Genomic DNA, 57,671 nt, shown 5'->3' with positions numbered 1-57,671 from the left:
CTGCGCGGCGACAATTCCCGCGGCGAGTTCTACTCGATCGCGGTGTCGAACGGCATGCAGCAGGTCGATTCCGGCACCAAGATGATCCATCTCGGCAAGAACACGACGAGCCGGATCATCTCGAAGGGCATCTCGGCCGGCCGGTCGCAGAACACCTATCGGGGCCTCGTCTCGGCGCACAAGAAGGCGAAGGGCGCGCGCAACTTCACCAATTGCGACTCGCTGCTGATCGGCGACCAGTGCGGCGCGCACACCGTGCCGTACATCGAGTCGAAGAACGCCTCGGCGGTGTTCGAGCACGAGGCCACCACCTCGAAGATCTCCGAGGACCAGAAGTTCTACTGCCTGCAGCGCGGCCTCTCCGAGGAGGAGGCGACCGCGCTGATCGTCAACGGCTTCGTCCGCGACGTGCTGCAGCAGCTGCCGATGGAGTTCGCCGTCGAGGCCCAGAAGCTGATCTCGATCAGCCTGGAAGGCTCGGTGGGCTGATTCCTCCTCTCGCTCCCGGCGGAGTGCCGGGAGCAACCGATCTCGATATCATTTGCAACGGATGCGGCGCCGCACGGTCGGGCCGCGCTCCCGTCAGGACTACCTTACCATGCTGGAAATCAAGAACCTGGTCGTCAACATCGAGGACAAGCGCATCCTCAACGGCCTCAGCCTGACCGTCAACGACGGCGAGGTCGCCGCCATCATGGGCCCGAACGGCTCCGGCAAGTCGACCCTGTCCTACGTCATCGCCGGCAAGGAGGACTACGAGGTCCTCGACGGCGAGATCCTGCTCGACGGCGAGAACGTCCTGGAGATGGAGGCGGATGCCCGCGCCGCCGCCGGCATCTTCCTGGCCTTCCAGTACCCGCTGGAGATCCCGGGCGTCGGCACGATGACCTTCCTCAAGGCGGCGATGAACGCCCAGCGCAAGACCCGCGGCGAGGACGAGCTGACCACGCCCGACTTCATGCGCCAGGTCTATGCCGCGGCCGACAAGCTCGAGATCAACAAGGACATGCTCAAGCGCGCCCTCAACGTCGGGTTCTCCGGCGGCGAGAAGAAGCGCATGGAGATCCTGCAGATGGCGCTGCTCTCGCCGCGCTTCTGCGTCCTCGACGAAACCGATTCGGGCCTCGACATCGATGCTCTGCGCATCGTCTCGGAGGGCGTGAATGCGCTCCGCGCCCAGAACCGCAGCTTCCTGGTCATCACCCACTACCAGCGCCTGCTCAACCACATCGTGCCCGACACCGTGCACGTGATGGCGCAGGGCCGGGTGGTGAAGTCCGGCGGCAAGGAACTCGCCCTCGAGCTCGAGGCGTCGGGCTACGCCGAGTACCGGTCGAACGAGGCGGCGTGACCATGGCCGACGTCACGACTCTTCGCACCGCCGCCGAGACCGGGCTGTCGAAGCTGTTCGAGGTCCAGCGGCTCAAGCTCCCGGGGGCGGCCATCGCCCGCGAGGAGGCCTTCCGCTACTTCGAGGCGGCGGGCCTGCCGCATCGCCGCGTCGAGGCGTTCAAGTACACCGACCTGCGCGCCGCCGTGCGCGAGGCCGCCCCGCCGGCCGAGGCGCCCGACGCCGAGACCGCCCGCAACGCCGTCAAGGCGGCTCGGGGCTTCGCCGGGATCGAGGCCGCGCGCCTGACCTTCGTCAACGGCCACCTGGTCGCGGCGTTGTCCGACCTCGCCGGCCTGCCCGAGGGCCTCGAGGTGGTGCCGTTCGCGCAGGCGATGAGCGAGGGCCACCCGCTCCTCGACCACCTCGCCCCCGTCGAGCAGACCCGCGAGAACCCGATCTACCAGCTCAACGCCGCCTTCATGGCGGACGGGGTGGTGATCCAAGTCGCCCCCGGCGCCAAGGTCGAGCGGGCCCTGCACCTGCGCTTCGTCGGCACCGGGAACGCCCCGTTCTCGACCGCGACCCGCGTCCTGGTCGTGGCCGGCGATGAGGCCGAGGTGACGATCCTCGAGAGCCATGAGGGCCCGGACGGGATCGCCTACCAGCCCAACGACGTCCTCGACGTCGTGATCGGCGACCGCGCCCGCGTGCTGCACAGCCGGCTCAACATCGAGGGCGACGCGGCCATCGCGCTGTCGACCATCTCGGCCCGCCTCGGCGCCGGCTCGCACATCGAGACCGTCAACGTGGTGACCGGGGCGGTGCTGTCGCGCCACCAGCTCTACCTGCATTTCGCAGGGGACGACGCGACCGCCACCGTCAACGGCGCCGCGATGATCCGCGACGGCCAGCTCGCCGACTCGACCCTGCTCGCCGACCATGCCGCCGTCGGCGGGATCAGCCGCGAGCAGTTCAAGACGGTGATCGACGGCGACGCCACCGGCGTGTTCCAGGGCAAGATCATCGTCCGGCAGATCGCCCAGAAGACCGACGGCAAGATGAAGTCGGACTGCCTCCTCCTCACCGACGAGGGGCAGATGATGAACAAGCCGGAGCTGGAGATCTTCGCCGACGACGTGGCCTGCGGCCACGGCGCCACCTGCGGTGCGCTCGACGAGGACCTGCTGTTCTACCTGATGGCGCGCGGCCTGCCGCGTGCCCAGGCGGAGAGCCTGCTGGTCCAGGCGTTCCTCGGCGAGGCGATCGAGGCGGTCTCCCACGAGGACGCCCGCGAGGCGATGATCGCCGAGATCGAGGCCTGGCTCGCCCGCCGCGGTTAAGACTTGATCGGGCCGGCCCACGGGCCGGCCCCTCTCACGCCCTGCACGAGAGCCCGACATGAACGCACCCGTCCTCCAGACCCCCTACGACGTCGAGGCGATCCGGGCGCAATTCCCGATCCTGTCGCAGCAGGTCTACGGCAAGCCGCTGGTCTACCTCGACAATGCCGCCTCGTCGCAGAAACCGCGGGCGGTGATCGACGCGATGTCGGGGGCGATGGAGACGGCCTATGCCAACGTGCATCGCGGCCTGCACTTCATGGCGAATGCGGCGACGGACGGCTTCGAGGGCGCCCGCGAGACGACGCGCCAGTTCCTCAACGCCCGCTCGACCGACGAGATCATCTTCACCCGCAATGCCACCGAGGCCTACAATCTCGTGGCGACCTGCATGGGCTGGGCCGGGCTGATCGGCGAGGGTGACGAGATCATCCTGTCGATCATGGAGCACCATTCCAACATCGTGCCCTGGCACTTCCTGCGCGAGCGCCGCGGCGCCGTGCTGAAATTCGCTCCCGTCGACGACGAGGGCAACTTCCTGGTCGAGGAGTTCGAGAAGCTTTTCACCCCCAAGACCAAGATGGTGGCGATCAGCCACATGTCGAACGTGCTCGGCACGGTGACGCCGGCGGCCGAGATCGTCCGCATCGCCCATGCCCACGGCGTGCCGGTGCTGCTCGACGGGGCGCAGAGCGCGGTGCACCAGGCGATCGACGTCCAGGCTCTCGATTGCGATTTCTTCGTCTTCACCGGCCACAAGGTCTACGGGCCGACCGGCATCGGCGTGCTCTACGGCAAGAAGGAGTGGCTGGAGCGCCTGCCCCCCTATCAGGGCGGCGGCGAGATGATCGAGATCGTCGAGGAGGAGCGCATCACCTACAACGCGCCCCCGCACCGCTTCGAGGCCGGCACCCCGGCGATCATCGAGGCGATCGGGCTCGGCGCCGCGCTCGAATTCATGATGAGCCTCGGCCGCGAGCGCATCGCCGCCCACGAGGCGCACCTGCTCGCCTACGCGCAGGAGCGGCTGCGGGGGATGAACAGCCTGCGGATCATCGGCACCGCCAAGACCAAGGGCGCTGTGATCTCGTTCGAGATGAAGGGCGCCCATGCCCACGACGTCGCGACGGTGATCGACCGCCAGGGCGTCGCGGTGAGGGCCGGCACCCATTGCGCCATGCCGCTCCTGAAGCGCTTCGGCACCACTTCCACCTGTCGCGCCTCGTTCGGCCTGTATAATACGACGGCGGAGATTGATGCCCTCGTCTCGGCCCTGACCCGGGCCGAACGGATGTTCGCGTGAGGACCCATGACCGATACCCCCGCCACGAGCGGCGCGCATTCCCCGCCGATGAACGCCGAGGTGAATGCCTCGACGATCCCGCCGGAGGAGATGGACCAGCTGACCGACGGCATCGTCGCGGCGCTCAAGTCCGTCTACGATCCGGAGATCCCGGCCGACATCTACGAGCTCGGCCTGATCTACCGGGTCGACATCGCCGACGACCGCAGCGTCGCCATCGACATGACCCTGACGGCGCCGGGCTGTCCGGTCGCGGGCGAGATGCCGGGCTGGGTCGAGAATGCCGTCTCGGCGGTGCCGGGCGTCACCGGCTGCAGCGTCACGATGGTGTTCGACCCGCCATGGGACCAGAGCCGGATGTCGGACGAGGCCCGCATCGCGCTGGACATGTGGTGAGGCGGGTCAGCGCATCGCGTCGGTGATGCGGGGCGGAAACGTCAGGTCATAGTAGACGTCGGCGAGCATCAGTCGCGCGCCGATGTCAGGCAACTCGATCACCGCATCCAAACCTTCGAACAGCTCCGCTTGCCAGCCTTCCACCTCCCGGCGGTAAAGCAGGGCGACCGGGGCCACGGTTTCGAGGAGCAGAATGTATCGTAGGCTTGGGTGCCGCTTGTACTCCTCCAGCTTCACGGTCCGGTCGACGGTGGTCGTGGAGGGGGAGGCGACTTCGACGACAAGGCGTGGTTCACGGGACTCGTGAGTGTCGTGGACGAGTTCGCCGCACTCGATCGTGACGTCGGGCCGCCGGATCGTGTTGATACGGGTCCGAAGCGAAACATCGTCCGTGGTCGGCCGGCACCGTGAGCCGCGAAGCTGGTTGCCCAACGTGATGATGACGTTCACCGTCACCCGGTCGTGCTGAACGCTGGCCCCGGTCATCATCCGGTGCTTCGGCACCGGAGCGCCGTCGACGAGCTCGAACGGCTCGTCCTGGCCCTCCTGCCAGCGAAAGAACTCCTCCGGCGTCATCCGCTGCCGCGCCGCATCCGCCATCGCCGCCTCCGTCGCATTGCATCCTACCACGTCCCGCGGTGGACCGCGGGCACCGGGATGCTTATCTTCGGATCGTAACGTCACGCCTCAACCGCCCGGGCCTTGAACCCGGCCGTCGGAGAGAGTTTTCACAATGGCACCGAGCTTCAAGGTGATGTCGCTGACCGAGGCCGCCGCTGCGCGGATCAAGGGCATCATGGCCGACGCCGAGCGCCCGATCGCGGGCTTGCGCGTCGGGGTCAGGAACGGCGGCTGCGCCGGCATGAGCTACACGATGGAATATGCCGAGGACCGCAAGCCCGGCGAGGACATGATCGAGGACAAGGGCGTCCGCGTGTTCATCGATCCGAAGGCGGTGCTGTTCCTGCTCGGCACCGAGATGGATTTTCAGACCACGAAGCTGTCGTCGCAGTTCGTGTTCAACAATCCCAACCAGACCTCGGCCTGCGGCTGCGGCGAATCGGTCGCGATCACCCCCGCCGACCCGAACGCTCTCGCCTCGGCTCACGCCTGACGCGCGAAGCCCGGCGGCCGACAGCCGCGCCGCCCGGCTTCGTTCACGCGACGTCGTTCATGGTGTCCACCGCGACCGCGTCGTCGACGACCCGGTTGCGGCCCGAGCGCTTGGCCGTGAACATGCAATGATCGGCGCGCTCGAGCAGTGACACTGCCGTGTCGCCGCGCCGGTAGACCGCCAGCCCGACCGAGATGGTGATCCGGCCCAGGCTTTCGCCGGTGGAGCGCTTGACCAGCTCGCGTCCCATCACGCTGGTGCGGACCTTCTCGGCCACCTCCCGGGCGTCGAACCGGTCGCAATCCGGCAGGATGATCCCGAATTCCTCTCCGCCGAACCGCGCGATGGTGGTCCGCGCCTCGACGCATTCGCGCATTGTCAGCGCGACGAGCCGGAGCACCTGATCGCCGGTGAGGTGGCCGTAAAGGTCGTTGAAGCGCTTGAAGTGATCGATGTCGAGCACGACGAGGCAGAGCGGCTGACCCTGCACCGCGGCGTGGTCCACGGCCTTGTGCAGCATCTCCTCGAAATGCTTGCGGTTACCGATGCCGGTGAGGGGATCGGTGAGGGACTCGACGCGGACCGCTTCGAGGGTTTCGCGCAGGGTCTCGATCTCGGTGCGGCTCTCGCGCATCCGCGCCTCGAGGGTGCGGTTGTTGGCGGCCACGTCCCGGGTGGTGACGACGAGGGACGAGACGATCTCCCGCACCCGGGCCCGGTTCACCGCCGGGGCGGCAAGATCCTGGCTGAACGCCTGGAGCGAGGCGCCGTAGCGCGCCGTGGAGCCGAGGGCGGCGTCCAGCATCTCCATGATCTGCTCGATCTCGGTGAGCACGCCGGCGCTCGCCCGCTCGGTCTCGCAGGCGAGCCGCTTCCCGTCGAGATAGGTCTCGAACAGCAGGTCGATCGTGCTCTCGCTGAGGACCCCGTGCTCGGTGGTGAGGCGCTTGATCGCCTCGTTGAGCGGCGGATTCAGGCCGGCGACGTAGGTGTACCACACGGCGTAGCTGCGCGGCGTCGCCGGCGAGCGGTACGCCTTCATCAGTTCCATCGCACGCTGGCCGAACAGGAAGCTCCGATCAAGCTCGGCGCTGCTCATGTCGGCCATCGAACGTCTCCGCGCTGGACGCCGTCTTCATGTCGGCGCCATGCTCCGACCAATAGCGTGGGTCGGTGGAGAAGCAGTTAAAGCGCCGCCGCGCTAGGCGCTCACAGGAGCGAAATCGCCGGTCTATTCGCCGTCGTTGCGCTTCTTCAGAACAACCGGCCGAAGCAGGAAGGCAGGGACGTGAGCGCCCATGCCGATCTCGGCCTCCGGCATCGCGTCGTCGTCGCGGAAGCGCCCGCGGTCGTTCCGTCGCCCGGCGGAGCGGTCATCCGGAAGACGCCGTTCCTCCTGCGGCCGCCGTGCCGCCTGGGGACGACGCTCGTCCGGCTTGCGGCGCTCCTCGGGCTGGCGGGATGCCTCGGGCTGGCGCGATGCCTCGCCGTCGGCACGGGCCGGAGCCGCCTCCTCGTCCGGGCGCGGGCCGCGGGCACGCCGGCGGCGCGTCTCGTCCCGCCGTCCCTCGTCCCGGCCTCTCTCCTCACGGCGCCCGTCGTCGCGGGAGCCCTCGGCCCGACGCCCGCGTTCGCTCCGGCCGCGCCGCTCGCTTGGCTCGCTCGCCTCGTCCTCCGGCAGGCTGGCGAGGTCGCCCTCGGCCCAGGGAATCGGCTGCCCGATCAGCGTCTCGATCGCCGCGAGCGACTTCTCGTCGCCGCGGCCGATCAGGGTGAGGGCGGTGCCGGTGCGGCCGGCCCGGCCGGTGCGGCCGATCCGGTGAACGTAATCCTCGGCGTGGTGCGGCACGTCGAAGTTGAAGACGTGGCTCACCGCCGGGATGTCGAGGCCTCGGGCGGCCACGTCGCTCGCGACGAGCAGCGGCACCTCGCCGGAGCGGAACGCGTCGAGCGCCGCCATGCGGGCGCGCTGGTCCATGTCGCCGTGCAGGGCCGCGACGTTGAAGCCGTGGTTCGACAGCGACTTCTGCAGCTGCGCGACGTCGCGCTTGCGGTTGCAGAAGATGATGCCGTTGTTCAGCTCCTCCGCGCCGCGGATCAGCTTGCGCAGGGTCTTGCGCTTCTGGTGCCCCTCGGCGCCGGTCGCGACCAGCCGCTGGGTGATCGTGGTGGCGGTGGAGGCGGGGCGCGCCACCTCGATGCGGACCGGATTGTGCAGGAAGTCGTCGGCGAGGCGCTGGATCTCCGGCGGCATCGTCGCCGAGAAGAACAGCGTCTGGCGCGTGAACGGCACCATCTTCACGATCCGCTCGATATCGGGGATGAACCCCATGTCGAGCATCCGGTCGGCCTCGTCGATGACGAGCAGCTCGACGCCGGTGAGCAGCAGCTTGCCGCGCTCGAAATGATCGAGCAGCCGGCCGGGCGTCGCGATCAGCACGTCGACGCCGCGGGTGATCTTCAGGTCCTGGTCGGCGAAGGAGACGCCGCCGATCAGGAGCGCGACGTTGAGCTTGTGGTTCGAGCCGTAGCGCTCGAAATTCTCCACGACCTGCGCGGCGAGTTCGCGCGTCGGCTCGAGGATCAGCGTGCGCGGCATCCGCGCCCGCGCCCGGCCCTGCTCGAGCAGGGTGAGCATCGGCAGCGTGAACGCCGCCGTCTTGCCGGTGCCGGTCTGCGCGACGCCGAGGACGTCACGCCGCGCGAGCACGTGCGGAATGGCTTGAGCTTGGATCGGGGTCGGCGTGGTGTAGCCTGCCGCCTCGACGGCCTGCTGAACCTTCTCGCTTAAACCCAGTTCGGCGAATGACATCCTGAAGAGAACCGTTGCGCGCGGGCGGATCGGGCCGGCGCGGAGAAACCGTCGCGGCAACGGCCGGGAGGCAAAGTCGTTTCGCAGCCTGTCCCGCGCCGGATGCGCCGAGGAGGGACGTTCACGCCATTGCTCCGTCGCGTCGGGCACGCGACCGCCCGGAGGACACGCCCGATGCGAGCCCTTTTGTCAAGTGCTGACCGTGATTTGTGCGCCGGCCCGGCCCTCCGGGCGGTGGACCGTTCCCGGTATCGGTACCTCGCGCCGGTCCCCGGCGCCGACGGTCGGCCTCAGGGCCGCAGCGTGACGGCGCAGGGATCGAGGCGGATGCGGGCCGCACCTCCGGCGATCGATCCCGTGGTCTCCGGCTCGGCGGCGCCGCTCAACGAGGCGACCGCTCCACGCTCGGCGGGCTTGTTGCGCGAGGCGAGGTAGTGAGTCGCGGACAGCGACGCCGCGATGGCGATCAGGGCGATCCTCCAGGTGTGTCGGAGGAGGGAAGGCGGCGCGGTTTCGCGCCCGTCGGGGGACATGTCGATTCCTCAGCGGAAGAGCCGGGGGACAGGCTGTCGCATCGTGGTTAATCGCAAGTGATCGCAGACACTCGATTTTTTGGGTCGGCGGTCGGTCGCAATTCACGTTTCGTTGACGGGTGGGGGGGTAAAACTCAGCCTCGTTGCAGGAATGCGACAGACCGGGTGACCGACCGGGGATAGAAGCGCGCCGGCTCTCGCCAATCAGGACCAGTCAGAGAATGAAGAAGATCCTCCTCGCCTCCGTGGCCCTCGTCGGCCTGTCCGCGGCTGCCTCTGCGGCCGACCTGCCGCGCCGCGTGGCGCCCCCGCCGGTGTTCACGCCGGTGCCGGTCTTCACCTGGACGGGCTTCTACGCCGGTTTCAATGCCGGCTACGGCTTCGGCACCAATGACCGCGCCGGCCCGACCGTGCTCGGCGTCGGCCCGGCCACCGGCCTCGTCGCCACCCCCACCGTGATCGCCTTCCCGGGCCAGCGCTCGGCCGACGGCTTCGTCGGCGGCGGCCAGGTCGGCTACAACTATCAGTTCACCCCGGGCTCGGGCGTGGTAGTGGGCATCGAGGCCGACGCGCAGTACGTCGATTTCGGCCGTGACCGCAACCGCTTCGCTGCCACCGGCCCGATCGCCGCGCAGCAGGTGTTCAACCCGAACGGCATCTCGGGCCTCGACTACTTCGGCACCGTCCGTGGTCGCCTCGGCTACGCCTTCGACCGCACCCTCGTGTACGCCACCGGCGGCTTCGCCTACGGCTCGGGCGGCGGTCGCGACTTCGGCCTGCCGAACCGCTCGCGTGACGAGTTCCAGACCGGCTACGTCGTCGGCGGCGGCGTCGAGTACGCTCTCCCCACCGACTCGTTCCTGAACTTCTTCCGTTCGTCGGCCGTGACCCTCAAGGTCGAAGGCCTGTACGTGAACCTGGATCAGGGCAACCGCAACAACGGCGCCTTCGCGATCAACAACGCCGGCACCGTGATCACGACCGCGTCCCCGGGCGTGGTCGTGGTCAACGCTGGCCAGACCCGCCGCGACACCGAGTTCGCGGTGGTCCGCGCCGGCCTGAACTACAAGTTCAACGGCTTCTAGTCGTCGATTTCCGTCCCTGGACGGAGCGGAGCCCGGCCTCACGGCCGGGCTTTTCGCGTTGCGGAGGACGGCTCCGGCAGCCACCTGACGCCCCCAACGAACAAGGCCCGGCCGCGAGAGCGACCGGGCCTTGTTCGCGTCGGGCTTTTGGTCCAGGGACGGCGGGGGCCGTCTCCGGTACCGGTTCAGATATCGAGCTCGATCTCGTCGGCGAAGACCGCACGCTCGGAGATGAAGGCGAAGCGCGCCTCGGGCTTGTTGCCCATCAGACGCTCCACCGTGTCGCCGGTGGCGTCCTTCGCCTCCTCCACCACCTCGACCCGCAGCAGCGTGCGCTTCTTCGGGTCCATCGTGGTTTCCTTGAGCTGGCCCGGCATCATCTCGCCGAGGCCCTTGAAGCGCCCGATCTCGACCTTGCCCGACTTGAAGGTGGTCTTCAGCAGCTGCTCCTTGTGCCTGTCGTCGCGGGCATAGGCACTTTTGGCGCCCTGCGTCAGCCGGTACAGGGGAGGGACCGCCAGGTAGAGATGGCCCTGCTCGATCAGCTCCGGCATCTGCCGATAGAAGAAGGTGATCAGCAGCGAGGCGATGTGCGCGCCGTCGACGTCGGCATCGGTCATGATGATGACCTTCTCGTAGCGCAGGTCGTCGTGCCGGTACTGCTTGCCGATGCCGCAGCCGAGCGCCAGGATCAGGTCCGACAGGAGCTGGTTCGCCCCGAGCTTGTCCCGGCTGGCCGAGGCGACGTTGAGGATCTTGCCGCGCAACGGCAGGATCGCCTGGGTCGCCCGGTCGCGGGCCTGCTTGGCCGAGCCGCCGGCCGAATCGCCCTCGACGATGAAGATCTCGGAGCCGGCGGCCCCCGCCTTCGAGCAATCCGCGAGCTTGCCCGGGAGGCGCAGCTTGCGGGTCGCGGTCTTGCGGGCGACCTCCTTCTCCTGGCGCCGGCGCAGGCGCTCCTCGGCCCGGTCGATCACCCAGTCGAGGAGCTTGTTGGCCTGGGCCGGGGAGGCGGCGAGCCAGTGGTCGAAGGCGTCGCGGATCGCCGCCTCGACGATGCGGGAGGCCTCGAGCGTCGCGAGCTTGTCCTTGGTCTGGCCCTGGAACTCGGGCTCGCGGATGAAGACCGACAGCATCGCCGCGCAGGTCGCCATCACGTCGTCGGCCGTGACCGACTGCACGCGCTTGACCTGGCCGACGCGCTCGGCGTGGTCGCGCAAGCCCCGCAGCAGCGCCACCCGCATCCCGCTCTCGTGGGTGCCGCCCTCCGGCGTCGGGATGGTGTTGCAGTAGGATGAGGAGAAGCCGTCGTCGTTGGCGAGCCAGGCCACCGCCCATTCGAGCGAGCCGTGGCTGCCGGGCTTCGTCACCTTGCCGGCGAAGACGTTGTCGGCGACCAGCTCCTTGCCGTCAATCTCGCGGGCGAGGTAATCCTTGAGGCCGGCCGGGAAGCGATGGACGGCCTCGGCCGGCACGGTCTCGACGCCCTCCAGCAGGGCAGGGGCGCAGCGCCACCGGATCTCGACGCCGCCGAACAGGTATGCCTTCGAGCGCGCCATCTTGAACAGGCGGCGCGGGTCGAAGCGGTGCTCGCCGAAGATCTCAGCGTCGGGGTGGAAGCGTACCCGGGTGCCGCGCCGGTTCTGCACCCGCCCGACCGTCTCGATCGGTCCTTGCGCGTGGCCGCGCGAGAAGGTTTGGCGGTACAGGGTCTGGTTGCGGGCGACCTCGACCTCGAGCAGGTCCGAGAGCGCGTTCACCACCGAGATGCCGACGCCGTGCAGGCCGCCGGAGGTCTCGTAGACCTTCGAGTCGAACTTTCCGCCGGCATGCAGCGTGGTCATGATGACCTCGAGCGCCGACTTGCCCGGAAACTTCGGGTGCGGGTCGACCGGGATGCCGCGGCCGTTATCGGTCACGACGAGGCAGCCGCTCTCCTCCAGTTCGACCTCGATGAAGCTGGCATGGCCCGCCACCGCCTCGTCCATCGAGTTGTCGATCACCTCGGCGAAGAGGTGGTGCAGCGCCTTCTCGTCGGTGCCGCCGATATACATGCCGGGCCGGCGCCGCACCGGCTCCAGCCCCTCCAGCACCTCGATCGCGGAGGCGTCGTAGCCGGCTTCCGCGGCCTCCGCGGGCGGGGGCACGGCGACCGGCTTCGGGCGCTTCGAGGCTTCCGTCTTGAGCGGGTCCACCGGCTTGGCTCCCGGTCCGAACAGGTCTCGTGCGGCCTCGCTCACGCGACGGCCTCGCGATGGGGGAAGGGCTCTGGCAGCATTCGAGGTCATCCTCTCCCTATACCGGAACAAACGCGGAACAAAAAGGGGTTTCCGGCGGCGTCGGGGTGTGGCGAACGGGCGTGGTCGATCGGGCTCGGGCGACGGCACGGATCCGCGCCCAGCAGAACCCGTACCAGAGTCACCGAGACGTAAACAAATTCCCTTAAAGGGCGGTGACGCGCGAGCGTCCCTCGGAACCTCGGCAGTGACCGTCCGTTGTCGGAGCGGTCGATCCTCCGCCGACGGGAGGCCCGCGCCGCAGGAGCGTCCCGACGATGAGAGCCGTCAACCGCCACGCCCGCCACCTCTCTCTCGCCCGCGCCGAGCAGGCCGCCGGACAGGCCTTCGGTTATGCCGAGGATGGTGTCGCCGCCGTGGCGACGGGGATCGGCCGGGTGACGATGACGGCGACCGGCGCCGCCGTCGTGGCGGCCATGGCAGCGACCCTCGCTTGGGCACTGTGAGGCTGGGCGGTCTGAGGACGGGGTCTCCGAGACCGGTCGCTTCCGGCCCCTGCCGGTACGGCGCGGGCTCGACCGTCCACAGGGCCCGTCCGGACGGTCATTGTCGGGGACGTGCGGCGCCTTAGCTCCCGCGGTGCCGCTGTCGTTGCTGCGATGCGGAACCCGGCGAAAGCCGCCGAATTCACAAGAGCGGCCCCCCACGCCGCTCGCTCAACCACGTTTTGAAGGATGGTGGCCCGATGCGGCGCGCCCACAGCATGCCATTCGGTGCGGAGATCGGACCGGAGGGGGTGCGCTTCGCCCTCTGGGCGCCGACCGCGACGAGCGTTGCCCTCGTGCTCGACGGGCAGGAGCATCCGCTGGACGATCAGGGCGAGGGCTGGCGCCGCGTGACCGTGCCGGGGGTCGGCGCCGGGGCCCGCTACGGTTTCAGGATCGACGGCGACCTCGTGGTGCCCGATCCCGCGTCGCGCTTCCAGCCGGAGGACGTCTCGGGGCTGTCCGAGGTGATCGATTCCTCAGCCTTCGCGTGGACCGACCAGGCTTGGGCCGGGCGTCCGTTCGAGGAGACAGTGATCTACGAGTGCCACGTCGGCACCGCGACGCCGGAGGGCACCTACGCGGCGCTCACGGAGCGACTGGAAGCCCTGCGCGACCTCGGCGTCACGGCACTCGAGCTGCTGCCGCTCGCCGACTTCAAGGGCAGCCGCAACTGGGGCTATGACGGCGTGCTGCCTTACGCGCCGGATTCCGCCTACGGCACCCCCGACGACCTGCGCCGCCTGGTCGACCGCGCGCATTCCCTCGGCCTGATGGTGTTCCTCGACGTCGTCTACAACCATTTCGGCCCGGCCGGGAACTACCTTCACGCCTACGCGAAGACCTTCTTCACCGAGCGCCACCAGACGCCGTGGGGAGCGGGCATCAATTTCGACGGTAAGACCAGCGGCCAGGTGGTCCGGGACTACTTCGTCCACAATTCGCTGTACTGGCTGGAGGAGTTTCACATCGACGGGCTGCGGTTCGACGCGGTCCACGCCATCCTGGACGATTCGGAGACGCATTTCCTCGGCGAGCTGGCCGAGCGGATCCGTGCCGCGCATCCGGAGCGGCCGATCCACCTGATGCTGGAGAACGAGGCCAATCAGGCGTCGTGGCTGGAGCGGGACGCAGCCGGTCAGCCGGTGTTCCATAGCGCGCAATGGGCCGACGACACCCATCACGGCTGGCACATCCTGCTGACGGGCGAGGATTCCGGCTATTACGAGAGCTTCGCCGACAAGCCGGCGGCGCATCTCGCCCGCAGTCTGGCGGAGGGCTTCGCCTACCAGGGCGAGCCGTTCAAGACCCTCGACAACCATCCCCGCGGCGAGCCGTCCGGCCATCTGCCGCCATCCGCCTTCGTCACCTTCCTGCAGAACCACGATCAGGTCGGCAACCGGGCGCTCGGCGAGCGGCTGAGCCACCTCGCCGACCCGTCGAGGCTGGCGCTGGCCCGGGCCGGCCTGCTGCTCAGCCCGCAGATCCCGATGCTGTGGATGGGCGAGGAATGGTCGGCCTCGACGCCGTTCCTGTTCTTCGTCGACTTCGCCCCCGACGAGGAGCTGAACAAGGCGGTGCGCGACGGCCGCCGCCGCGAGTTCAAGAGTTTCGCCGCCTTCGCCGACGAGGAGAAGGCGAAGACGATTCCCGATCCGACCGCGGAGGCGACGTTCCGGAACTCGACGCTGGACTGGGCCGAGATGGAGCGTTCCGGCCATCGCGAGGTTCTGGCCGACACGACGGCGCTCCTGCACCTGCGGCAGCGCGAGGTGGTGCCGCTGACGAAGACCGCATGGAAGGGCGGGGCTTACGCCCTGCCTCGGCCCGACGTGGTCGACGTGACGTGGTCGTACGCCGGCGGCTCGCTCCGTTTCGTCGGGGTGTTCGGCGGTGAGCCCTTCGATCTCGCGAAGGCGTCCGGTCGCGTCATCTGGCGCTCGCCCGCGGTGTCGGAGGGCGAGAACGGGTCCCTGGTCCTGCCCGCCTGGTCGGGCGTGTTCGTGAAAGAGGTGATGTGAGATGGCCGTGACCGAGGATGTCGTCGCGCGGCTCGCCGATGAGGCGGGGATCGCCGCGGACTACACCGACGCCTTCGGCCAGCGCGTCGAGACCCCGCTCGACGTGCGCCGGGGCCTGCTCGCCGCCCTCGGGCTGCCGGCCGGCACCGAGGAGGAGGCGCGGGCGAGCCTGAGCCGCATCCACGCGCTGCGCCACGGGCTGGTGCCGCCGCTGGTCCCGGTCGAGGCGCGTCGCGCCGCCCGGGTGCCGGTGCGGCCGGGCCAAAGTTCTGGCCAAGGGTCTGGTCAAGGGGCTGGTCAAGCCGCCGGCACGGTGAGCTGGCGGGTCGTCGACGAACGCGGCACGGCCCGCGACGGGCGCGTGGCCTTGTCGTCCGAGACGCCCACGATCGAGCTGCCGCCGCTCACGCCCGGTTACCACCGCCTCACGGTGACGCTCGGCGACCGGCGCGCCGAGGCCACGGTGATCGCGGCCCCTCAGCGTTGCTGGCGCCCGCGGGCGCTCGGCGACGAGGGCGCGCGCGACTGGGGCCTCGCTGCCCAGCTCTACGGCCTGCGCTCCGAGACCAATCTCGGCATCGGCACCTACGCCGATGCCGGCAAGGCCGCCGCCGATGCCGGCGCGAGGGGCGCGGCGTTCCTCGGCTTGAGCCCGGTCCACGCCTTGTTCCCGACCGACCGGCAGAAGGTCTCACCCTATTCGCCGTCCTCGCGCCTGTTCCTCGAGACGCTGTTCATCGATCCGGCCACCTTGCCGGAACTCGCCGGCAGCCGGGCCGAGCGTCTGCTGAAGGACGCCGCCCCGGAGATCGCGCGGCTGCGCGACGCGTCCCTGGTGGATCACGCGGGCGTCTGGCACGTGCTCAGCCCGGTGCTCGAGGCCCTGTGGCAGGATTCGCCGGCCCGGGCCGGGCGGGACACCGAGTTCCTGGCGTTCCGCGCCACGGGTGGCGAGAACCTGGAGGCCCACGCGACTTTCGAGGCCCTGTCCGAGCATTTCGTCGGGCAAGGCGCCCATTGGCTCGGCGACTGGCCGGAGGCCTACCGACGCAACGGCACGCCGGAGGTGTCCGCCTTCGCCGAGGAGCATCAGGAGCGCGTCTCCTACCACGCCTGGCTGCAATTCCTCGCCGACCGCCAGCTCGCCCGGGCTGCCGCGCAGGGTCTCGCCTCGGGCATGCGCCTCGGGCTCTACCGCGACCTCGCGGTCGGCGCCGATCGCGGCGGCTCGGAGATCTGGTCGCATCCCGAGCGCTTCGCCGCCGGACTGTCGATCGGTGCGCCGCCGGACATCCTGGCGCCGAACGGCCAGGATTGGGGCCTGCCGCCCTTCGATCCGCTGGAATTGGAGCGCGACGGCCTCGCCGCCTTCCGGGCGCTGGTCCAGGCCAACATGCGGCACGCCGGCGCGATCCGCATCGACCACGCCTTCCAGCTCGCCCGGCTGTTCCTGATCCCGGTCGGCGGCGGCGCGAAGGGCGGCGCCTACGTGGCGATGCCGTTCGAGGCGATGCTGGCGGTCCTGCGCCTGGAGAGCCACCGGGCGAAGTGCCTCGTCATCGCCGAGGATCTCGGCACGGCGCCGGCCGGCTTCTCCGACGCGCTGATGCAGGCCGGCATCCTGAGCTACCGCATCCTCTCGTTCGAGCGGGGGGAGGGCGGCACCTTCAAGCGTCCGGCCGAGTATCCGCGCGACGCGCTCTGCGCCATCACCACCCACGACCTGCCGACCTTCGTCGGCTGGTGGCGCGGGGTCGATACCGAGCTGCGCCAGTCCCTCGGCCTCTACGATGCCGACCGGGCGGGAGCCGAGCGCGGGGAGCGGGTCAACGAGCGCCGGCGCCTGGCGGAGGCCCTGAACCAGGAGGGGCTCGTCCCGACGGCCGAGGTGCCGGACGAGCCGCCCTTCGAGGCCGCGGTGCGCTTCCTCGCCCGCGCCCCGTCGGTCCTGACCGCGGTGCAGTACGAGGACATCCTCGGCGAGGTCAGCCAGGCCAACATGCCGGGCGTCACCGAGGGCTACCCGAACTGGCGCCGCAAGCTCGACCGCGACCTCGATGCGATCGCGGCCCCGGGCGGGCCGCTCGCGAAGCTCGCCGCCTCGCTCTCTTCCGAGGAGCGCGGGCCGCGCTCGGGCGCCGCGCGCCTCGCCTCGCCGCCGCCGCGGGCGACCTACCGGCTGCAGTTCCACAAGGACTTCACCTTCGACCACGCGGCGAAGATCATCCCCTACCTGGCGAAGCTCGGCATCAGCCACGTCTATGCCTCGCCGATCCACAAGGCGCGGCCGGGCTCGATGCACGGCTACGACATCGTCGATCACCGCGAGATCAATCCGGAACTCGGCGGCGAGGAGGCGTTCATCCGCTTCAGCGACACGCTGAAAAGCCACGGCCTCAAGTTCCTGCTCGACATCGTGCCCAACCACATGGGCGTCGGCGGCGCCGACAACCCGTGGTGGCTCTCCGTGCTCGAATGGGGCGCCCTGTCGCCGGCCGCCGACGCCTTCGACATCGATTGGGGCCGGTTGGGCGCCCGCAACAAGCTCGTCGTGCCGTTCCTCGGCGACCGTTACGGCGAGGCCCTGGAGAAGGGCGACCTGAAGCTCGCCTTCGACGCGGAGGAGGGCGGCTTCAGCGTCTGGCACTTCGAGCACCGCTTCCCGGTCAACCCGCTGAGCTACCCGATCATCCTCGACCGGGCGCTCGCCGCCCTGCCGGAGGTCGGCGACGAAGGGTCGGCGGAGGTCCTGTCGATCTCCGAGCGCCTGCGCCGGATGGGCGACGAGACCAACCACGACCGTCTCGCCGCCTTCCCGGAGGAAGCGGAGGGGCTGAAGCGACGCCTCGCCCACGCGGTCGCGGTCTCGCCCAACCTCAAGACGGCGTTCGACCGGGCGGTGACGCTCGTCAACGGCTTCAAGGGCCATCCCGACAGCTTCGGGGCGCTTCACCGCATCCTCGAGGCCCAGGCCTACCGCCTCGCCCATTGGCGGGTCGCGGCGAGCGACATCAACTACCGCCGCTTCTTCGACGTGAACTCGCTCGCCGGGCTCAAGGTCGAGGACAGACGGGTGTTCGAGGGCGCGCACGAGATGCTGTTCCGCCAGATCCGCGAGGGGCGGATCGATGGGTTGCGCATCGACCACATCGACGGGCTCGCCGATCCGGCGGGCTATGCCCGCGCCCTCCAGGCGGCCCTCGGGCCGGGCTTCTACATCGTGGTCGAGAAGATCCTGGAGCCGGGCGAGAAGCTCCGGCCGTGGCCGATCGCCGGCACCACCGGCTACGACGTGCTCAACCAGATCGACGGGTTGTTCGTCGACCAGGACAAGCGCGACGCCGTCGCCGCGCTCTATGCCGGGGCGACCGGCATGGACGAGCCCTATGGCTGGCTGCTGCGCAACGTGAAGGGCGAGATCCTGGAGACCAGCTTCGCCAGCGAGCTGGAAGTCCTGACCTCGGACCTGAAGCAGGTGGCGGATGCCGACCGGCGTACCCGCGACTTCTCGGTCAACGCCCTGCGTCAGGCCCTGTCCGAGATCATCGCCCGCTTCCCGGTCTATCGCAGCTACCTGCCGCAGGAACTCGACGAGAACGAGATCGAGGCCGAGGACCTGAAGCTGATCGGCGACACGGTGCGCAAGGCCAAGCGCCGCTCCAGCCTGCCGGACCGCTCGGTGCACGACTTCGCGCAAGCGGTGCTCCTCGGTCGGCTCGACACGGACGGGCCCGGCCGGCCCGATCCGGAGGTGGTGCGCCGCTTCCGCCGCCGCTTCCAGCAGCTCACCGGCCCGGTGATGGCCAAGAGCCTGGAGGACACCCTGTTCTACCGCTTCGTCGAGCTGCTCGGGCTCAACGAGGTCGGCGGGGATCCGGGCGAGTACGGGCTGTCGGCGGAGCATTTCCATGCGCTCCAGGCCGCCCGTGCCCGCGACTGGCCGAACGCGATGATCACCACGGCCACCCACGACACCAAGCGTGGCGAGGATGCCCGCACGCGGCTCCTCGCCCTGTCGGAGGTGCCGGAGGAATGGGCCGAGGCCTGGGCCCTGTGGGGCCGGCTGGTCAAGCCGCACCTCTCCGAGGTCGAGGGCGAGGCGGCGCCGGATGCCAACGACCAGTGGATGTTCCTGCAGGCCATCCTCGGCGCCTGGCCGCTGGAGCTGCTGACCGACTCGCCCGACCCGAAGGATGTCGAGGACTTCCGCAAGCGGCTCGGCGCCTATGCCGAGAAGGCGATGCGCGAGGGCAAGCGCCGGTCGAGCTGGGTCAATGTCGACGAGGCCTATGAGGGCGCGGTCGCCAGGCTGTTCGACGCCCTGGTGGCGCCGGGCTCGGATTTCCTGCGCGAGTTCAAGCCCTTCGCCGAGCGGCTGGCGCGGGTCGGCATGGTGACGGGCCTCGCCCGCTCGGCGCTCAAATGCACCCTGCCGGGCCTGCCCGACATCTACCAGGGCACGGAGTTCTGGGACTTCTCCTTCGTCGATCCCGACAACCGCCGCCCGGTCGACTACGCCGAGCGCGAGGCGGCCCTCGGGCAGGACGTTCCGCTGGCAGACCTGCTGGCGTCGTGGCCGGACGGGCGGATCAAGCAGGCGGTGCTGGCCCGCCTGCTCGCCGACCGGGCGGAGCATCCGGGCTTCTACGCCGAAGCCGACTACGCCCCGGTCGCGGCCGAGGGGCGGGGGGCGGAGCGCCTCGTCGCGTTCCTGCGCCAGGACGCCACTGCGGGTTCGGAGGCCGGCGACCTGCTGGTCGCGGTGCCGCGCCGCGTCGCCGCCGAGGACGGCCCGCGCATGGCGGGCTCCTTCGCCGGCACGAGCCTGCCGGTGCCGGAGGGCAGCGTCTGGCGCGATCTGGTGACGGGCGACGAGGTGAGGTCCGAAGGCGGTCTGCTCCCGGTCGAGCGACTCTTCGCACGTCTCCCCCTGGCGGTTCTGCGCCACTCCGCCAGTTGAGACCCCGGCGCGGGGCATTCCGGCCCCGCGCCCGTTGGACGAGAGAGAGCAGGCAGGACCGGGCTGATGAACGTACCCCGCACCAGCACCAAGCCGGCGAAGCGCACCCGCGAGGTGACGCCGCTGCCGGCCACCCTGGCGCCGCTGGCGGCCGGACCGCGGATCTACAACCTGTTTCCCCTCCTGGTCGGCCGGGTCTCGGCCTGGACCGCCGAGCTGCCCCGCATCGCGGAGCTGGGCTTCGACTGGGTCTACCTCAACCCCTTCCACCAGGCCGGCGGCTCGCGCTCGCTCTACGCGGTCGCCGATGCCGACCGCCTCGACGAGCGCCTGCGCGACCTCGACGGCACGCCCGACGATGAGCAGATCCGCCGGTTCTGCGAGGCGGCGGCCGGGCACGGCCTGAAGATCATGACCGATCTGGTGGTGAACCACGCCGCCAATGACGGGAAGCTGGCGCATGAGCGCCCGGACCTGTTCGTGCGCGATGCATCCGGCGCGCCGGTGAGCCCGCACGCGGTCGATCCCGACGATCCGTCGAAGATCACCGTCTGGGGCGACCTCGCCGAGTTCGACTATGTCGGCTCCCAGTCCCGCACGGCGCTGACCGCGCTGTGGAACGGCTACATCGCCAAGCTCCAGGGGCTCGGTGTCGCCGGCTTCCGCTGCGATGCCGCCTACAAGGTGCCCCCGGACGTGTGGCGCAGCCTGATCGGCGCCGCCAAGGACCGCGACCACGCCGCGCTCTTTGCCGCCGAGACCCTGGGGTGCACCTTCGAGGAAGCGCGGGCGACGGCCGAGGCCGGGTTCGACTACCTGTTCAATTCCTTCGCCTGGTGGGACCTGAAGGCGCCGTGGGCGCTGGAGCAGTACGAGCGCCTGCGCATCCTGGCGCCGTCGATCGCCTTCCCGGAGAACCACGACATGCAGCGCCTCGCGGCGTCGCTGGAGGGCGGGCCGGACGCGGTGGCGGCGGAGCTGAAGAGCCGCTACGCGCTGGCCGCCTTCTTCTCGGCCGGCGTGCTGATGCCGATCGGCTACGAGTGGGGCTACGCCAAGCCGCTCCACGTGGTGGAGACCACCCCGGAGAGCCGCGAGCATCACACCGGCATCGACCTTTCGGGCTTCATCGCGGCGATCAACCGCCTGCGGGCCGACCTGCCGGCGGCCAATGTCGAGGGTGCGCAGTGGCGCCTGTCGGCGCCGGACGCTCCTTACGTGGCGCTGATCCGGATCGATACCGGCCATCCCGGTTCGGCCGAGAACGCCGTGATCGTGCTGCACAACCCGACCGACCGGCCGGTCGCGGTCGATCCGGCACCGCTGATCGCCGGCACCGGCGGCGAGTTCGGGCCGTTCCAGGACCTGACGCCCGAGGTTGCGCCCCTGGTCTTCCGGGCCGACCAGTCGATCGGCCTGGAGCCCCGCGCGGTCCGCATCCTCGCCGCAAGGCGCATCGCGGCCGTGCGCCGGCCGCGCCGCTCGACGCCGAGCGGCGAGGGGCGGGTGGTGATCGAGGCGGTGAGCCCGGAGATCGACGGCGGCCGGTCGGCGATCAAGCGGGTCGTCGGCGACCAAGTCCATGTCGACGCCGACATCTTCACCGACGGGCACGACGTCATCAACGCCGCGGTCCTGTCGCGCCTCGCCGGCGAGACCGAGTGGCGCCGCGACCCGATGCTGTTCGTCGACAACGACCGCTGGCACGGCCATTTCCCGCTCACCCGCAACGCCCGCTACGAGTACACGGTCGAGGCGTGGCGCGACGACTTCTCGTCCTGGCTGCGGGGGCTGGAGAAGAAGCGCAAGGCCGGCATCGACGTGCGGCTGGAGACGCAGGAGGGCGTCGGACTCGTCAAGCGCGCCGCGGCGCTTGCCGAGGGCAGCGACGCCGCTGCTCTGACCGCTCTCGTATCGGCGCTGGAGGCCGACGAGCCCGGTTCGGCCGTCCAGCTTCAGCGCCTGCTGGAGCAGACGGCGCTGATCCACCGCAACTCGGAGCGGGCGAACCTCTCGCGCTATCCCGTCGTGCTGGAGGTCTTCGCCGACCGGCTCGCCGCCCGGTTCTCGGCCTGGTACGAGATCTTCCCGCGCTCGCAATCCGGCGACCCGAGCCGTCACGGCACCTTCGACGACGTCATCGCCCGCCTGCCCGAGATCCGCGAGCTCGGCTTCGACGTGCTCTACTTCACCCCGATCCACCCGATCGGCCGCACCAACCGCAAGGGCAAGAACAATTCGCTGAAGGCGCAGGAGGGCGATGTCGGCTCGGTCTATGCCGTCGGCGCCGAGGAGGGCGGCCACGAGGCGGTGCATCCCGACCTCGGCACGATCGACGATTTCCGCCGCCTCGTCGCGGCGAGCCACGCCCACGGCATGGAAGTGGCGCTCGACTTCGCCATCCAATGCTCGCCGGACCATCCGTGGATCAAGCAGCATCCGGAATGGTTCGACTGGCGGCCCGACGGCACGATCAAGTTCGCCGAGAATCCGCCGAAGAAGTACGAGGACATCGTCAACGTCGACTTCTACCGCGAGGGCGCCGTCCCGTCGCTGTGGATCGAGCTGCGCGACATCATCGTCGGCTGGGTCGAGCTAGGGGCGAAGATCTTCCGGGTCGACAACCCGCACACCAAGCCGATCCCGTTCTGGGAATGGATGATCCGCGACGTCAACGACCGCTACCCGGACGTGCTGTTCCTCGCCGAGGCCTTCACCCGGCCTAAGATGATGAAGAAGCTCGCCAAGGCCGGCTTCCAGCAGAGCTACACCTACTTCACCTGGCGCAACACCAAGGACGAGCTGGCGGCCTACTCGACGGAGCTGGCCGGCGAGATGGGCGAGTATTACCGCCCGAACTTCTTCGCCAACACGCCGGACATCAACCCGGTCTTCCTCCAGACCAGCGGCCGTCCGGGCTTCATCATCCGGGGCACGCTTGCCGCGACGCTCTCGAGCGTCTACGGCATCTATAACGGCTTCGAATTGTGCGACGCCGCGCCGGTGCCCGGCAAGGAGGAGTACCTCGATTCCGAGAAGTACGAGCTGAAGGCCTGGGACTATTACCGGCCCGGCAACATCCGCGACCACATCATCGCGCTGAACCGCATCCGGCGTGAGAACCCGGCCCTGTGGGACTTCCGCAACGTGGTCTTCACCCCGGCCTGGAACGACCAGATCCTGGCCTATCTGCGGATGACGCCGTCCGGTGACAACGCGGTGTTCTGCATGGTCAACCTCGACCCGAGGAGCCGGCAGGAATGCACCTACGAGGTGCCGCTCTGGCAGCTCGGCCTGCCCGATGACGGCGCGGTCGAGGTTGAGGACCTCCTCCAGGGCTACAAGTTCGAGCTGCGCGGCAAGACCCACCGCATCGCCCTCGACCCGGCCGAGCGCTCAGTGGTGATCTGGCGCTTGCGCCGCCCGGACCGCCTTGCGGCCACCGGCGGCACGTGGCAGCACGGACCTGCCTGACCGGGCTCGTCCGGCGCGGGCGGCATCCCCGCCCGCGCCGACGTTCCAGGCCCCCCGAACTCTTCCCCGGCGCCCCGCGTTGAGCGTGAAGCCAACCGCCCGGCGCCACGACCCGATCGAATGAGGCTCTGACGCGATGATCGATCGCACCGATCCGCAATGGTACCGTGACGCCATCATCTACCAGGTGCACGTCAAGTCCTTCTTCGACGCGAACAACGACGGCATCGGCGACTTCGACGGCCTGACCGCGAAGCTCGACTACATCCGAGACCTCGGCGTGACGGCGATCTGGGTGATGCCGTTCTATCCCTCGCCCCTGCGCGACGACGGCTACGACATCGCGGATTATCGCGACATCAACCAGTCCTACGGCACGATGGACCAGTTCCGCACCTTCGTGGACGAGGCCCATGCCCGCGGCCTGCGGGTCATCACCGAACTCGTCATCAACCACACCTCGGACCAGCATCCCTGGTTCCAGCAGGCCCGCAACGCCCCGAAGGATTCGGAGTGGCGCGACTTCTACGTCTGGTCGGACACCGACGAGAAGTACACCGATACCCGCATCATCTTCCTCGACACCGAGGCCTCGAACTGGACCTGGGACCCGGTCGCCAAGGCGTATTACTGGCACCGCTTCTACTCGCACCAGCCTGACCTGAACTTCGACAACCCGAAGGTTCTGGACGCGGTGATCGAGGTGATGCGCTACTGGCTCGACATGGGGGTGGACGGGTTGCGCCTCGACGCGATCCCCTACCTGATCGAGCGCGACGGGACCAATTGCGAGAACCTGCCCGAGACCCACACGGTCATCAAGAAGATCCGCGCCGCCCTCGACGAGAGCTACCCCGACCGGATGCTGCTGGCCGAGGCCAACCAGTGGCCGGAGGAGACCGCGCAGTATTTCGGCGACGGCGACGAATGCCACATGGCGTTCCACTTCCCGCTGATGCCGCGGATGTACATGGCGATCGCGCAGGAGGACCGGCACCCGATCACCGACATCATGCGGCAGACGCCGGAGATCCCGGATGGCTGCCAATGGGCGATCTTCCTGCGCAACCATGACGAGCTGACGCTCGAGATGGTGACCGACAAGGAGCGCGACTACCTCTGGACCTTCTACGCCGCCGACCGGCGCGCCCGCATCAATCTCGGCATCCGCCGCCGCCTCGCGCCCCTGCTCGAGAACGACCGGCGCAAGATCGAGCTGATGAAATTCCTGGTCCTCTCGATGCCCGGCACCCCGGTGCTGTATTACGGCGACGAGATCGGCATGGGCGACAACATCTATCTCGGCGACCGCGACGGCGTGCGCACGCCGATGCAGTGGTCGCCGGACCGCAACGGCGGCTTCTCGCGCTCCGACCCGGCCCGGTTGTTCCTGCCGACGATCCAGGACCCGATCTACGGCTTCGACGCGGTCAACGTCGAGGCGCAGGCCCGCGCCCAGACCAGCCTGCTCAACTGGACAAGGCGGATGATCGCGATCCGCAACAACCACGTCTCGCTCGGACGCGGCGCCCTGCGATTCCTGTATCCGGACAACCGCAAGGTGCTGGCCTGGATTCGCGAGCACGACAACGAGCGCGTGCTCTGCGTCGCCAACCTGTCGCGGGCGCCGCAGGCGGTGCAGCTCGATCTCTCCGACCTGCGCACCGCGGTGCCGGTGGAGCTGACCGGCGGCACCTCGTTCCCGCCGATCGGCGACCTGCCGTACCTGCTGACCATGCCGGCCTACGGTTTCTACTGGTTCTCGCTCTCGACCGCGAATGCCGGCACGATGGGGCCGAGCCCCGAGGCGCCGGAGTTGTTCACCCTGGTGCTGACCGGCGGCGTCGAGACCCTGATGAAGGGCCGCGAGCGCCAGGCCTTCGAGCGCACCGTGGCGCCCCGCTTCATCGGCTCCCGGCGGTGGTTCGGCGCCAAGGGCACCCGCATCCGCGGGGTCGAGGTGGTGGACAGCGCGATCCTGCCGTCGACGACCGGGACCGGCGGGTTCCTGCTGCCGCGCATCGCCGTGTCGCTCGCCAATGGCGAGACGCAGGACTACTTCGTCCCGCTCGCCGTCGATGAGGGCCGCGAGGACGAGTCGCTGATGGACCACGCGGTCGCGCGGGTGCGCCGCGGTCCGCGGATGGGTCTCCTCTACGGGGCCGCCTCCTCGCCCGACTTCGCCCTCGCGATGGTCGAGGCGATCCGCAACGGCCGCGAGATCGCCTCCGAGAAGGGCCGCATCCGCTTCACGGCGACCTCGGCCTTCGACCCCGCGCTGGAGCTCGATCCGGCCGACATCCGCCGGCTCTCGGCGGAGCAGAGCAACACCTCGATCGCCTTCGGCTCGCGGGCGATGCTGAAGCTCCTGCGCCGGCTCCAGCCCGGCAGCCACCCGGAGGTCGAGGTCGGCCGCTTCCTCACCGAGGAGGCGGGGTTCAAGAACACCCCGGCGCTGCTCGGCGTGATCGAGCATGTCGGGGCCGACGGCACCGCCACGGCGCTCGGCCTTCTCCAGGCCTTCGTGCGCAACCAGGGCGATGCGTGGACCCTGATGCTCGAATACCTGCGCCGCGACCTCGACACGATCGTGCTGGTGCCCGAGAGCGAGGCGCATTCGCCGGAGGAGACCTTCGCCACGCATCTGCGCTGGGCCGGGCTGCTCGGCCAGCGCACCGCCGAGATGCACCGGGCGCTCGCTACCGAGACCGACGACCAGGCCTTCGCCGCCGAGCCGTTCACCGCGGACGACCTCGCGGCCCTCGCCGACGATACGAGGCGCCAGGCCGAGAAGGCCCTGCGGGCCTGCGGGTCGCTCGGCTTCACGGCGCCCGAGAGCGCACAGGAGGCCGCCGCCGCGATCGTCGCCGCCAAGACCGAGATCGAGGCGCTGATCGCGTCCTTGAGCCGGGAGGCACCGCAGGGTGCGCACCGCACCCGGATCCACGGCGATTACCATCTCGGCCAGGTGCTGGCCTCGCAGGACGATCTCATCATCGTCGACTTCGAGGGCGAGCCGTCGCGGCCGGTGGACGAGCGCCGGGCGAAGTCGACGCCGTTGCGCGACGTCGCCGGGATCCTGCGCTCGTTCGCCTATGGCGGCGAGACCGTGACCCGCGAGGTCTCGTCGCGCTTCGCGGAGGCGAGCGAGCGGGCGAGGACTGCCGTCGCCGCCTGGCGGGCGATGGTGAGCGGGGCCTTCCTCGAGGCCTACGCCGCCACCGTGCAGGGCAGCCGCGCCGCCGTCACCGACGACGCCACGCAGGAGCGGCTGCTGCGCCTCTGCCTGCTGCAGAAGGCGCTCTACGAGATCGATTACGAGGCCAACAACCGTCCGGACTGGATCGAGATCCCGGCCCGCGGCGTGCTGGCCATCCTGGCCGACCAGAAAGGTGCGTGACCCATGGACGACGAGACCAGCGCCCGGAAGCCGGCCGCTCGCCGGCGCCCCACCGACCGCAGCCTCGAGACGGGCATGACCGACGACGTGACAACGAAGGCCGTGAAGGCCGCCCTGGTGACGCCGGTGACCGCGAAGGCGAAGGCTGGCAAGCCCGCGGGCAAGGGCGCGGACGGCATCACGCCGAAGAAGGCTGCCGCGAAGACGGTGTCCTTGCGCGTCGCCGCCATGCAGGCGGCGGCCTCGCCCCGGGTCTCGGGGCCGGCCCCGACCCGGCCGGCGCGGCCGCCGGTGCCGGGCCGCGCCTACGCGGTCCATCCCGACGCCGTCGAGGCGATCATGCGGGCGGAGCACGGCGATCCCTTCGGGGTGCTCGGTCCGCACGAGACGGGGGAGGGCCAGTGGGAGGTCCGCGCGGTGCTGCCGGAAGCCCGCGCGGCGACGGTCGTCATCGGCGAGACCCGCGTGCCGATGGAGCGGCGCCATCCTGCCGGCTTCTTCGTCGCGAGCTTTGCGCATCCGCAGCGGCCCGATTACCGCATCGCGGTCGAGGGCTGGGACAACACCGAGCGCCTGCGGCGCGACCCCTACGAGTACGGCGCCACCCTCGATCAGCAGGAGATCGCCCTGCTGCGCGACGTCGGCAACGACGCCGTGCACCGGGTGCTCGGCGCCCACGCGGTCGAGATCGGCGGTACGCCGGGCTTCCGCTTCGCGGTCTGGGCGCCCAATGCCCGACGGGTCTCGGTGGTCGGCGACTTCAACGACTGGGATGGCCGGCGCCACCCGATGCGGCTGTGGCAGGATGGCGGCGTCTGGGAGCTGTTCATCCCCGAGCTGAAGAAGGGCGGCCACTACAAGTTCGAGATCAGCGGCCCCGACGGCGCGGTGCTGCCGCTCAAGGCCGACCCGGTCGCCTTCGCGGCGCAGCAGCCGCCCGAGACCGCGTCCCGCCTCGAAGGCCTGCCGTCACCGGTCTGGCGCGACCAGGCCTGGATGCAGAGCCGCAACGCCCTCGACCATCGCCACGGTCCGATCTCGATCTACGAGGTCCATCTCGGTTCGTGGGCGCGGGTGCCGGAGGAGGGCAACCGCTACCTCACCTATCGCGAGCTCGCCGAGCGGCTGATCCCCTACGCCAAGGAGATGGGCTTCACCCATATCGAACTGTTGCCGATCACCGAGCATCCGTTCGACGGGTCCTGGGGCTACCAGCCGGTCTCGCTCTACGCGCCGACCAGCCGCTTCGGCTCGCCGGAGGACTTCTCGGAGTTCGTCAACGCGGCGCACGAGGCCGGCATCGGCATCCTGCTCGACTGGGTGCCGGGCCATTTCCCGCTCGATGCCCACGGTCTCGGCCAGTTCGACGGCACCCACCTTTACGAGCATGCCGATCCGCGGCAGGGCTTCCACCAGGATTGGGGCACCTACATCTACAATTTCGGGCGCACCGAGGTCTCGGCCTTCCTGGCCTCGAACGCCCGGTTCTGGCTCGAGCACTACCACCTCGACGGCTTGCGGGTCGATGCGGTCGCGTCGATGCTGTACCTCGACTACTCGCGCCGGGCGGGCGAGTGGATCCCGAACCAGTACGGCGGCAACGAGAACCTCGAAGCCATCGATTTCCTGCGCAAGACCAACGAGGCGACCTACGCGCACGCCCCCGGCACGATGACGGTGGCGGAGGAATCGACCTCCTGGCCCGGCGTCTCGCACCCGACCTATACCGGGGGCCTGGGCTTCGGCTTCAAGTGGAACATGGGGTGGATGCACGACACCCTGCGGTTCATCTCGAAGGAGACGGTGCATCGCCGCTACCACCACCACGACCTGACCTTCGGCCTGCTCTACGCCTTCTCCGAGAACTTCATCCTGCCGCTGTCCCATGACGAGGTGGTGCACGGGAAAGGCTCGCTGCTCGGCAAGATGCCGGGCGACCGATGGCAGAAATTCGCGAATCTTCGCGCCTATTTCGGCTTCATGTGGGGCCATCCGGGCAAGAAGCTCCTGTTCATGGGCGGCGAGTTCGGCCAGGAGAAGGAGTGGAACCACAACCAGAGCCTCGACTGGCACCTGCTGGACGATCCGTTCCATGCCGGCCTGAAGGCTTTGGTGCGCGACCTCAACCATCTCTACGCCGCGACCCCGGCGCTCCACGCCCGCGACACCGAGGCCGCCGGCTTCCAGTGGCTGGTGTCGGACGACGCAGAGAACAACGTCATCGCCTGGGCCCGCAAGGGCCGCGAGCCGGGCGAGATCGCGGTCGTGGTGTCGAACTTCACCCCCGTGGCGCGGCACGGCTACCGCATCGGCGTGCCGATGGCCGGCCATTACCGCGAGGCGTTCAACTCGGATGCCGAGGGGTATGGCGGCAGCAATGTCGGCAATTACGGCGGGGTCGATGCGGTGGCGGAGGCCTCGCACGGCCAGGACCACTCGCTGACCCTGTCGCTGCCGCCGCTGGCGACCCTGATCCTGGTGCGGCAGGGGTGACGCGGTAGAGCGGGGGACAAGCCCGGCGCAGGATCCGCTCTCCCGTGGGGGAAGGGGGATCCTGCGCTTGATGAAGACTCGATGGCCCTGTCGTGTAAGTCGAACGATCCGTCACCTGAACATTGATGGTGAACACCCGTACTCCGTATCTGCGGCATAGATCCGCTTAACCGAGAAACCCGAAGCCGCTTCGGCCCGCCACCCCCGATCTGCTATGAAGTGCCGGCGATCGAGACGAGGGGCGTTCACTCCATGTTGACGGCGTTGTCCAAGCAGTTGATGCCGCCATGGATGCAGTCCATGGCGCGGCGAGCCAAGTTGGAGCGCTCGCTCAAGACCTTCGAGCGGCGCGTGGCGACCCACCGCTTCGGCGGGGTCGAACTCAAGGTCAGCCTCTGCGATCCGGTCGGCGAGGAATGGTACGACCATGATTCCGGCAATCTCGCCGAGATCACCTTCTTCAAGGAGAGCGGTGCGCTGAAGGACGGCGCGGTGGTGTTCGACCTCGGCGCGCATCAGGCGGTCGTGGCCCTGCAGCTCGCCACCCATGTCGGACCTCAGGGGCGGGTCGTGGCCCTGGAGGCCAACCCGCACAATGCCCGGGTCGCCAACGAGAACGTCGCCCTCAACGGCGCCCGCAACCTGACGGTCCTGCATGCCGCCGCGGCGAGCCAGGACGGCACCCTCGAATTCAACGAGAGCCTGAACGGCCAGGTCGATGGCGGCGCCGGCACCCACGGCAAGGTCAAGGTGGCCTGCCGCTCGATCGACAGCCTCGTGCGGGAATTCGGCACGCCCGACATCGTCTATGTCGATGTCGAGGGTTTCGAATGTGCGGTGCTGGATGGGGCCGCCGCGTCGCGCGACCGGATCCCGAACTGGTTCGTCGAGGTCCATGGCGGCGCCGGCCTGGAGAAGTTCGGCGGCTCGGTCGACCGGCTGCTCGGCTACTTCCCCGCCGACCGGTTCAAGCGCCATTTCTGCCGCTCGGACGAAGGGCCGTTCATCCCCCTGAGCGAGACCGGCTCGCTGGAAGGCACGCGCTGGTTCTTCATCGCGACGCGGATCTGACATCCGACCGCTCCGGCTTTGTGCCGGAGCGTACCGCCTGCCCCAGCTCCGGCTTTATGCCGGAGCGTTCCGCTTGCCTCAGCCCCGGCTTGCGTCGGAGCGTTCCGCTTGCGATGCCTTGGGTCTCCCCGTCACGATGGTTGAGACTCGCATGTCCGTCACGCCTCTGCCCGACACGATGCCGCCGGTGAGCCGCGAGGCGGCCGGGGTGCTGCCGAGCGGCATCGGCGAACTGGTGGCCTACGGCGTCGAGCGGCCCGGCCTGATCCCGCTCTGGGTCGGGGAGGGCGACCGGCCGACGCCCGCCTTCATCGCCGAGGCGGCGCACCGTGCGCTCCGCGACGGGGCCACGTTCTACACGCGGATGCTCGGCATTCCGCCCTTGCGCGAGGCCCTGGCCGAGTACGTCTCGCGGCTCTACGGTGATGCGGTCGGCCCCGAGCGGTTCTTCGTGACCGTCGGCGGCATGCACGCCTTCCACACCGCGATCCGAATCGCCGCCGAGCCCGGCGACGAGGTGGTGCTACCGACGCCGACCTGGTCGAATTTCTTCGGCGCCGTCGCCATGCAGGGCGCGCGGCCCGTCCCGGTCCCGATGCAGTTCGACGCGTCGGCCGGCTGGAGCCTCGACATCGCCCGGATCGCCGCGGCGATCACCCCCCGCACCCGGGCGATCGTCCTCAACACCCCGGCGAACCCGACCGGCTGGGTCGCGACCAGGGGAGACCTCGCGGCGGTCCTGGAGGTCGCCCGCCGCCACGACCTGTGGATCGTCGCCGACGAGATCTACGGCCGGTTCTCCTTCGACGCTTCTCACGAGGCGGCGGGCCGCGCGCCGTCGATCCGCGACGTCTGGCAGCCCGAGGACCGCGGCCGCGTGCTGTTCGTCCAGACCTTCTCGAAGAACTGGGCGATGACCGGCTGGCGGGTCGGCTGGCTCGAGGGACCGGCCTCGATCGGGCGCATCGTCGACGGGCTGATCCTCTATGGCACGTCGGGCGTCGCGACCTTCCTGCAGCACGCCGCGATCACGGCGATCCGGGACGGGGAGTCGCTCGTCGCCGAGCAGATCGCGCAGGCGAGGGCCGGCCGCGCCATCGTGTGCGATGCGCTCTCCGCCCTGCCGGGCATCGAGCTGCCCGCGCCACCCGGCGCGTTCTATGCCTTCCCGCGGGTGCCGTCCGAGCCGGACGATGTGCGCCTCGCCAAGCGCATCGTCGACGAGGCGAATGTCGGCCTGGCTCCTGGTTCGGCCTTCGGGGCCGGCGGCGAGGGCTTCCTGCGGCTCTGCTTCGCCCGCTCGGCGGCGGATCTGACCGAGGCGATGCGCCGGATGGTGCCGGTGTTGCGGGAGCGATAGCCACGTCCCGCGCCTCTCGCCACCGCTCGACGTCATCCCGCGATCCGGTTCGCGACGCCGGGATGACGGCGAGACCGGCCAAGGCCTCAGCGCTTGCGCACGAATTCCGTGCGCAGCACCAGTCCCTTGATGGTGTCGTGGCGGCAATCGATCTCGTCGTCGCTGCTCGTCAGCCGGATCGAGCGGATCACCGTGCCCTGCTTGAGGGTCTGGTTGGCGCCCTTGACCTTCAGGTCCTTGATCAGGGTCACGGAGTCGCCGTCGCTCAGGAGGTTGCCGGATGCGTCGCGCACCTCGCGGGTTGCGGCGGCCGTCATCTCGCTGGCCGGGCGCCACTCGCCCGTCGCCTCGTCGTACACGTAGTCGTCGTTTGCACCCGTCACGCCCGTCCGTCCTCCGTTGCGCCGGCGTTGTCGCCGACCGGGGCGGTCCGCCGCAAGGGACCTTGGGTCAGATCACCGGCAGACCGCGCTGCTTGGCCTCCTCGGCGGGCTCGACGTGGATCGTCACCACGGCGCCGGCCACCGCGCCCTCGATCGCCGCCTCGAGCCTGTCGCAGATCGCGTGCGATGCGGCCACGGTCATCTCGCCGGGCACCACGAGGTGGAAGTCGATGAAGGTGACCTGTCCGGCATGGCGGGTGCGCACGTCGTGGGCCTCCAGCGCGCCCTCGCCGTGCTCGGAGATCAGCCGGCGGATTTGCCCCACCATCTCGGCCGGGGCCGCCTGGTCCATCAGGCCGTTGACCGAATCGCGCACCATCGTGCCGCCCGACCACAGGATGTTGACCGCCACCAAGGCGGCGATGATCGGGTCGAGGATCAGCCAGCCGGTGGAGGTGGCCAGCCCCAGGCCGATCAGCACGCCGCCGGAGGTGAACACGTCGGCGAGCACGTGCTTCCCGTCCGCCATCAGGGCCGGCGAGCGCCAGTCGCGGCCGCGGCGGACCAGCACCACGCCCCAGACCAGGTTGATCACCGTGGCGAGGCCGTTCACCGCGACGCCGACCAGCGGCGCGTCCAGGGCTTTCGGCGCCAGGACGGCGTCGTAGGCGTCGCGCAGGATCACCACCGCTGCCACGATGATGAGCGCGCCCTCGATCACCGCCGAGAAATACTCGGCCTTGTGATGGCCGTAAGGGTGATTCTGGTCGGCCGGCTGGGCGGCAACGCGCAGGGCCACGAAGGCCGTCATCGCCGCCACCACGTTGATGATGCTCTCGAGCGCATCCGAGTACAGCGCGAGGCTTCCGGTGATCCACCACGCCCCGAACTTGAGGGCGAGCACCAGGAGACCGACCCCGGCGCTGGCGAGGGCGGCGGCTTGCGCGCGTTCCATGACGATGATCCGGTTGGGTCGGTGCCGCGGCGCGTCGGACGCCGCCGCGGCGCGGCGCCGCTCCCATAAGGCGGCCCATCCCGGAAGGCCACGGCACAGGTCATAGCCCGGGCTAAGACCTGGAAGCGCGGCTATTCCTCTCGGTCACCCGACGGCCGGGCGGGCCGGGGCACGGGCCTGCTCGCGCAGGCGGCTCACCTGCGCCCGCGCCCGGGCCACGGCGGCCTTGCGGGCGTAATGCTGGCGCATGAAGCCGAAGCGGGCGGACGCCGCGAGGCTCTCCAGCCGCTCCGCCTCGCAGTCCCACCAGACGACGAGTTCGGCATCGAGGGTCGGATGGCTCGGCATGTCGGGAACTCCTCGAACGACGCCGTTCCAGATGGGGCGTCGCGGGCCGCCGCGCCACCGCTGTCCAGGTGCAAGGCACCGCGAAGAGCCGCGGATGGTGCGGGAAGCGCCCCATCGTCGGCCCGACGAAGGCCCGGACGGCGAGGCGACGCGGCGTGGGCCCTCGGCTGGGGCGCATGCCCCATTGATCCGGCGGCGGAATCCTGGCTGAAGGGCCGCATGCGCGTGGACCTGTTCGATTTCGACCTGCCGGAGGAAAGCATCGCCCTTCGGCCCGCGGTGCCGCGGGACGGCGCTCGCCTGATGCTGCTGCACCCGGGCAGCCCCCCGGAGGATCGGGTGGTGCGCGACCTGCCCGGCCTGTTGCGGCCCGGCGACGTGCTGGTCTTCAACGATACGAGGGTGATCCCGGCCCGGCTGCACGGCCTGCGCCACCGGCCGGAGGGCACCAGGGTGCGGGTCGAGGCGATGCTGCACCTGCGGGAGGGCCCGGATCGCTGGCGCGCCTTCGCGCGCCCGGCCAAGCGCCTGCGGGTCGGCGACCGGGTCAGCTTCGGGGGAGCCGGGGAGGGCGAGACCTGCGCGCTCACCCGCCTCGACGCCACGATCGTCGAACGCGGGGAGGGGGGCGAGACGACCTTCGCGTTCGATCTCTCGGGGCTGGCCCTCGACGAGGCGGTGGCCGCTCTGGGCGAGCTGCCGCTGCCCCCCTACATCGCCGCCAAGCGCCCGACCGACGCGCAGGATGCCGCCGATTACCAGACCGTCTACGCCCGGCAGCCCGGCGCCGTGGCGGCTCCGACTGCCGGCCTGCACTTCACGCCCGGATTGCTGGCGTCGTGCGCCGCCGCCGGCCTGGCGCAGGTCCGGGTGACGCTGCATGTCGGCGCCGGCACCTTCCTGCCGGTCAAGGCCGACGACACCGACGAACACCGGATGCACGCCGAGGTCGGCGAGATCACCCCCGAGGCCGCCGAGGCGCTCAACCGGGCCCGCGCGGCGGGCGGGCGCATCGTCGCGGTCGGGACCACGGCGCTTCGGCTCCTCGAGAGCGCCGCCGCGCCGGACGGGACGATCCGGCCCTGGACCGGCGCCACCGACATCTTCATCACCCCGGGCTACCGCTTCCGCGCGGTCGACGCGCTGATGACGAACTTCCACCTGCCGCGCTCGACCCTGTTCATGCTCGTCTCGGCCTTTGCCGGGCTCGACGCGATGGGGGCGGCCTACGCGGCCGCGATACAGCGCGGCTACCGCTTCTATTCCTACGGCGATACCAGCCTGCTTTTCCGGGCGGAGACGCAATGACCGACCAGTTCAGCTTCACCGTGGCGGCGACCGACGGCTCGGCCCGCACCGGCGAGATCCGGATGCCGCGGGGCGTCATCCGCACCCCGGCCTTCATGCCGGTCGGCACCGCCGGTACCGTCAAGGCGATGTATCCCGAGCAGGTGAAGGCCCTCGGCGCCGACGTGGTGCTCGGCAACACCTACCACCTGATGCTGCGCCCCGGCGCCGAGCGGGTCGCTCGCCTCGGCGGCCTGCACGCCATGATGCAGTGGCCCTACCCGATTCTGACCGATTCCGGCGGCTTCCAGGTCATGTCGCTGGCGGGCTTGCGCAAGCTCGACGAGACCGGGGTGCGGTTCCAGTCGCATCTCGACGGCTCGACGCATCTGCTCAGCCCCGAGCGCTCGATCGAGATCCAGGGCCTGCTCGGCTCCGACATCCAGATGCAGCTCGACGAATGCGTGCGCCTGCCGGCGCCCGAATCGGCGATCGAGAGCGCCATGCGCCTCTCCCTGCGCTGGGCGGAACGCTGCCGCATCGCCTTCGGCGACCAGCCCGGCAAGGCGATGTTCGGCATCGTGCAGGGCGGCGACATCCCGGCGCTCCGCGTCGAGAGCGCGAAGGCGCTGGTCGATCTCGACCTCAAGGGCTACGCCGTCGGCGGTCTCGCGGTCGGCGAGCCGCAGGCGACGATGCTGGCGATGATCGAGACCGTCGAGCCGCACCTGCCGACCCACAAGCCGCGCTACCTGATGGGCGTCGGCACGCCGGACGACATCGTCCAGGCGGTGAGCCGCGGCATCGACATGTTCGACTGCGTGATGCCGACCCGGGCCGGCCGCCACGGCATGGTCTATACCCGCCACGGCCGCCTCAACCTGCGCAACGCGCGCTTTGCCGAGGACAACACCCCCCTCGACCCGGAATCGACCTGCCCGGCGGCCAACCTCTACAGCAAGGCCTACCTGCATCACCTCGTCCGCGCCGGCGAGATCTTGGGGATGATGCTGCTGACCTGGAACAACCTGTCCTATTACCAGGACCTGATGGCGGGCCTGCGCGCGGCCATCGCCGCCGGACGGCTCCAGGACTTCATCGGCGAGACCCGGGAGGGGTGGCAGAAGGCCGAGCGCGACCGGGCGGCGTGAGCCGTCAATGCTCCGGTGCGCGCGGCGCCGCGAGCACCCGGTAGAACCCCTCCGGGTCGTCGCGGCGCTCGTCCACCGCCCGGCGCAGGGCCTCGACGATGCGCGTGGCGATCGGCAGGCGGTAGTGGAGGGCGTCCCAGTAATTGGTGTCGTCCCGCGTCACGGTGGACGGGATGCGGAAATCGACCAGCGTGGCGCCGCGCCGCCGGGCGATTTCGGCCACCCGCGCCTTGCAGGCGGCCTCTCGCGCCGCCCCGGCGCTGCCGAGCCGGGGTTGCGCCGCCACGTTGACCGGCATGAAGGCGACGAGCTTGAGCCCGCCGGCCGGTACGAGGCCGAGAAGCTCGTCGAGCCAGGCCAGCGCCGGCGTCGCGGGATCGGCCTCGGGCGCGCCCTCCGAGGGGGGGGCGTCGCCATGGATGTGGGAAGCGGCCCGCGCCGCGTCGTAGAGCGATTCCGGCGGGGTGAAGACCTCGTAGCCGTCGCCGCGGATCCGCGCCTTCATCCGCCCGAGACGATGGAACAGAGCCCGTCCGGCGATCTCCGCGCTCTGCTGGTTCCACTGGTGGAACACGGCGCTCCAGGCCAGCGGCTCTCGGTACAGCCAGGGCGGGAAGGCCCGGAAGGTCAGGCGCTTGCGGTCGGCATCGGCCTCGCACCAGGGTGCGTCGAGGCCGAACAGAACCGCCGTCGCGGGAGCCCGGGCGAGGAACAGCCGGGCGAGCTGCGTCTGCTCCCAGGGTGTCGCCGCGTTCATGGCGAGATTGGCGAAATGCCCGCCGAAGGCCCGGTCGAGGGCGTGCGGGTCGAGAAGGCGGGCGGTCGAGGTGCCGAAGACCGCCGCGTCGAACGCCCCGCCGCGCACCACCTGCGGGTACATGAAGCGCTGGTTGAGATCCATGATCGGTCCCGGCGCCCGGCCCGGAGCGGCCCGCAGGCCGTAGGGATCGAGGAGGGCGACGAAGGCGAGCACGGCGAGACCCAGCAGCCCGGCGACGCCGACGAGGAGGCCGGCAAAGAGCGTCCACGGCGCGGCGGGATCGGGAGGCGGTGCGGAATCTGCGGGCATCGGGGCACGGCGTCTGTGGGCGGCGGTGGTCTCCCGGTTGACCCGGCCGCGTCAACCCCCTATGTCCGCGACTGCTCCGAACAGGACCAGGGCCGGCCCCACCAGCGCCGCGCCGTCATCCCCGGGAGCGGGCGCGTAGCTCAGCTGGTAGAGCAACGGACTTTTAATCTGTAGGTCCTGGGTTCGAGTCCCAGCGCGCTCACCACGTCTTCCAGTTCGACGAAATTCCTCGATCGAGGCCGACGCTCCATCCTCCGGAATCCCGTCGTGTCGCCGATGCGGATGCTCCGCTGGCGTCCCGGACCAATGACAATGGGGCGTTGGACACCGACATGTCTCTCACGAGACGCATCTTCGTTGACGCTGCACCTCAGCCATGCAAGGAGCCATCGCCCAGTTTCTCTGGAGGGGCAATGTCGGGGAATGATGCGCTCATGAAAGCCTTGGCTGATGTGAGCGAGCGGAGAGCCGCGCTCGAGGTCGAGTACGAGCGCATCGGTGCCGAGCTCGCCAAGCTCCGGCTCGCTGAAAACGCGCTCCGGGCGATCGTTGAGGATACGCCGATCGAGGATCTCGGCCTGTCGCTGCCATCCGCCGGGCCAGCCTCCGCCCCTGACCGGGGCGAGCCCCGGGCGGGCGGGCGGCGTGGTCCGCGCGGTCCGCGCGCCAACTCGACCAAGGGCCGCCTCAAGGCGCTGATCGATGGCGCGGGGCCGCAGGGCCTGTCGCAGCCGCAGATCCTGCGTGCCCTGCCCGACGCGGCACCGGCCACGATCAATGCCTATCTCAGCGCCATGGTCACCGCCGGCGAGGCATTGCAGGTCGGCAACTTCTACACCAAGACCCGGACCCGGGACGACGCGGCCGATGACCAGGACGAGGCCGACGTTCAGGACGAGGCCGAGGACGAGGACGCCTTCGAGGGCGACGGCGACGGCCGGGACGACGAGACCGGTCCGTCCGACAAGGCGTGAGCGCGTCCGCCGCGTGCGCCCGCGCACCGGCCGGCAAGGGAGAAGCGCCCATATCCGGGCCACACCCGGCGGATTTCTCGCCGCGTCCCGCGCGGGCGCGACGACTTGCCGGCCGTGGATGGTGGCGGACGGGGCCCGATCGGCCTAGGTGATCCGCCACCCCGTGAGCGCTTCTCACGCGACCCTCGCCCATGACCGCCGTCGCGGCGGGTGCGATCGTCGCCCGGGCGGTGCTCAAGCCAGGACGCCCGGGACCGGATGACACCCATCATCGCGATCGACACCCTGTCGAAGACTTACGCCTCGGGTCACGCCGCGCTCAAGCGCGTCGACCTGACGGTCCGCCAGGGCGAGATCTTCGCCCTGCTCGGACCGAACGGCGCCGGCAAGACCACCCTCATCAGCATCATCTGCGGTATCGTCACGCCGAGCACCGGCACGGTGACGGTCGGCGGGCACGACATCCTGACGGCACCCCGGGCCGCGCGGCGGCTGATCGGCCTGGTGCCCCAGGAGCTCACCGCCGACGCCTTCGAGACCGTGTGGGCGACCGTGAGCTTCAGCCGCGGGCTGTTCGGCCTGAAGCCGGATCCGGGCCATATCGAGCGGGTGCTGCGCGACCTCTCGTTGTGGGAGAAGCGCGACGCCAAGATCATGACCCTGTCGGGGGGCATGAAGCGCCGGGTGCTCATCGCCAAGGCGCTGGCGCACGAGCCGCGCATCCTCTTCCTCGACGAGCCGACCGCGGGCGTCGACGTAGCGCTCCGCCAGGACATGTGGCGCCTGGTGCGCCGCCTGCGCGACCAGGGGGTCACGGTGATCCTCACCACCCACTACATCGAGGAGGCCGAGGAGATGGCCGACCGGGTGGGGGTGATCGCCAAGGGCGAGATCGTGCTGGTCGAGGACAAGGCCGAGCTGATGCGCAAGCTCGGCCGCAAGGAGCTGACACTGCAGCTCCACGACCTACTCTCCACCCTGCCGCCGAGCCTCGCCGGGCACGCCCTCGCCCTGTCGGAGGACGGGACGACCCTGACCTACACCTACGACGCCAAGGCAGAGCGCACCGGCATCACCGGGCTGCTGACCGACCTCGCCGCCGCCGGCATCCGCTTCCGCGATCTCCAGACCCGGCAAAGCTCGCTCGAGGACATCTTCGTCGATCTCGTGAGGGACCGCGCATGAACTGGCCCGCCATCCGCGCCATCTACGGCTTCGAGATGCACCGCGCCTTCCGCACGCTGCTTCAGAGCATCGTCGCTCCGGTGATCTCGACCTCGCTCTACTTCGTGGTGTTCGGCGCCGCGATCGGTGGGCGGATCACCTCGGTCGACGGCGTGCCCTACGGCGCCTTCATCGTGCCAGGGCTGATCATGCTCACGCTGCTCACGCAGAGCATCGCCAACGCCTCCTTCGGCATCTACTTCCCGCGCTTCTCCGGCACCATCTACGAGATCCTGTCGGCGCCGATCTCGGCGGTGGAGATCGTCGCCGGCTATGTCGGGGCGGCGGCGACCAAGTCGATCATGCTCGGGCTCATCATCCTGGCGACCTCGTCGCTGTTCGTGCCGCTGCGGATCGAGCACCCCTTCGTGATGGTGCTGTTCCTGGTCCTCACCGCCGTCACCTTCAGCCTGTTCGGCTTCGTGATCGGCCTGTGGGCGGACGGGTTCGAGAAGCTGCAACTGGTGCCGCTCCTCATCGTCACGCCGCTGACCTTCCTGGGGGGCAGCTTCTACTCGATCGACATGCTGCCCCCGGTGTGGCGGAATGTCAGCCTGCTCAATCCCGTCGTCTACCTGATCAGCGGCTTCCGCTGGAGCTTCTACGGCCATTCCGACGTCAATCCGGCGGTGAGCCTCGGCATGGCTTTGGTGTTCCTGGTCGCCTGCCTCGCGGCAGTGGCCTGGATCTTCCGCACCGGATACCGGCTCAAGAGCTAACCAGCCGCGGCAAGCGGAGCCGGACTGGCCCGGCTCTTGCGGAGGTGAGCAGGCCCCCACGGAGCCTGCCGCCATGCCCCGCCCCTTCGGTCTCCCGGTCGCCCTCGCCGCACTCCTCGTCGCGGCTCCGTCAGCCCGGGCCGAGTCGGTCCTGCGCATCGGCATGACCGCCGCCGACGTGCCGACCACCACCGGCATGCCGAATAACGGCTTCGAGGGGATGCGCTTCCTCGGCTATCCGGTCTTCGAGGGGCTGGTCTTGTGGGACCTCTCGCGCATCGACCGGCCGGCGGGGTTGCGGCCGGGCCTGGCGGAACGCTGGGAGCAGGCGCCCGACGACCCCAAGACCTGGATCTTCCACCTGCGCCCGGGCGTGCGCTTCCACGACGGCACGCCCTTCGATGCCGATGCGGTGGTCTGGAACCTCGACCGCTACTTCAAGGCCGACAGCCCGCAATACGAGCCGCCGGCGGCCGGCATCACCCGGGCGCGGGCGCCGCTTCTGGCAGGCTACCGCAAGATCGACGACCGCACGGTGGCGATCACCGGGTCGGCGCCGGCCTCGTACTTTCCCTACATGGTGGTCTACCTGCTCTTCACCTCGCCGGCCTCGTTCGAGCGGGCGGGGCGGGACTGGGCCAAGGTCGGGATGCTGCCGGCCGCCGGCACCGGGCCGTTCCGCATCACGGGGGTGCGGCCGCGCGAGGCGGTCGATCTTGCCCGCAACGCGGAATACTGGGACGCCGACAGCCGCGCCAAGGTCGACCGGGTGCGGCTGATGCCGATCCCCGAGGCCAATGCCCGCATCGCGGCGCTCCGCGCCGGCCAGGTCGACTGGATCGAGGCGCCGGCGCCGGACGGCCTCGCCTCCCTGCGCCAGGCGGGGTTCGTCATCACGACCGGCTCCTACCCGCATGTCTGGCCGTGGTTCTACAATATCGGCGCCGCAAACAGCCCGCTGAAGGACGTGCGGGTGCGCCAGGCGCTCAATTACTGCGTCGACCGGGAGGGGCTGGTGACCTTCCTGAACGGCACCGCCGAGCCGGCCGTCGGCTGGCTGAAGCCCTCCGACCCGAATTTCGGCGCGCCGCAGAACCGCTACCGCCTCGATCCGGAGAAGGGCAGGGCGCTGCTGGCCGCGGCCGGCGTCACCGACAAGACGCCGCTCGCGCTCAAGGTGATGATCTCGACCTCGGGCTCGGGCCAGATGCAGCCGCTGCCGATGAACGAGTTCCTGCAGGAGAACCTGAAGCAGACCTGCAACGTCGACGTGACCTTCAACGTGGTCGAGTGGCAGGTGCTGCTCAATGCCGGGCGGGCGGCGCCGGATTCGCCCTCGCTCCAGGGCGCCAACGCGCTCAACGTCTCGTCGCCCTCGTCCGACGTCGCCGTGATGGCGCGCTACTTCGCCTCCGCCAACGTCTCGCCGAAAGGCTTCAACTTCCCGCAATGGAAGGACGACCGCTTCGACGCGGCCCTGTCGGAACTCGCCGGGGCGACCGATCCGGAGGCGATCGCCCGGGCGACGCGGGCGGCGCATGAGCGACTCGTCGATGATCCGCCTTGGCTGTATATCGTCCATGATCTCAACCCCAGGGCGATGTCGCCGCGGGTGAAGGGGTTCGTCTCGCCCCAATCCTGGTTCGTCGACCTGACCCGGATCAGCGTGCAGTGAGGAGCGTTCCCGTGACAGATTTGACCGAGCGTCCCGCCCGAGACCTCGCCCGCGCCATCGCCTCCCGGGAGGTCTCGCCGGTCGAGGCCGTCGAGGCGCATCTCGACCGGATCGCGCGGCTGGAGCCGAAGCTTCAGGCCTTCGTCGAGGTCTACGCCGACGACGCGCGGCTCGCCGCCGAGGGCGCCGACCGGATGATCCGCGCCGGCCACGCCGTCGGTCCGCTGCACGGCGTACCGGTCGCGCTGAAGGACCTGATCGACCTCGAGGGCCGGATCACGACCGGCGGCTCGGCGCACTTCCGCGTGCGGCGCGCCACCGAGACTGCCACCATCGCCCGGCGGATGCTGGCGCAGGGCATGATCGTGCTCGGCAAGACCCACACGGTCGAGTTCGCCTATGGCGGCTGGGGCACCAACCAGCACATGGGCACGCCCTGGAACCCCTGGGATCGCGCGACGCCCCGCACCCCGGGCGGCTCGTCGAGCGGCTCGGGCGTCGCGGTGGCGGCCCGGATGGCGCCGTGGGCGATCGGTACCGATACCGGCGGCTCGGTGCGGCTGCCGGCCTCGTTCTGCGGGCTGACCGGCCTCAAGGTCACGATCGGCCGGGTCAGCACCGCCGGTATCGTGCCGCTGAGCACGACGCTCGACACGCCGGGACCGATGGCGCGCAGCGTCGAGGACGTGGCGCTGCTCTACACGATCCTCTCTGGGCCCGACCCGCGCGATCCCAACACGCGGGGCATCGTGCCGGAGGACCCGATGCCGGCGCTGCACCGCGGGGTGCGGGCCTTGCGCCTCGCCCGGATGCCGGCGGCGGAGCGGGACGGCGTCTCGCCTGAGATGCTGGACGCCTACGACGCCTCCCTCGACCAACTCGCCCGGCTCGGCGCCGAGATCGTCGACGTCGCGCTGCCGTTCCGCTTCGCCGACCTCGTCACCGCCTCGGCGATCGTGCAGGCGGAGTGCTACTTCTTCAACGGCACCCTGTCGGAGGATCGGGCCTCGCGTCTCGACGAGGATGTCCGCCTGCGTACCCTGGCCGGCGCCGGGGTGAGCGCGCAGGATTACCTGCGCACCCGCCGGCTACAGGCCGAGATGAAGGCCGCCTATGCCCGGGCGATGGACGGCATCGACGCGCTCCTGACCCCGACCACCGAGACCGCGGCGATCCCCCTCGATGCCGTCGACCAGGCGGTGATGCCGTCGCGCTTCACCCGCTTCGGCAACCTGCTCGAACTCTGCGCCCTGGCGCTGCCGAACGGGTTCACGGCGGGCGGGCTGCCGCTCTCGCTGCAGATCGTCTGCCGCGGCTACGACGAGGCGACGGCGCTTCGGGTCGGGCAGGCGTATCAGGAAGCGACCGAATGGCATTGGCGGGCCCCGGCCCTGTAAGGCGCGTCGGCGTGCGGCGGAGCTTCGCCCGGACCGTGTCAGTCCGGGGCCGCGCAGGGGAGCCCGGACTCCAGACACTCAGGTGGGAGAGCGTCACGCGGGGCGCTGTCCGCTTTGTCCTGACGCACTCGCTTTTCACGATTCCGGGCTCCGCTGTCGCGGCTCCGGAATGACGCCGAGGATATCGAGACGGCCGGGCGGATCGGACTGGTGTTCCAGCGTTCGGAACGAGAGCGCACAAGACGACGCCCCCGGACGGGATCCGTCCGGGGGCGCACACGTCACTACGGCAACCTGTATCCTGGCAAGCCTGTCGCCGCTCAGCCCCGCCGCATCGCCTGCGCATCCGGCAGCGGCTGGCGCTTGGCCCGGGCCACAGCCTGGAGCGGATCGGGGCGCGGGGTGACCGCGTCGAGGATGTCGCGGCCGAGCGCCTGGGCGAGGCAGGCATAGCCCTGGTCGCCCATGTGGAAGTTGTCGGAGGACAGCATGCCGGCGAGCAGGGCGGGATCCTGCCGGTTCCAGTCCTTCATCAAGGCGTAGCGCGAGAAGACCGGCACCTCGGCCCCCGCCGCGACCGCGGCGACGAGGCCGACGAAGCGCTCGTAGCGGGCATGGTCGGGGATTGCCGGGTAGTATTGCTGGTCGAGGATGATGAGGTCGCTGCCGGCGGCGCGGACCAGGGCGACGCCATGCTCGAGCCGGCGGCGGAAGGCGGCCTCGTCGCCGCCGGTGATCGCGTCGTTGGTGCCGACCTGCCAGATCACCAGATCGGGCTTGACCGGCTGCTTCAGGGCCTCGGCGAGGCGCACCAGCGTCTGGTCGGCGGTCTCGCCGCCGATCCCGGCATTGGTCACGCCGACCGGGGTGCCGCGCCAAGCCGTGCGCAGGGACTGCTCCAGCAGGTGCGGATAGGTCCGGTCCGGCGCGGAGGCGCCGATGCCCTCGGTCGAGGACGAGCCGATGGCGAGCACCTGCACCGGTTCGCGCCGCGCCACATGGGCCTCGGTCAGGCTCAGGCTCATCCGCTCCGCCGCCGGCGGCAGCGGGGCCGGGCACGCCACCGCGGAAAAGGCCGCAGCGACGTGACCGGCGACGACGGCCGCCGACAGGCAGGCCAGCCGGCCCAAGCGAAACCGGAGCATCATGGCTGTTCCCAGGAAGGGGAGAGCGGACCGAATCAGTCCGTAGTCGCCAAGTAACATGCGTGTGACAGCCGATCCAGCCGAAATCGAAGCTGAGCCAAGTCGAGTCCCCAGGCTCTGTTCGGCTGGTCAGCGAAACCGGACGGGATCGCGGCAAACTGCGCAGGTTCGGCTCACCGGGGATTAAGCGTGAGCCTGGCTTGCCAGGGTCGGACGAGATCAGAGGCCGACCTCAGGCCGCTTCGGCACCGAGCTTCTCCTTGCGCGAAGCATTGGCCTTGTGAAGCGTCCGGACCGGATCGCCGAAATGGCGCTCCAGCTCGGCGAGGGCCGGCTCGATCGCGCCGCGCTCGATCAGGTCGACGAGGAGCTGATGCTCGTCGATCAGCGCCGCGTTCTCGCGGTAGCCGCCCATCAGCATCTGCAGGCACAGCCGGGTCTCGGCCTGGAGCGTGGCGAAGCTGCGGGTCAGGCGTTCGCTGCCGGCCTCGTCGACGATCCGACGATGGAACTGCATGTCGAGGTCGGCGACCTGCGGCCAGTCCTTGCGGCGCACCGCGGCCTTCATCTGGCGCACGATGGCCGCGAGGTCACGCACCACGCCGCCGCGCTCGGGCGTCTCGAGGATGCGCCGCATCGCGACGAGTTCGAGGGAGCGGCGCACGAAATAGATGTCGATGAGATCGGAGGGCGCGAGCTCGGGCACGAACACGCCGCGATGCGGCTCGCTGCGCAGCAGGCCTTCCTGGATCAGGCGCTGCAGCGCCTCCCGCACCGGCCCGCGGCTGACCCCGAAGGTCGAGGCCAGCTCCATCTCGTTGAGCTGCGCGCCGAGCGGATAGGTCCCGTCGAGGATCGAGGCCCGGATCTGTTCGGCGATCTGGCCGGACAGGGTGGTGCGGGGCAGCCTCTTGGTCGCCGCGGCCTTCGCGCTCGTGTCGTTCCGGCTCGCCATCGCGCTCACGCCCCGCCCATGATCTGACAACAATCCTAATGCAGGACATCCTGCAGACGATAATACGCGCCGACGAAGGGAAGGAACCAGGGCGGGCCGAAATGCCCGGGGATGGCTTTCCAGTCCCAGCCCGCGAAGGGGTTGCGCTCGCTGCGCCCCTCCAGCACGTCGGCCATCACCTGCCCCATATGGGTCGCCATCTGGGTGCCGTGGCCGCTATAGCCCATCGCGTAGTACAGCCCGTCGCGCGCCCCCGCCCGCGGCAGGCGATCGGCGGTCATGTCGACGACGCCGCCCCAGCAATAGTCGATCCGGGCCCGGGCGAGCTCCGGGAAGACCTGGTCGAGGGCGCGGCGCAGCACCCGGCCGCTCTTCTCGTCCGAGAGCGGGTTCGAGACCGCGAACCGCGCCCGGCCGCCGAACAGCAGGCGGTCGTCCGGCGTGACCCGGAAATAGCACCCGACATTCTTCGAGTTGGTCGCCATGCGGCGGGTCGGCATCAGCCGGTCGAGCACGTCGCGCGGCAGCGGCTCGGTGACGATCACGAACGAGCCGACCGGCACGATGCGGCGGCGGAACCAGCCGAGCGGCCCGACCATCGAGGCGCCCGTCGCCATCAGCACCTGATCGGCGGTCAGCGTGCCGCGGGCCGTGGTGACCTCGTGGGCAGTCCCCTCCAACCGCCGGAGGCCGGTGACGGGGGCGTGCTCGAACACGGCGGCGCCATGCCCGGCCGCCGCCCGGGCCAGCCCGCGGGCGAACTTGCCGACATGCATCCCGCCGCTCTTCGGATAGACCAGGCCGCCGTAGAACGCGTCCGACCCGATCTCCTGCCGGATCTCGCGGCCGGGAACGAAGCGGGCCTCCGGGTCGGCCCGGCGCGACACCGCCTCGAGGGTGCGCTGCAGCTTGTCGACGTGCTCGGGCTTGGCCGCCAGCTTGATCTTGCCGGTGCGGCGGAAATCGCAGTCGATCCCCTCCTCGCGGATCAGCCGCTCGACGCTGTCCACCGCCGCGTCGTAGGCGTGGTAGAGCGCCGCCGCCCGCTCCTCGCCGAACCGGCCGACGATCGCGCGGTAATCCGACGCGAAGCCGTTGTTGCACTGGCCGCCGTTGCGGCCCGAAGCGGCGCTGCCGACGCCGTCCGCCTCCAGCACCGCCACCTTGGCGCCGCGCTTCGCCAGCGCGAGCGCCGCCGAGAGGCCGGTGAAGCCGCCCCCCACCACCGCGACGTCGAACCGTCCCTCCGCCGGGCCGGGGCTGCCGGCCGCGAACGGCGGCGCGGTCTCGAGCCAGTAGGATGCGAGCTTCATCGGTGACGACCCGTGACGGATGGGAAAGGCCGGGGGAATGCCCCGCGGCGTCGGGCCATCATCATTCTTATCGTATGATTGTCAACAATGATGCGGATGGGAAGCGTCCCCGTCACGAGGGCAGCCGGGGGCTTTGGGTCATCGGCGGCTCGAAAAAGGTGCGGGTCTTCTCCTCTCCCGGCGAGAAATCGGGGCGAGACGAGGACCCGAGCCTCTTCTTGACCCCGACTGTCCCCGGACAGCCCCGGGCGTGGGGGCGAGAGGAGGGAATCCGCGCTCGTCCGGCTTCCCCGCCAGTCCCGCCGCGGGCGGGGCGAGCGAAACCCCGTCCTGTCCGCCACCTCCCCCCCGCCACACCCGCTCGAAACCCTGAATCACCCTCACCCCTCGTCCGGAATTTCCATGTCCAGGAGGGCCGCGCTCAGGCCCTTGCCGTGCGCATCGAGCGCCAAGGAGCGGGTGACCCCGCCGCCGAGCGCCTCGCCCAGCACGAAGTTGAGGGCGCCGAGGCGGGGCAGGGCGTAGCGGGTCACCGTGCCGGTGCAGATCCCGGCGAAATGGGCTCGCACCCGCTCGGCCGTCACGTGGCGTTCGAGGCGCGGATAATCGGCCGGGTCGTGCGCGATCAGCGAGATGTTGGCGGTGTTGCCCTTGTCGCCGGTCCGGGAATGGGCGAGCGCGCGCAGCTTCATCGTCGTCTCCCTCATGCCTCGATCATCCGCACGCTCGGCCGGGCGAGCGCTGCCGGCACCAGCACCGAGAGCACGCCCACCACCTCGCGGGCCGACTTCCAGGCGCCGCCGCCGCCGGCCGGGCCGTTGGTGTAGAGCGTCTCGACCTCGTTGCCGATCCGCGCCGCCTCGCCGAGGCTGTCGCAGCGCCCGGCGACGCGAAGGCGGACCTCGTAGGGCTCGGCCTCGCCCGCCAGGCGGGCGCCGTGCAGCGAATCGACCCCGATCAGATCGAAGCGCAGCTCGCTCGTCCGCACGCCGGTGATCGCCAGGCGCTCGCGCACGATGGCGAGGGCGAGGCGGCCGCGCGCCGCGGCGCCGGGCCCCGCATAGGAGATCTGGCCCTCGCCGACATAGGAATCGATCAGCCCGACCGAGACCTTGAGGAGCCCGGTCGCAGGCAGGCCGCGCCCGCCCGTCACCCGCACCCGGTCGGGGCCGACGGCCTCCATGGTCACTTCGGAGAAATCCGCCACCACGTCGGGCTGCAGGTAGCGGGCGGGGTCATGCACCTCGTAGAGCAGTTGCTCCTTGCAGGTCGCCAGCGTCACCTGCCCGCCGGATCCCGGCACCTTGGTGATCTCGATCCCGCCGTCCTCGTCGACGATGCCGATGGGAAAGCCGAGGCGGGCGAGGCCCGTCACGTCCTTCACCCCCGGATCGGCGAAGTAGCCGCCGGTGACCTGGCCGGCGCATTCGAGGAGATGTCCGGCCAGCGTTCCGCGACCGAGCCGGTCCCAGTCGTCGAGCGCCCAGCCGAAGGCGTGGATCAGCGGTGCCAGGAACAGGGCCGGATCGCCGACACGGCCGGTGATGACGACGTCGGCGCCTTGCGCCAGCGCCTCGGCGATGGGACCTGCCCCGAGATAGGCGTTGGCCGAGATCACCCGGTTGCCGAGATCGCGCACCCGGCCGCCCGTCTCCAGGATCTCGTAATCGCCGGCCCCGACCGCCTCCAGCACGTCGTCGCCGGTCACCGCCGCGACCTTCAGCCCCGCGAGCCCGAGGTCGCGGGCGATCGACCGGGTCCTCTCGGCGGCCGCCAGCGGGTTGGCGGCCCCCATGTTGGTGACGATGCGGGTGCCGTGGCGCCGGCACGGTTCCAGCACCGCCCGCATCCGGGCCTCCAGCAGCGGGTCGTAGCCGGCGGCGGGATCGCGCAGGCGGGCTTGCTGGGCGAGCGCGATGGTGCGCTCGGCCAGGCACTCGAAGACGAGGTAGTCGAGGGCGCCGTGCTCGGCGAGCTCGAGGGCGGGCTCGATCCGGTCGCCGGCATAGCCGGCCCCGGCGCCCAGGCGGAGTGTCCTCATGCGAGATCCCCTGTCGGTCAGAGCGGGAACACCCCGAAGGCGACGGCCGCGAAGGTCATCACCACGGAGGCCGCGAGCAGGAACGGGAAGGTGAATTTCTGGTGGTCGGCGAGGTCGATGCCGCACAGGCCGCAGACCAGGAAGGTCGCCGGGGTCAGCGGGCTCACCGGAAAGCCGGTCGTCATCTGGCCGAGCAGGGCGCCTTGCGCGACCTGGAGCGGCGGCACGCCGAGCTGATGGGCGACCTCGGCCACCACCGGCAGCACGCCGAAATAGAACGAATCGGGGTCGAACAGCATGCTGAGCGGCATCGAGACGAGGCCGAGGGTGAAGGGGATGTGCGGGGCGAGACCCGGCGGCACGACCGCCACCGCGCTCTGCGCCATCGCCTCCAGCATGCCGGTGCCCTGCATGATGCCGGTGAACACGCCCGCCGCCAGCAGGATCGACGCCATCAGGATGGCGGCCTTGGCGTGGGCGTCGATGCGCTGGCGCTGCGCGTCGACGCTCGGGTAGTTGATGATCAGCGCCAGTGCCGTACCGAGCATGAACATCAAGGCCGGCGGGATTTTTTCGGCCATCAGCACCATCGTGCCGAGCACCGCGACCGTGAGGATGAGGTTCGGCCAGAACCGGTCCGGCCGCCGCAAGGCCCGCTCGGCGTCGCTCAGCGCGCGTGCGCCGGCCGCGGCGGCCTCCACGGCTCCGGCGCGCGCGTGCTTCAGCCGGCGCTCCTCGCGCGCGCCCAGCCAGTACGAGACGGCGAAGATGAAGGCGAGGCCGACCGCCTGCACCGGCACCAGCGGCGTGAAGATGTCGGGGATCGGCAGCTTGAGCGCGGCGGACGCCCGGATCATCGGTCCGGTCCAGGGCAGGAAGTTCACGCCCGCCGCCAGCGAGGCCGCGCAGGCGAGGATCCGCCGGTCGATGCCGACCCGGTCGTAGAGCGGCAGCATCGCCGGGATGGTGATCAGGAAGGTGACGGCGCCCGAGCCGTCGAGATGGATCAGCAGCGCGAGCAGCGTCGTGCCGGGTACGATCCGGCTCGGGCGCGTGCCGACAGTGGCGAGGATCCGGTCGATGATCGGGTCGAGGAGGCCCGCGTCGCTGACGATCCCGAAGAACAGGATCGCGAACACGAACATGCCGACGACCGGCGCCAGGCTCTGGATGCCGGCGAGCACGAACTTGCCGGTCTCGAGCCCGAACCCGCCGACGAGGGCGGCGGCGACCGGGATCACGATCAGCGCCACGAGCGGCGACAGGCGCTTGGTCAGAATGGCGGCGAGCAGCAGCGCGATGGTGCACAGGCCGAGCAGGGCCAGCATCGCTTACCTCCCAGGGTTCGGCGCTCGGGGAGCGGCGCCGTTGATGACCGGGAAATCACAACCCAGGGTCGGCAATCCGTCCATTGAAAAGATCCGATCGCCTCGATAGCGTTTCGTGATGGATCTCAACCTTCGCCAGGTCCGCGCCTTCGTGTCGGTGGCGCATCTGCGCAGCTTCACCCGTGCCGCCGCGCTCCTGAACCTGTCGCAGCCGGCGCTCACGGTGCAGATCCGCCGGCTGGAGGAGGCGCTGGCCGTGCGCCTCCTCGACCGCAACAGCCGCAGCGTCGAACCGACCCGGGTCGGGCGCGAGCTGCTGCCGGTGTTCCAGCGCGTGCTGCGCGAGCTCGACAGCGTGGTGATCGACACCCGCGACCTCGCGGCGCGCCGCCACGGCACGGTGCGGATCGCGGCCCTGCCCTCGGTGGCGGCGGGCCTGCTGCCGGACGCGATCGCAGCCTTCCGGGCGGCGCATCCGCGGATGAGCTTCGTCGTCAAGGACGCGATCGCCGAGCGGGTGCTCGCCCTGGTGCGCCGCGAGGAGGTCGATCTCGGGATCACCGGCGGGGTGGTACGCGATCCGGACGTGGCGGTGCTGGCCCGCGCCGCCGACGCCCTGCATGTGGTTTATCCGGACGGCCATCCGATCGGCGCGGTGGAAGCGGTGACGCTGGAGGCCCTCGCCGCGCACCCGCTGGTGCTGATGGATGCCGAGACCAGCGTGCGCGCGGTGGTCGACGCCGCCTTCGTGGCCGCCGGTCGGCTGCCGGTGACGGCCTGCGAGGCGACCTACATGATGACGGCGGTCGGGATGGTGCGGGCCGGGCTCGGCCTCACCATCCTGCCGGGCTCCGCCCGCGAGATCCGGGCCGAGCCGGACTTGCGCTCTCGCCCGATCGCCGAGGCGAGCTTCTCCCGGCCCGTGTGCCTGATCGCGAAGGCGGGGCGGACGCTCCCGGCGGCGGCAGAGGATTTTCTGGGGGAGCTGGTGCCGGCCCTGGAGGCGGCGTTCTCTCTGCCGACGTGAGCCGTGGACCCGACTCGCACGTCGAAATCCCTCCGCGTCACGGATGGATGGCCGTGGTTGCGCAAGGCGGTGCGCGCGTCGGCTCCGGGCCAGGCGGCTCATAAGCCGTCCTATACGCGGCATCGGTCTCGGCGCGGCGGCGGGTTATCGAGAGGTCCGCACAAGCCTGCCCACGTGAGGTCCAAGCTCCCGACATCCCGGTTAGCCCGGTTATCCCGGGCTCCGCTGCGCAGTCCTCGGATGACCTGCCGGGTCGGCAAGAGGCATGCCGACGTTCGCGTCGTACGTCGTCACGCACACGATCGCGTCGCGCGGCCGGTCAGTCCCCACCCGGTCGCTCCCCCCAGGACCGCCAGCACCTCGCCGAAAGGCACCGGCCGCCCGAGCAGGAAGCCTTGCGCCCCGGTGCAGCCCGCCTGCCGCAGGGCGTCGAGCTGCGCGTCGGTCTCGACGCCCTTCGCGGCGACCTCCAGGCCCAGCGCCGTGGCGAGGGCGACGATCGCCGGCACCAGACCGGCGGCTCCGGGCTCGGCCGTAAGGGTCCGGTCGAGCTTGATCCGCCCGAACGGCAGGTGGCGCAGGGCGCCGAGCGAGGAGGCGCCCGCGCCGAAATCGTCGAAGGCGAGCCCGACGCCCAGGGCGGCGAGGTCGGCCAGCCGCCCTCCGGCGGACCCGATCGCCGCCTCGGCGATGTCGAGCTCGAGCCGCTCTGCCGCCGCACCGCTCGCTGCGAGGGCGAACCGGACCGTGGCCGGAAGGTCCGGATGGCGCAGCTGCGCACCGGCGACGTTCACCACCACCCGGATCCCCGGTGGCAGCGCCTGCGCGTCGCGCAGGGCGGTCTGCAGCACCCAATCGCCGATCGGCACGACCAGGCCGGTCTCCTCGGCGAGCGGCAGGAAGCGTGCCGGCGCCAGCGGGCCGCGGGCCGGATGGTCCCAGCGCAGCAGCGCCTCGACCGCCGCGATCCGCCCTCCGGCCAGGTCGAAGACCGGTTGGTAATGCAGGGAGAACTCGCCGCGCTGGAGCGCCAGGCGCAGGTCGAGCTCGAGGCGCCGGCGCTCCTCCGCCGCCCGGTCCATCGCCGCGGCGAAGTAGCGGTAGGTGTTGCGGCCCTCCGATTTCGCCCGGTAGAGCGCAAGGTCGGCCCGCTTGAGAAGGGTGTCGCTGTCCAGCCCGTGCTCCGGCGCGAAGGCGATGCCGATGCTGACGCCGATCGTCGCTTCCTGCCCGCCGAGATCGACCGGCTCGCGCAACGCCGCGACCAGCCGCTCCGCCGTGGCGGCGGCTCCGGGCGGATCGGCGTCCCCGCCGAGCAGGATCGCGAACTCGTCGCCGCCGAGGCGCGCCGGCAGATCCTCCTGCCGCAACGAGGCGCGGATCCGCTCCGCCACCTCGCGCAACAGCGCGTCGCCGGCGAGATGGCCGAGCGTGTCGTTGACCGCCTTGAAGGCGTCGAGGTCGAGGCAGAGGAGCCCGCAGGTCCCGCCGTGGCGCCGCAGGCCGGCGAGGCGCTGGTCGAGGCTGTCGCGGAACAGGGCCCGGTTCGGCAGCCCGGTCAGGGGATCGTGCCGGGCGAAGTGGGCGGCCTGCGCCTCCGCCGCCTTGCGGGCGGTGATGTCGGTATAGGTGCGTACCGCGCCCCCGATCGGCAGCGGCACCGTGCGGATCTCCAGCACCGTACCGTTCGGCCGCTCGCGCTCGTAGGTATGGGGATGGGTGGTGAGCGGCCCGTGGGCGACCTGGTCGCGCAAGACGGCGTCGCAGCGCGCGAAATCGTCCTTGGCAACTTGGTGGCGGCGCACCGCGTCGAAGGTGGGCTCGGACTGCATCAGCGCGCGCGGCAGATCGAGCAGAGCGAGGGCGCGCTCGTTGCAGACCCGCACGATCCCGGCCTCGTCGACCATGATCAATCCCTGGTCCATATGGGCCAGGGTGGCATCGAGCAGGGCGGTGCTGGCGCGCAGGCGGGCGGCGCTGGCCTCCAGCTCGGCTTCGGCCCGGGCCATCTCGGTGACGTCCTGCACGCTGCCGAACAGGGCGACGGCCGTGCCCGCCTCGTCCACCTGGCAGATGCCGCGGGAGACGACGATCCGCTCCTCGCCGTCCCGCCGCACGAGCCGTGCCTTGAACTGGAAGCCGGTCCGGCGTTCCCCGGCCTCCGCGACCAAGGCCGCGACCCGTTCCCGATCCTCGGGATGGTAATGCGACAAGGCCTCCGCGACATCCGCAGCCGGGTCTCCCGGCGCCCGCCCGTGGATCCGGCAGACCTCGTCCGACCAGGAGGTGGCGCCGGTGGCGAGGTCGACCCGCCAATGGCCGATGCGCCCCATCTGCTCGGCAAGCATCAGGTTGCCGTTGGCGCGCGACAGCGCCTCCTCGCTCGCACGCCGACGCCGCGCCTCCGCCTCGCTGGCGACCCGGGCCTCGTAGTGCCGCAATTGCGCCACCACGACCTCGGTCAGGTCGGAGAGCTGCGCCGCTTCGTCCGGCGAGAGCCGACGCGGGACGGTGTCGCCGAGGCAGAGGGTGCCGAGCGGCAGGCCCGGCCGCAGCACCAGCGGCGCGCCAGCATAGAACCGCACCGCCGACGGCCCGGTCACCAGGGCGACGCTCCGGAAGCGCGGATCGGCGGCCGCATCTTCGACCAACAGGGGGGCGTCGCTCAGGATGGCGTGGTTGCAGAAGGCCGCGTCCCGTCCGGTCGCGCCGAAGGTGATGCCCGACGAGGCCTTGCACCACAGCCGGTCGGCATCGACGAGGGAGATCCAGGCATAGGGCACCTGGAACAGCCCCCGAGCGAGGCGGCAGACCGCGTCGAAATGATCCTCCGGCGGCGTGTCGAGGATGCCGAGGGCGCGCAGGTCGGCGAGGCGCTCGGCCTCGCGCTCAGGACGAAGATGCACCGCCACGCTCCTCGAACGGTCCCTGTCGGTCAGCCCGTCGCCGGATCGCGAGCCGTGAGCCTTTACAGAGCGGCGAAAAGCTTGATGTTGTGTTAACGGCCGATGATCTTTGCCGCCATTACCGACTATCGTGCAGGCATCCATGATGATGGCCGTACGATGTCCGTCACATCGCAGCGCCGGGACGGCAATCGCCGCAAGTTGATCCCGGGCGTGATTGGACGGCCGAACGTCTCCGCCCGTCGCGGCTCGCCGATGTCCTCAGGGGAGCCGCGACGATACTCTGGGGAGGTTTCTGCATGGGAAGTGGGCCGTCAGGCGGTCAGGGCCCGGCTGATCACGATGCGCTGGACGTCGCTGGTGCCCTCGTAGATCTGGCATACCCGCACGTCGCGATAGATCTGTTCGACAGGGTAATCGGCAAGGTAGCCGTAGCCGCCGTGAATCTGGATCGCGTCGGAGCAGACCGCCTCCGCCATCTCGGAGCTGAAGAGCTTCGCCATCGCCGCCTCCTTCAGGCAGGGCCGGCCGGCATCGCGCAGGCGCGCGGCGTTCAGCACCAAGAGCCGCGCGGCCTCGATCCGCGTCGCCATGTCGGCGAGACGGAAGGCCACCGCCTGGTGCCCCGTCAGCGCCCGGCCGAAGGTCTCGCGCGCGCCGGCATAGGCCAGGGCCGCCTCGAACGCGGCCCGCGCCATGCCGACGGCCTGAGCGGCGATGCCGATGCGCCCGCCCTCAAGGTTGGCCAGCGCGATCTTCAGGCCCTCGCCCTCCTGGCCGAGCATCAGGTCGGGGGTGAGCTCCATGTCCTCGAACACGATCTGGGCGGTGTCCGAGGCCCTTTGGCCGAGCTTGTGCTCGATGCGCGCCACCTTGTATCCGGCGGTCGTGGTCGGCACAATGAAGGCCGAGATCCCGCGCTTGCCCGCCTCCGGATCGGTCACCGCGAACACGATGGCGAGATCGGCATTCGCCCCCGAGGTGATGAACTGCTTGGTGCCCGACAGAACCCAGGCATTGCCGGAGTGCCGCGCCCGGGTCTTGAGGGCCGCGGCGTCGGAGCCGGCGCCCGGCTCGGTCAGGCAGAAGGCGGCGAGCTGCTCGCCGCGGGCGAGCGGCCCGAGGAAACGCTGCTTCTGCTCGGTGCTGCCGAATTTCAGGATCGGCATGCAGCCCACCGAATTGTGCACGCTCATCACCGTCGAGACCGCGCCGTCGCCCGCCGCCACCTCCTCGATGGCGAGCGCGTACGCCACGTGGTCAGCGGCGGCCCCGCCATGCTCCTCGGGCACCAGCATGCCCATGAAGCCGAGCGCGCCCATCTCGGCGATCGCCTCGCGGGGGAAGCGCGCCTCCCGGTCCCATTCGGCCGAGAACGGCTTCAGCCGCTCTTGCGCGAAGCTGCGGGCGGTGTCGCGGATCAGGATCTGGTCGTCGCTCAGCATCGCGCCGTCCCCCATGTTGACCTTGGAATGTACGTCTCGACTTGCTCTACTTGGACTGCATGCGCAGGGCGCCGTCGAGGCGGATGACCTCGCCGTTGAGCATCGGGTTGTCGATGATCGCCATCGCAAGCTTGGCGTATTCGTCCGGCCTGCCCAGGCGGGAGGGGAACGGCACCGCGGCGCCGAGCGAATCCTGCACCTCCTGCGGCAGGCCGCGCAGCATCGGCGTCTCGAAGATGCCGGGCGCGATGGCGCAGACGCGGATGCCCGCCGGCGCGAATTCCCGCGCCGCCGGCAGGGTCAGGCCGACGATGCCGGCCTTCGACGAGGCGTAGGCCGCCTGGCCCACCTGGCCCTCATAGGCGGCGACGGAGGCGGTGGAGATGATGACGCCGCGCTCCCCGCCCTCCAGGGGATCGAGGGCCAGGGCGCCGGCGGCAACCAGGCGCATCAGGTTGAAGCTGCCGATCAGGTTGATCTGGATCACCGTCGCGTAGGCCGCGAGGTCGAGGGGGCCGTTGCGGCCGACGATCCGGCCGGCCGTCGCGACGCCGGCGCAGTTGACCAGGATGCGGGCGGGCCCGTGCGCCTCGGCCGCCCGGGCGACCGCTGCTTCCGCGCTGCCCGCATCGGCAACGTCACAGGCGAGGGCGAGCCCGCCGATCCCGGCGGCGACCTCCGCGGCGGCGGCCTCGTTCAGGTCGAGGAGCGCCACCCGCGCCCCCGCCGCCGCCAGCGCCCGCCCGGTCGCTGCGCCCAGGCCCGAACCGCCGCCCGTGACGATGGCCGCTACGCCGTTGACGTTCATCCGCGTCCTCCCCGACCTCGTTGCGCCCGTCCGTCGGACGGGCGTCGAACCGTCCGCAGACCGGCCCATGGTGAAGGGCGGGTTGGTCTGCTACGCGGTCCGTCATTGGTCCCAATCGCTATGGGGCCGACCCGTCATCGTCAAGGCGCGCCGGCCAGGCCATGGCCGGCGCCGGGCGATGCGCGGCGGAAGGGGAGAACGGCACATGACTCCGTCGCGGACGGCCGGACCCGGAGGGCCCCTCGCGGGCCTGCGCGTCGTCGAGTTCGCCGGGATCGGCCCCGGTCCCTTCGCGGCGATGCTGCTCGCCGACATGGGCGCGGATCTCGTCAGGCTCGACCGTCCCGGCGGCGCCGATCCCTACTCGAAGAACGTGGTGTCGCGCGGCCGGCCGACCGTGACCGTCGACCTGAAGGACCCGGCCGACCTCGCGGGTGCCCTCGCGCTACTCGATCGGGCGGATGCGCTGATCGAGGGGTTCCGGCCCGGCGTGATGGAGCGGCTCGGCCTCGGGCCGGATACCGTGCTCGCTCGCAACCCCCGCCTCGTCTACGGACGCATGACCGGCTGGGGCCAGGATGGCCCGCTGGCGAAATCCGCCGGGCACGACATCACCTACATGGCGGTCACCGGCGCGCTCGCGGCAATCGGCCCCGCGGACCATCCGGTACCGCCGCTCAATCTCGTCGGCGATTACGGCGGCGGGGCGCTCTACCTCGTGACCGGGATACTGGCCGGCCTGCTCTCGGCCGGCCGTACCGGGTGCGGGCAGGTCGTCGACGCGGCGATCTGCGACGGCGCCGCCTCGCTGATGGCGATGTTCTCGGAGTTGGCTTCGCAAGGGCGCTGGAGCGATCGGCGGGAAGCCAACCTCCTCGATGGTGGCGCGCCCTGGTACCGCACCTATCGGTGCGCCGACGGCGAGCACGTCGCCATCGGGCCGCTGGAACCCCAGTTCTACGCCTTGTTCCGCCGCCTCACCGGCCTCGATTCCGACCCGGATTTCGACCGCCGCGACGATCCGGCGGTCTGGCCTGTGCTGCGGCGCAAGCTCGAGGCGCTGTTCCTCGGCAAGAGCCGGGACGAGTGGTGTCGGCTGCTCGAAGGCACCGATGCCTGCCTCGCCCCGGTCCTCACGCTCGGCGAGGCCGCGCTCCATCCGCATCTCACCGCGCGAGGGACCTTCGTCACGATCGACGGCACGGTTCAGCCCGCACCGGCACCCCGCTTCTCCGAAACGGCCTCGGCGATCCGTCCCGTCTCCGGTCCGCTCACGCTCGCCGACGCCGTCCGGCGCTGGAGCGGGGAGGGGGCTTTTCGAAGCTGAGCCGGAAAACGGGTGTTGACGGGCCGAAATCGGGGGCCTATACAACCACCCATCGGCGCCGGCCGCGACAGCGGACCGGGCGCTGAACTATCTCTTCGACAGTCTGGGCCAGCGAGCCTGACCTTGGTCAGGCGCTGGTCCTGTCGTCGCCGATGATACCCCGGTCTCGGCCGGAACGCTCTTTGACAAGTGCATACGAGAAAGAGAAGCGTGGACGGCGTCGTCCCTGCGGACCGGGCCTTCGGGTCTGGTCGTGAGTAGGATGATGCTGGTCTGACGTTTCGGTGCTCACACGATCAGGCGGAAACGCCGGTCGGTTGTGAGCCTCCGTTTATGTTGTGATCAGCTTTGATCAGCTCTTCAACTTGAGAGTTTGATCCTGGCTCAGAGCGAACGCTGGCGGCAGGCTTAACACATGCAAGTCGAGCGGGCCCTTCGGGGTCAGCGGCAGACGGGTGAGTAACGCGTGGGAACGTGCCCTTCGGTTCGGAATAACTCAGGGAAACTTGAGCTAATACCGGATACGCCCTTATGGGGAAAGGCTTGACTGCCGAAGGATCGGCCCGCGTCTGATTAGCTAGTTGGTGAGGTTATGGCTCACCAAGGCGACGATCAGTAGCTGGTCTGAGAGGATGATCAGCCACACTGGGACTGAGACACGGCCCAGACTCCTACGGGAGGCAGCAGTGGGGAATATTGGACAATGGGGGCAACCCT

Annotated in this window: 42 protein-coding genes, 1 tRNA gene and 1 rRNA gene (1 of these 44 running past the window's edge); 26 read left to right on the top strand and 18 right to left on the bottom strand. The window is 70.2% G+C overall.

Annotated features, from left to right (window positions below; all coding sequences use genetic code 11):
* The 5 genes from sufB to FF100_RS20540 form a co-directional block, all read left to right on the top strand.
* On the top strand, nt 1-489 hold the 3' end of the coding sequence (gene sufB / locus FF100_RS20560; protein WP_139037609.1) for a Fe-S cluster assembly protein SufB. 981 nt of this gene lie to the left of the window's left edge; 489 of the gene's 1,470 nt are visible here — the last part of the coding sequence; its start codon lies off the left edge, out of view; the stop codon is at nt 487-489.
* A gap of 109 nt (nt 490-598) precedes the next feature.
* Nucleotides 599-1,351 (top strand): Fe-S cluster assembly ATPase SufC, encoded by a 753-nt coding sequence (gene sufC, locus FF100_RS20555; protein ID WP_139037608.1) that lies wholly within the window; start codon nt 599-601, stop codon nt 1,349-1,351.
* A gap of 2 nt (nt 1,352-1,353) precedes the next feature.
* On the top strand, nt 1,354-2,673 hold the full coding sequence (gene sufD / locus FF100_RS20550; RefSeq protein WP_139037607.1) for a Fe-S cluster assembly protein SufD: 1,320 nt from the start codon (nt 1,354-1,356) through the stop codon (nt 2,671-2,673).
* A gap of 58 nt (nt 2,674-2,731) precedes the next feature.
* The gene (locus FF100_RS20545; protein ID WP_139037606.1) at nt 2,732-3,976 is read left to right on the top strand and encodes a cysteine desulfurase; all 1,245 of its coding nucleotides are present in this window, start codon (nt 2,732-2,734) and stop codon (nt 3,974-3,976) included.
* A gap of 6 nt (nt 3,977-3,982) precedes the next feature.
* On the top strand, nt 3,983-4,372 hold the full coding sequence (locus tag FF100_RS20540) for an SUF system Fe-S cluster assembly protein (RefSeq protein WP_139037605.1): 390 nt from the start codon (nt 3,983-3,985) through the stop codon (nt 4,370-4,372).
* A gap of 6 nt (nt 4,373-4,378) precedes the next feature.
* On the opposite strand, the gene FF100_RS20535 is transcribed toward FF100_RS20540, so the two are convergent.
* Nucleotides 4,379-4,972 (bottom strand): Uma2 family endonuclease, encoded by a 594-nt coding sequence (locus FF100_RS20535; RefSeq protein ID WP_139037604.1) that lies wholly within the window; start codon nt 4,970-4,972, stop codon nt 4,379-4,381.
* A gap of 133 nt (nt 4,973-5,105) precedes the next feature.
* On the opposite strand from FF100_RS20535, the gene FF100_RS20530 reads away from it, so the two are divergent.
* Nucleotides 5,106-5,486, top strand: coding sequence for a HesB/IscA family protein (locus tag FF100_RS20530; protein WP_139037603.1), 381 nt, complete (start codon nt 5,106-5,108; stop codon nt 5,484-5,486).
* Nucleotides 5,487-5,529: 43 nt separating this feature from the next.
* Here the strand turns inward: FF100_RS20530 and FF100_RS20525 are convergent, their stop codons facing one another.
* From FF100_RS20525 to FF100_RS20515, 3 genes are all read right to left on the bottom strand, one after another.
* Nucleotides 5,530-6,594 carry a GGDEF domain-containing protein gene (locus FF100_RS20525; RefSeq protein ID WP_139037602.1) on the bottom strand — a complete coding sequence of 355 codons (1,065 nt, stop codon included), beginning with the start codon at nt 6,592-6,594 and terminating at the stop codon, nt 5,530-5,532.
* A 123-nt stretch (nt 6,595-6,717) separates the two neighbouring features.
* Nucleotides 6,718-8,298, bottom strand: coding sequence for a DEAD/DEAH box helicase (locus FF100_RS20520; protein WP_139037601.1), 1,581 nt, complete (start codon nt 8,296-8,298; stop codon nt 6,718-6,720).
* A 290-nt stretch (nt 8,299-8,588) separates the two neighbouring features.
* Nucleotides 8,589-8,831, bottom strand: coding sequence for a hypothetical protein (locus FF100_RS20515; RefSeq protein WP_139037600.1), 243 nt, complete (start codon nt 8,829-8,831; stop codon nt 8,589-8,591).
* Between the two features lie 221 nt (nt 8,832-9,052).
* Here FF100_RS20515 and FF100_RS20510 point away from each other — a divergent pair, with 221 nt between their 5' ends.
* Nucleotides 9,053-9,916 (top strand): outer membrane protein, encoded by an 864-nt coding sequence (locus tag FF100_RS20510; RefSeq protein WP_139037599.1) that lies wholly within the window; start codon nt 9,053-9,055, stop codon nt 9,914-9,916.
* Between the two features lie 185 nt (nt 9,917-10,101).
* Here FF100_RS20510 and parE read toward each other — a convergent pair whose 3' ends face one another.
* The gene (parE, locus tag FF100_RS20505) at nt 10,102-12,156 is read right to left on the bottom strand and encodes a DNA topoisomerase IV subunit B (protein ID WP_139037598.1); all 2,055 of its coding nucleotides are present in this window, start codon (nt 12,154-12,156) and stop codon (nt 10,102-10,104) included.
* A gap of 314 nt (nt 12,157-12,470) precedes the next feature.
* On the opposite strand from parE, the gene FF100_RS20500 reads away from it, so the two are divergent.
* The 8 genes from FF100_RS20500 (at nt 12,471) to FF100_RS20465 (ending at nt 31,477) form a co-directional block, all read left to right on the top strand.
* Nucleotides 12,471-12,659, top strand: a complete 189-nt coding sequence (locus FF100_RS20500; protein ID WP_139037597.1) for a hypothetical protein — start codon at nt 12,471-12,473, stop codon at nt 12,657-12,659.
* 239 nt (nt 12,660-12,898) lie between these two features.
* Entirely contained in the window at nt 12,899-14,719 is a 1,821-nt protein-coding gene (gene treZ / locus FF100_RS20495) for a malto-oligosyltrehalose trehalohydrolase (RefSeq protein ID WP_139037596.1), read from the top strand.
* Nucleotide 14,720: 1 nt separating this feature from the next.
* On the top strand, nt 14,721-19,679 hold the full coding sequence (locus FF100_RS20490) for a malto-oligosyltrehalose synthase (RefSeq protein WP_139037595.1): 4,959 nt from the start codon (nt 14,721-14,723) through the stop codon (nt 19,677-19,679).
* A gap of 66 nt (nt 19,680-19,745) precedes the next feature.
* Nucleotides 19,746-23,153 (top strand): maltotransferase domain-containing protein, encoded by a 3,408-nt coding sequence (locus FF100_RS20485; RefSeq protein ID WP_139037594.1) that lies wholly within the window; start codon nt 19,746-19,748, stop codon nt 23,151-23,153.
* Nucleotides 23,154-23,289: 136 nt separating this feature from the next.
* The gene (treS, locus tag FF100_RS20480) at nt 23,290-26,553 is read left to right on the top strand and encodes a maltose alpha-D-glucosyltransferase (RefSeq protein ID WP_139037593.1); all 3,264 of its coding nucleotides are present in this window, start codon (nt 23,290-23,292) and stop codon (nt 26,551-26,553) included.
* A 228-nt stretch (nt 26,554-26,781) separates the two neighbouring features.
* Nucleotides 26,782-29,046 carry a 1,4-alpha-glucan branching protein GlgB gene (glgB, locus tag FF100_RS20475; protein ID WP_425463332.1) on the top strand — a complete coding sequence of 755 codons (2,265 nt, stop codon included), beginning with the start codon at nt 26,782-26,784 and terminating at the stop codon, nt 29,044-29,046.
* Nucleotides 29,047-29,346: 300 nt separating this feature from the next.
* Nucleotides 29,347-30,117: an FkbM family methyltransferase gene (locus FF100_RS20470; protein WP_171070273.1), complete on the top strand. Its 771-nt coding sequence runs from the start codon at nt 29,347-29,349 to the stop codon at nt 30,115-30,117.
* Between the two features lie 151 nt (nt 30,118-30,268).
* Nucleotides 30,269-31,477 (top strand): pyridoxal phosphate-dependent aminotransferase, encoded by a 1,209-nt coding sequence (locus tag FF100_RS20465; RefSeq protein WP_139037591.1) that lies wholly within the window; start codon nt 30,269-30,271, stop codon nt 31,475-31,477.
* Between the two features lie 86 nt (nt 31,478-31,563).
* Here the strand turns inward: FF100_RS20465 and FF100_RS20460 are convergent, their stop codons facing one another.
* The 3 genes from FF100_RS20460 to FF100_RS20450 form a co-directional block, all read right to left on the bottom strand.
* A complete protein-coding gene (locus FF100_RS20460) occupies nt 31,564-31,794 on the bottom strand; it encodes an alkylphosphonate utilization protein (protein ID WP_425463331.1) in 231 nt (76 codons plus the stop codon).
* A 133-nt stretch (nt 31,795-31,927) separates the two neighbouring features.
* A complete protein-coding gene (locus tag FF100_RS20455; protein ID WP_139037589.1) occupies nt 31,928-32,815 on the bottom strand; it encodes a cation diffusion facilitator family transporter in 888 nt (295 codons plus the stop codon).
* Nucleotides 32,816-32,959: 144 nt separating this feature from the next.
* On the bottom strand, nt 32,960-33,163 hold the full coding sequence (locus tag FF100_RS20450; protein ID WP_139037588.1) for a hypothetical protein: 204 nt from the start codon (nt 33,161-33,163) through the stop codon (nt 32,960-32,962).
* Nucleotides 33,164-33,382: 219 nt separating this feature from the next.
* Between FF100_RS20450 and queA the strand changes: the two genes are divergently transcribed.
* Both queA and tgt read left to right on the top strand, forming a co-directional pair.
* Nucleotides 33,383-34,471 (top strand): tRNA preQ1(34) S-adenosylmethionine ribosyltransferase-isomerase QueA, encoded by a 1,089-nt coding sequence (queA, locus tag FF100_RS20445; protein ID WP_139037587.1) that lies wholly within the window; start codon nt 33,383-33,385, stop codon nt 34,469-34,471.
* A complete protein-coding gene (gene tgt, locus FF100_RS20440) occupies nt 34,468-35,601 on the top strand; it encodes a tRNA guanosine(34) transglycosylase Tgt (RefSeq protein WP_139037586.1) in 1,134 nt (377 codons plus the stop codon). Before queA ends, tgt begins: the two co-directional genes overlap by 4 nt.
* Before the next feature lie 4 nt (nt 35,602-35,605).
* Here the strand turns inward: tgt and FF100_RS20435 are convergent, their stop codons facing one another.
* Entirely contained in the window at nt 35,606-36,670 is a 1,065-nt protein-coding gene (locus tag FF100_RS20435; RefSeq protein ID WP_139037585.1) for a hypothetical protein, read from the bottom strand.
* Nucleotides 36,671-36,799: 129 nt separating this feature from the next.
* Between FF100_RS20435 and FF100_RS20430 the strand changes: the two genes are divergently transcribed.
* From FF100_RS20430 to FF100_RS20405, 6 genes are all read left to right on the top strand, one after another.
* Nucleotides 36,800-36,875 (top strand) — tRNA-Lys (locus FF100_RS20430).
* Nucleotides 36,876-37,104: 229 nt separating this feature from the next.
* Nucleotides 37,105-37,644 carry a hypothetical protein gene (locus FF100_RS20425; RefSeq protein ID WP_342779016.1) on the top strand — a complete coding sequence of 180 codons (540 nt, stop codon included), beginning with the start codon at nt 37,105-37,107 and terminating at the stop codon, nt 37,642-37,644.
* Between the two features lie 258 nt (nt 37,645-37,902).
* The gene (locus FF100_RS20420) at nt 37,903-38,829 is read left to right on the top strand and encodes an ABC transporter ATP-binding protein (protein WP_139037584.1); all 927 of its coding nucleotides are present in this window, start codon (nt 37,903-37,905) and stop codon (nt 38,827-38,829) included.
* Nucleotides 38,826-39,587 (top strand): ABC transporter permease, encoded by a 762-nt coding sequence (locus tag FF100_RS20415; RefSeq protein WP_139037583.1) that lies wholly within the window; start codon nt 38,826-38,828, stop codon nt 39,585-39,587. The genes FF100_RS20420 and FF100_RS20415 overlap by 4 nt, the downstream gene beginning before the upstream one ends.
* Before the next feature lie 73 nt (nt 39,588-39,660).
* On the top strand, nt 39,661-41,262 hold the full coding sequence (locus FF100_RS20410) for an ABC transporter substrate-binding protein (RefSeq protein ID WP_139037582.1): 1,602 nt from the start codon (nt 39,661-39,663) through the stop codon (nt 41,260-41,262).
* Between the two features lie 11 nt (nt 41,263-41,273).
* Nucleotides 41,274-42,659: an amidase gene (locus FF100_RS20405; RefSeq protein WP_171070272.1), complete on the top strand. Its 1,386-nt coding sequence runs from the start codon at nt 41,274-41,276 to the stop codon at nt 42,657-42,659.
* Between the two features lie 320 nt (nt 42,660-42,979).
* On the opposite strand, the gene FF100_RS20400 is transcribed toward FF100_RS20405, so the two are convergent.
* The 6 genes from FF100_RS20400 to FF100_RS20375 all read right to left on the bottom strand — a co-directional run bounded on the left by FF100_RS20400 (nt 42,980) and on the right by FF100_RS20375 (nt 49,441).
* On the bottom strand, nt 42,980-43,807 hold the full coding sequence (locus FF100_RS20400) for an SGNH/GDSL hydrolase family protein (protein ID WP_171070271.1): 828 nt from the start codon (nt 43,805-43,807) through the stop codon (nt 42,980-42,982).
* Nucleotides 43,808-44,036: 229 nt separating this feature from the next.
* The gene (locus FF100_RS20395) at nt 44,037-44,759 is read right to left on the bottom strand and encodes a GntR family transcriptional regulator (RefSeq protein ID WP_139037579.1); all 723 of its coding nucleotides are present in this window, start codon (nt 44,757-44,759) and stop codon (nt 44,037-44,039) included.
* Between the two features lie 35 nt (nt 44,760-44,794).
* Entirely contained in the window at nt 44,795-46,072 is a 1,278-nt protein-coding gene (locus FF100_RS20390) for an NAD(P)/FAD-dependent oxidoreductase (RefSeq protein WP_139037578.1), read from the bottom strand.
* Between the two features lie 380 nt (nt 46,073-46,452).
* The gene (locus FF100_RS20385; protein WP_139037735.1) at nt 46,453-46,764 is read right to left on the bottom strand and encodes an AtuA-related protein; all 312 of its coding nucleotides are present in this window, start codon (nt 46,762-46,764) and stop codon (nt 46,453-46,455) included.
* 11 nt (nt 46,765-46,775) lie between these two features.
* Entirely contained in the window at nt 46,776-48,113 is a 1,338-nt protein-coding gene (locus FF100_RS20380) for an acyclic terpene utilization AtuA family protein (RefSeq protein ID WP_139037577.1), read from the bottom strand.
* A gap of 17 nt (nt 48,114-48,130) precedes the next feature.
* Nucleotides 48,131-49,441: a CitMHS family transporter gene (locus tag FF100_RS20375; protein ID WP_139037576.1), complete on the bottom strand. Its 1,311-nt coding sequence runs from the start codon at nt 49,439-49,441 to the stop codon at nt 48,131-48,133.
* Nucleotides 49,442-49,559: 118 nt separating this feature from the next.
* Between FF100_RS20375 and FF100_RS20370 the strand changes: the two genes are divergently transcribed.
* Nucleotides 49,560-50,468, top strand: coding sequence for a LysR family transcriptional regulator (locus FF100_RS20370; protein WP_139037575.1), 909 nt, complete (start codon nt 49,560-49,562; stop codon nt 50,466-50,468).
* A 290-nt stretch (nt 50,469-50,758) separates the two neighbouring features.
* On the opposite strand, the gene FF100_RS20365 is transcribed toward FF100_RS20370, so the two are convergent.
* The 3 genes from FF100_RS20365 to FF100_RS20355 all read right to left on the bottom strand — a co-directional run bounded on the left by FF100_RS20365 (nt 50,759) and on the right by FF100_RS20355 (nt 55,627).
* Entirely contained in the window at nt 50,759-53,374 is a 2,616-nt protein-coding gene (locus tag FF100_RS20365; protein WP_171070270.1) for a sensor domain-containing phosphodiesterase, read from the bottom strand.
* A 314-nt stretch (nt 53,375-53,688) separates the two neighbouring features.
* Nucleotides 53,689-54,819, bottom strand: coding sequence for an acyl-CoA dehydrogenase family protein (locus FF100_RS20360; protein ID WP_139037573.1), 1,131 nt, complete (start codon nt 54,817-54,819; stop codon nt 53,689-53,691).
* 46 nt (nt 54,820-54,865) lie between these two features.
* Nucleotides 54,866-55,627 (bottom strand): SDR family NAD(P)-dependent oxidoreductase, encoded by a 762-nt coding sequence (locus FF100_RS20355; protein WP_139037572.1) that lies wholly within the window; start codon nt 55,625-55,627, stop codon nt 54,866-54,868.
* 205 nt (nt 55,628-55,832) lie between these two features.
* Here FF100_RS20355 and FF100_RS20350 point away from each other — a divergent pair, with 205 nt between their 5' ends.
* Both FF100_RS20350 and FF100_RS20345 read left to right on the top strand, forming a co-directional pair.
* Complete coding sequence (locus FF100_RS20350; protein WP_139037571.1) at nt 55,833-56,954, top strand: CaiB/BaiF CoA transferase family protein; 1,122 nt, start codon at nt 55,833-55,835, stop codon at nt 56,952-56,954.
* A 361-nt stretch (nt 56,955-57,315) separates the two neighbouring features.
* Nucleotides 57,316-57,671: ribosomal RNA gene (locus tag FF100_RS20345) — 16S ribosomal RNA — on the top strand; the annotation flags it as partial.

It is taken from the genome of Methylobacterium terricola, assembly GCF_006151805.1.
Classification (GTDB): Bacteria; Pseudomonadota; Alphaproteobacteria; order Rhizobiales; family Beijerinckiaceae; genus Methylobacterium; species Methylobacterium terricola.
Note: the sequence above shows the minus strand (reverse complement) of the source record. Positions and strands in the feature narration are given on the sequence as shown.

What these genes read in the sequence shown, in the direction of transcription:
- FF100_RS20410 (WP_139037582.1), top strand. Translation starts at nt 39,661, where the DNA reads ATGCCCCGCCCCTTCGGTCTCCCGGTCGCCCTCGCCGCACTCCTCGTC.
- FF100_RS20425 (WP_342779016.1), top strand. Translation starts at nt 37,105, where the DNA reads ATGAAAGCCTTGGCTGATGTGAGCGAGCGGAGAGCCGCGCTCGAGGTC.
- FF100_RS20545 (WP_139037606.1), top strand. Translation starts at nt 2,732, where the DNA reads ATGAACGCACCCGTCCTCCAGACCCCCTACGACGTCGAGGCGATCCGG.
- FF100_RS20470 (WP_171070273.1), top strand. Translation starts at nt 29,347, where the DNA reads ATGGCGCGGCGAGCCAAGTTGGAGCGCTCGCTCAAGACCTTCGAGCGG.
- FF100_RS20370 (WP_139037575.1), top strand. Translation starts at nt 49,560, where the DNA reads ATGGATCTCAACCTTCGCCAGGTCCGCGCCTTCGTGTCGGTGGCGCAT.
- FF100_RS20400 (WP_171070271.1), bottom strand. Translation starts at nt 43,807, where the DNA reads ATGATGCTCCGGTTTCGCTTGGGCCGGCTGGCCTGCCTGTCGGCGGCC.
- FF100_RS20380 (WP_139037577.1), bottom strand. Translation starts at nt 48,113, where the DNA reads ATGAGGACACTCCGCCTGGGCGCCGGGGCCGGCTATGCCGGCGACCGG.
- FF100_RS20515 (WP_139037600.1), bottom strand. Translation starts at nt 8,831, where the DNA reads ATGTCCCCCGACGGGCGCGAAACCGCGCCGCCTTCCCTCCTCCGACAC.
- FF100_RS20415 (WP_139037583.1), top strand. Translation starts at nt 38,826, where the DNA reads ATGAACTGGCCCGCCATCCGCGCCATCTACGGCTTCGAGATGCACCGC.
- FF100_RS20490 (WP_139037595.1), top strand. Translation starts at nt 14,721, where the DNA reads ATGGCCGTGACCGAGGATGTCGTCGCGCGGCTCGCCGATGAGGCGGGG.
- tgt (WP_139037586.1), top strand. Translation starts at nt 34,468, where the DNA reads ATGACCGACCAGTTCAGCTTCACCGTGGCGGCGACCGACGGCTCGGCC.
- FF100_RS20455 (WP_139037589.1), bottom strand. Translation starts at nt 32,815, where the DNA reads ATGGAACGCGCGCAAGCCGCCGCCCTCGCCAGCGCCGGGGTCGGTCTC.
- glgB (WP_425463332.1), top strand. Translation starts at nt 26,782, where the DNA reads ATGCAGGCGGCGGCCTCGCCCCGGGTCTCGGGGCCGGCCCCGACCCGG.
- sufC (WP_139037608.1), top strand. Translation starts at nt 599, where the DNA reads ATGCTGGAAATCAAGAACCTGGTCGTCAACATCGAGGACAAGCGCATC.
- sufD (WP_139037607.1), top strand. Translation starts at nt 1,354, where the DNA reads ATGGCCGACGTCACGACTCTTCGCACCGCCGCCGAGACCGGGCTGTCG.
- FF100_RS20485 (WP_139037594.1), top strand. Translation starts at nt 19,746, where the DNA reads ATGAACGTACCCCGCACCAGCACCAAGCCGGCGAAGCGCACCCGCGAG.
- FF100_RS20450 (WP_139037588.1), bottom strand. Translation starts at nt 33,163, where the DNA reads ATGCCGAGCCATCCGACCCTCGATGCCGAACTCGTCGTCTGGTGGGAC.
- FF100_RS20535 (WP_139037604.1), bottom strand. Translation starts at nt 4,972, where the DNA reads ATGGCGGATGCGGCGCGGCAGCGGATGACGCCGGAGGAGTTCTTTCGC.
- FF100_RS20435 (WP_139037585.1), bottom strand. Translation starts at nt 36,670, where the DNA reads ATGCCCGCAGATTCCGCACCGCCTCCCGATCCCGCCGCGCCGTGGACG.
- FF100_RS20525 (WP_139037602.1), bottom strand. Translation starts at nt 6,594, where the DNA reads ATGGCCGACATGAGCAGCGCCGAGCTTGATCGGAGCTTCCTGTTCGGC.
- FF100_RS20540 (WP_139037605.1), top strand. Translation starts at nt 3,983, where the DNA reads ATGACCGATACCCCCGCCACGAGCGGCGCGCATTCCCCGCCGATGAAC.
- FF100_RS20530 (WP_139037603.1), top strand. Translation starts at nt 5,106, where the DNA reads ATGGCACCGAGCTTCAAGGTGATGTCGCTGACCGAGGCCGCCGCTGCG.
- FF100_RS20375 (WP_139037576.1), bottom strand. Translation starts at nt 49,441, where the DNA reads ATGCTGGCCCTGCTCGGCCTGTGCACCATCGCGCTGCTGCTCGCCGCC.
- FF100_RS20500 (WP_139037597.1), top strand. Translation starts at nt 12,471, where the DNA reads ATGAGAGCCGTCAACCGCCACGCCCGCCACCTCTCTCTCGCCCGCGCC.
- FF100_RS20390 (WP_139037578.1), bottom strand. Translation starts at nt 46,072, where the DNA reads ATGAAGCTCGCATCCTACTGGCTCGAGACCGCGCCGCCGTTCGCGGCC.
- FF100_RS20355 (WP_139037572.1), bottom strand. Translation starts at nt 55,627, where the DNA reads ATGAACGTCAACGGCGTAGCGGCCATCGTCACGGGCGGCGGTTCGGGC.
- queA (WP_139037587.1), top strand. Translation starts at nt 33,383, where the DNA reads ATGCGCGTGGACCTGTTCGATTTCGACCTGCCGGAGGAAAGCATCGCC.
- FF100_RS20360 (WP_139037573.1), bottom strand. Translation starts at nt 54,819, where the DNA reads ATGCTGAGCGACGACCAGATCCTGATCCGCGACACCGCCCGCAGCTTC.
- FF100_RS20385 (WP_139037735.1), bottom strand. Translation starts at nt 46,764, where the DNA reads ATGAAGCTGCGCGCGCTCGCCCATTCCCGGACCGGCGACAAGGGCAAC.
- treS (WP_139037593.1), top strand. Translation starts at nt 23,290, where the DNA reads ATGATCGATCGCACCGATCCGCAATGGTACCGTGACGCCATCATCTAC.
- treZ (WP_139037596.1), top strand. Translation starts at nt 12,899, where the DNA reads ATGCGGCGCGCCCACAGCATGCCATTCGGTGCGGAGATCGGACCGGAG.
- FF100_RS20350 (WP_139037571.1), top strand. Translation starts at nt 55,833, where the DNA reads ATGACTCCGTCGCGGACGGCCGGACCCGGAGGGCCCCTCGCGGGCCTG.
- FF100_RS20520 (WP_139037601.1), bottom strand. Translation starts at nt 8,298, where the DNA reads ATGTCATTCGCCGAACTGGGTTTAAGCGAGAAGGTTCAGCAGGCCGTC.
- FF100_RS20510 (WP_139037599.1), top strand. Translation starts at nt 9,053, where the DNA reads ATGAAGAAGATCCTCCTCGCCTCCGTGGCCCTCGTCGGCCTGTCCGCG.
- FF100_RS20460 (WP_425463331.1), bottom strand. Translation starts at nt 31,794, where the DNA reads ATGACGGCCGCCGCAACCCGCGAGGTGCGCGACGCATCCGGCAACCTC.
- FF100_RS20420 (WP_139037584.1), top strand. Translation starts at nt 37,903, where the DNA reads ATGACACCCATCATCGCGATCGACACCCTGTCGAAGACTTACGCCTCG.
- FF100_RS20395 (WP_139037579.1), bottom strand. Translation starts at nt 44,759, where the DNA reads ATGGCGAGCCGGAACGACACGAGCGCGAAGGCCGCGGCGACCAAGAGG.
- FF100_RS20465 (WP_139037591.1), top strand. Translation starts at nt 30,269, where the DNA reads ATGTCCGTCACGCCTCTGCCCGACACGATGCCGCCGGTGAGCCGCGAG.